48 protein-coding genes and 4 tRNA genes (2 of these 52 only partly in view) are annotated in these 57671 nt (G+C 58.4%); 39 read left to right on the top strand and 13 right to left on the bottom strand.

Annotation, left to right across the window (positions count from 1 at the left end):
- Together ilvA and CPA59_RS21355 are read left to right on the top strand one after the other, a co-directional pair.
- Nucleotides 1-650 carry the final stretch of a threonine ammonia-lyase, biosynthetic gene (ilvA, locus tag CPA59_RS21360; protein WP_100850287.1) on the top strand. Its footprint begins 895 nt before the window's first position, so the window shows 650 of its 1545 coding nt (coding positions 896-1545); its start codon lies beyond the left edge, outside the window; it ends in the stop codon at nt 648-650.
- Between the two features lie 113 nt (nt 651-763).
- Entirely contained in the window at nt 764-1504 is a 741-nt protein-coding gene (locus CPA59_RS21355) for a DUF2461 domain-containing protein (RefSeq protein WP_038920519.1), read from the top strand.
- 3 nt (nt 1505-1507) lie between these two features.
- On the opposite strand, the gene CPA59_RS21350 is transcribed toward CPA59_RS21355, so the two are convergent.
- The gene (locus CPA59_RS21350; RefSeq protein WP_100850286.1) at nt 1508-2272 is read right to left on the bottom strand and encodes a lysozyme inhibitor LprI family protein; all 765 of its coding nucleotides are present in this window, start codon (nt 2270-2272) and stop codon (nt 1508-1510) included.
- A complete protein-coding gene (gene ilvY / locus CPA59_RS21345) occupies nt 2272-3159 on the bottom strand; it encodes an HTH-type transcriptional activator IlvY (protein WP_038920518.1) in 888 nt (295 codons plus the stop codon). The genes CPA59_RS21350 and ilvY overlap by 1 nt, the downstream gene beginning before the upstream one ends.
- A gap of 169 nt (nt 3160-3328) precedes the next feature.
- On the opposite strand from ilvY, the gene ilvC reads away from it, so the two are divergent.
- Together ilvC and CPA59_RS21335 are read left to right on the top strand one after the other, a co-directional pair.
- Nucleotides 3329-4807 carry a ketol-acid reductoisomerase gene (ilvC, locus tag CPA59_RS21340; RefSeq protein ID WP_107760667.1) on the top strand — a complete coding sequence of 493 codons (1479 nt, stop codon included), beginning with the start codon at nt 3329-3331 and terminating at the stop codon, nt 4805-4807.
- A gap of 103 nt (nt 4808-4910) precedes the next feature.
- A complete protein-coding gene (locus tag CPA59_RS21335) occupies nt 4911-5312 on the top strand; it encodes a hypothetical protein (protein ID WP_255412252.1) in 402 nt (133 codons plus the stop codon).
- A 37-nt stretch (nt 5313-5349) separates the two neighbouring features.
- Here CPA59_RS21335 and putP read toward each other — a convergent pair whose 3' ends face one another.
- Nucleotides 5350-6849 carry a sodium/proline symporter PutP gene (gene putP, locus CPA59_RS21330; protein WP_038920517.1) on the bottom strand — a complete coding sequence of 500 codons (1500 nt, stop codon included), beginning with the start codon at nt 6847-6849 and terminating at the stop codon, nt 5350-5352.
- Between the two features lie 542 nt (nt 6850-7391).
- On the opposite strand from putP, the gene putA reads away from it, so the two are divergent.
- A complete protein-coding gene (gene putA / locus CPA59_RS21320) occupies nt 7392-11369 on the top strand; it encodes a trifunctional transcriptional regulator/proline dehydrogenase/L-glutamate gamma-semialdehyde dehydrogenase (RefSeq protein ID WP_107760666.1) in 3978 nt (1325 codons plus the stop codon).
- A 444-nt stretch (nt 11370-11813) separates the two neighbouring features.
- Here the strand turns inward: putA and ppiC are convergent, their stop codons facing one another.
- On the bottom strand, nt 11814-12113 hold the full coding sequence (gene ppiC / locus CPA59_RS21310) for a peptidylprolyl isomerase PpiC (RefSeq protein ID WP_071526225.1): 300 nt from the start codon (nt 12111-12113) through the stop codon (nt 11814-11816).
- Between the two features lie 166 nt (nt 12114-12279).
- Here ppiC and rep point away from each other — a divergent pair, with 166 nt between their 5' ends.
- The gene (gene rep, locus CPA59_RS21305) at nt 12280-14304 is read left to right on the top strand and encodes a DNA helicase Rep (RefSeq protein ID WP_038664632.1); all 2025 of its coding nucleotides are present in this window, start codon (nt 12280-12282) and stop codon (nt 14302-14304) included.
- 50 nt (nt 14305-14354) lie between these two features.
- On the opposite strand, the gene CPA59_RS21300 is transcribed toward rep, so the two are convergent.
- The 3 genes from CPA59_RS21300 to rhlB all read right to left on the bottom strand — a co-directional run bounded on the left by CPA59_RS21300 (nt 14355) and on the right by rhlB (nt 19134).
- On the bottom strand, nt 14355-16163 hold the full coding sequence (locus CPA59_RS21300; protein ID WP_107760665.1) for a glycosyl hydrolase family 28 protein: 1809 nt from the start codon (nt 16161-16163) through the stop codon (nt 14355-14357).
- Nucleotides 16164-16343: 180 nt separating this feature from the next.
- The gene (gene ppx / locus CPA59_RS21295) at nt 16344-17840 is read right to left on the bottom strand and encodes an exopolyphosphatase (protein WP_038921151.1); all 1497 of its coding nucleotides are present in this window, start codon (nt 17838-17840) and stop codon (nt 16344-16346) included.
- 7 nt (nt 17841-17847) lie between these two features.
- Nucleotides 17848-19134, bottom strand: a complete 1287-nt coding sequence (gene rhlB / locus CPA59_RS21290; protein WP_038664636.1) for an ATP-dependent RNA helicase RhlB — start codon at nt 19132-19134, stop codon at nt 17848-17850.
- A gap of 119 nt (nt 19135-19253) precedes the next feature.
- Between rhlB and trxA the strand changes: the two genes are divergently transcribed.
- From trxA to CPA59_RS21170, 24 genes are all read left to right on the top strand, one after another.
- Entirely contained in the window at nt 19254-19580 is a 327-nt protein-coding gene (gene trxA, locus CPA59_RS21285) for a thioredoxin TrxA (RefSeq protein ID WP_013319859.1), read from the top strand.
- Between the two features lie 420 nt (nt 19581-20000).
- Nucleotides 20001-21260 carry a transcription termination factor Rho gene (gene rho, locus CPA59_RS21280; RefSeq protein WP_012886501.1) on the top strand — a complete coding sequence of 420 codons (1260 nt, stop codon included), beginning with the start codon at nt 20001-20003 and terminating at the stop codon, nt 21258-21260.
- Between the two features lie 224 nt (nt 21261-21484).
- Nucleotides 21485-22558 carry a UDP-N-acetylglucosamine--undecaprenyl-phosphate N-acetylglucosaminephosphotransferase gene (gene wecA, locus CPA59_RS21275; RefSeq protein WP_174213781.1) on the top strand — a complete coding sequence of 358 codons (1074 nt, stop codon included), beginning with the start codon at nt 21485-21487 and terminating at the stop codon, nt 22556-22558.
- A gap of 66 nt (nt 22559-22624) precedes the next feature.
- Nucleotides 22625-23659: an ECA polysaccharide chain length modulation protein gene (wzzE, locus tag CPA59_RS21270; RefSeq protein WP_107760663.1), complete on the top strand. Its 1035-nt coding sequence runs from the start codon at nt 22625-22627 to the stop codon at nt 23657-23659.
- A 97-nt stretch (nt 23660-23756) separates the two neighbouring features.
- Nucleotides 23757-24887: a non-hydrolyzing UDP-N-acetylglucosamine 2-epimerase gene (gene wecB, locus CPA59_RS21265; RefSeq protein WP_100850280.1), complete on the top strand. Its 1131-nt coding sequence runs from the start codon at nt 23757-23759 to the stop codon at nt 24885-24887.
- Nucleotides 24884-26149, top strand: coding sequence for a UDP-N-acetyl-D-mannosamine dehydrogenase (gene wecC, locus CPA59_RS21260; RefSeq protein ID WP_107760662.1), 1266 nt, complete (start codon nt 24884-24886; stop codon nt 26147-26149). Before wecB ends, wecC begins: the two co-directional genes overlap by 4 nt.
- A 47-nt stretch (nt 26150-26196) precedes the next feature.
- Complete coding sequence (rffC, locus tag CPA59_RS21255; RefSeq protein WP_038664656.1) at nt 26197-26901, top strand: dTDP-4-amino-4,6-dideoxy-D-galactose acyltransferase; 705 nt, start codon at nt 26197-26199, stop codon at nt 26899-26901.
- A 49-nt stretch (nt 26902-26950) separates the two neighbouring features.
- Nucleotides 26951-28081, top strand: coding sequence for a dTDP-4-amino-4,6-dideoxygalactose transaminase (gene rffA, locus CPA59_RS21250; protein ID WP_107760661.1), 1131 nt, complete (start codon nt 26951-26953; stop codon nt 28079-28081).
- Nucleotides 28081-29331, top strand: coding sequence for a lipid III flippase WzxE (gene wzxE, locus CPA59_RS21245; RefSeq protein ID WP_107760660.1), 1251 nt, complete (start codon nt 28081-28083; stop codon nt 29329-29331). The genes rffA and wzxE overlap by 1 nt, the downstream gene beginning before the upstream one ends.
- Nucleotides 29328-30413 carry a TDP-N-acetylfucosamine:lipid II N-acetylfucosaminyltransferase gene (locus CPA59_RS21240; protein WP_107760659.1) on the top strand — a complete coding sequence of 362 codons (1086 nt, stop codon included), beginning with the start codon at nt 29328-29330 and terminating at the stop codon, nt 30411-30413. Before wzxE ends, CPA59_RS21240 begins: the two co-directional genes overlap by 4 nt.
- Nucleotides 30406-31746, top strand: a complete 1341-nt coding sequence (wzyE, locus tag CPA59_RS21235) for an ECA oligosaccharide polymerase (RefSeq protein WP_107760658.1) — start codon at nt 30406-30408, stop codon at nt 31744-31746. Before CPA59_RS21240 ends, wzyE begins: the two co-directional genes overlap by 8 nt.
- Nucleotides 31743-32495, top strand: a complete 753-nt coding sequence (gene wecG, locus CPA59_RS21230) for a lipopolysaccharide N-acetylmannosaminouronosyltransferase (protein WP_107760657.1) — start codon at nt 31743-31745, stop codon at nt 32493-32495. Before wzyE ends, wecG begins: the two co-directional genes overlap by 4 nt.
- 311 nt (nt 32496-32806) lie before the next feature.
- Nucleotides 32807-34201 (top strand): amino acid permease, encoded by a 1395-nt coding sequence (locus CPA59_RS21225; protein ID WP_038920503.1) that lies wholly within the window; start codon nt 32807-32809, stop codon nt 34199-34201.
- A 146-nt stretch (nt 34202-34347) separates the two neighbouring features.
- Nucleotides 34348-34424 (top strand) — tRNA-Arg (locus tag CPA59_RS21220).
- 82 nt (nt 34425-34506) lie between these two features.
- Nucleotides 34507-34582: transfer RNA gene (locus CPA59_RS21215), tRNA-His, on the top strand.
- A gap of 20 nt (nt 34583-34602) precedes the next feature.
- A tRNA-Leu gene (locus CPA59_RS21210) sits at nt 34603-34688 on the top strand.
- Between the two features lie 40 nt (nt 34689-34728).
- A tRNA-Pro gene (locus CPA59_RS21205) sits at nt 34729-34805 on the top strand.
- Nucleotides 34806-34948: 143 nt separating this feature from the next.
- Nucleotides 34949-35284, top strand: coding sequence for a nuclear transport factor 2 family protein (locus CPA59_RS21200; RefSeq protein WP_100850274.1), 336 nt, complete (start codon nt 34949-34951; stop codon nt 35282-35284).
- Nucleotides 35285-35641: 357 nt separating this feature from the next.
- Nucleotides 35642-37006: an adenylosuccinate lyase gene (gene purB, locus CPA59_RS21195; protein WP_107760656.1), complete on the top strand. Its 1365-nt coding sequence runs from the start codon at nt 35642-35644 to the stop codon at nt 37004-37006.
- Nucleotides 37007-37017: 11 nt separating this feature from the next.
- A complete protein-coding gene (locus CPA59_RS21190) occupies nt 37018-37542 on the top strand; it encodes a GNAT family N-acetyltransferase (protein WP_100850273.1) in 525 nt (174 codons plus the stop codon).
- Nucleotides 37543-37555: 13 nt separating this feature from the next.
- Entirely contained in the window at nt 37556-38335 is a 780-nt protein-coding gene (locus CPA59_RS21185; RefSeq protein ID WP_038920498.1) for an amino acid ABC transporter substrate-binding protein, read from the top strand.
- A gap of 72 nt (nt 38336-38407) precedes the next feature.
- On the top strand, nt 38408-39079 hold the full coding sequence (locus CPA59_RS21180; protein WP_038664688.1) for an amino acid ABC transporter permease: 672 nt from the start codon (nt 38408-38410) through the stop codon (nt 39077-39079).
- A gap of 9 nt (nt 39080-39088) precedes the next feature.
- Nucleotides 39089-39850, top strand: coding sequence for an amino acid ABC transporter ATP-binding protein (locus tag CPA59_RS21175; protein ID WP_038920497.1), 762 nt, complete (start codon nt 39089-39091; stop codon nt 39848-39850).
- Nucleotides 39851-39930: 80 nt separating this feature from the next.
- Nucleotides 39931-41091 carry a M20 peptidase aminoacylase family protein gene (locus tag CPA59_RS21170; RefSeq protein WP_038920496.1) on the top strand — a complete coding sequence of 387 codons (1161 nt, stop codon included), beginning with the start codon at nt 39931-39933 and terminating at the stop codon, nt 41089-41091.
- A gap of 632 nt (nt 41092-41723) precedes the next feature.
- Here the strand turns inward: CPA59_RS21170 and hemY are convergent.
- The 4 genes from hemY to hemC form a co-directional block, all read right to left on the bottom strand.
- Nucleotides 41724-42920, bottom strand: a complete 1197-nt coding sequence (gene hemY / locus CPA59_RS21165) for a protoheme IX biogenesis protein HemY (protein ID WP_107760655.1) — start codon at nt 42918-42920, stop codon at nt 41724-41726.
- Between the two features lie 2 nt (nt 42921-42922).
- On the bottom strand, nt 42923-44050 hold the full coding sequence (gene hemX / locus CPA59_RS21160) for a uroporphyrinogen-III C-methyltransferase (protein ID WP_107760654.1): 1128 nt from the start codon (nt 44048-44050) through the stop codon (nt 42923-42925).
- Between the two features lie 111 nt (nt 44051-44161).
- The gene (hemD, locus tag CPA59_RS21155; protein ID WP_049854261.1) at nt 44162-44902 is read right to left on the bottom strand and encodes a uroporphyrinogen-III synthase; all 741 of its coding nucleotides are present in this window, start codon (nt 44900-44902) and stop codon (nt 44162-44164) included.
- The gene (gene hemC / locus CPA59_RS21150) at nt 44899-45840 is read right to left on the bottom strand and encodes a hydroxymethylbilane synthase (RefSeq protein ID WP_049854260.1); all 942 of its coding nucleotides are present in this window, start codon (nt 45838-45840) and stop codon (nt 44899-44901) included. Before hemC ends, hemD begins: the two co-directional genes overlap by 4 nt.
- Nucleotides 45841-46166: 326 nt before the next feature.
- Between hemC and CPA59_RS21145 the strand changes: the two genes are divergently transcribed.
- Nucleotides 46167-48725 carry a class I adenylate cyclase gene (locus CPA59_RS21145; protein WP_038920490.1) on the top strand — a complete coding sequence of 853 codons (2559 nt, stop codon included), beginning with the start codon at nt 46167-46169 and terminating at the stop codon, nt 48723-48725.
- Between the two features lie 79 nt (nt 48726-48804).
- Here the strand turns inward: CPA59_RS21145 and cyaY are convergent, their stop codons facing one another.
- Nucleotides 48805-49125, bottom strand: a complete 321-nt coding sequence (cyaY, locus tag CPA59_RS21140) for an iron donor protein CyaY (protein ID WP_038664732.1) — start codon at nt 49123-49125, stop codon at nt 48805-48807.
- Between the two features lie 77 nt (nt 49126-49202).
- Here cyaY and CPA59_RS21135 point away from each other — a divergent pair, with 77 nt between their 5' ends.
- The 8 genes from CPA59_RS21135 to CPA59_RS21100 all read left to right on the top strand — a co-directional run bounded on the left by CPA59_RS21135 (nt 49203) and on the right by CPA59_RS21100 (nt 57403).
- Nucleotides 49203-49367 (top strand): lipoprotein, encoded by a 165-nt coding sequence (locus tag CPA59_RS21135; protein WP_303313299.1) that lies wholly within the window; start codon nt 49203-49205, stop codon nt 49365-49367.
- Between the two features lie 88 nt (nt 49368-49455).
- Nucleotides 49456-50280 carry a diaminopimelate epimerase gene (dapF, locus tag CPA59_RS21130; protein WP_107760653.1) on the top strand — a complete coding sequence of 275 codons (825 nt, stop codon included), beginning with the start codon at nt 49456-49458 and terminating at the stop codon, nt 50278-50280.
- Nucleotides 50277-50978 carry a DUF484 domain-containing protein gene (locus tag CPA59_RS21125; protein WP_038920488.1) on the top strand — a complete coding sequence of 234 codons (702 nt, stop codon included), beginning with the start codon at nt 50277-50279 and terminating at the stop codon, nt 50976-50978. The genes dapF and CPA59_RS21125 overlap by 4 nt, the downstream gene beginning before the upstream one ends.
- On the top strand, nt 50975-51883 hold the full coding sequence (gene xerC, locus CPA59_RS21120) for a tyrosine recombinase XerC (protein WP_107760651.1): 909 nt from the start codon (nt 50975-50977) through the stop codon (nt 51881-51883). Before CPA59_RS21125 ends, xerC begins: the two co-directional genes overlap by 4 nt.
- The gene (gene yigB, locus CPA59_RS21115) at nt 51883-52599 is read left to right on the top strand and encodes a 5-amino-6-(5-phospho-D-ribitylamino)uracil phosphatase YigB (RefSeq protein WP_107760650.1); all 717 of its coding nucleotides are present in this window, start codon (nt 51883-51885) and stop codon (nt 52597-52599) included. The genes xerC and yigB overlap by 1 nt, the downstream gene beginning before the upstream one ends.
- A gap of 86 nt (nt 52600-52685) precedes the next feature.
- Nucleotides 52686-54848 (top strand): DNA helicase II, encoded by a 2163-nt coding sequence (uvrD, locus tag CPA59_RS21110; protein WP_038664747.1) that lies wholly within the window; start codon nt 52686-52688, stop codon nt 54846-54848.
- 369 nt (nt 54849-55217) lie between these two features.
- Entirely contained in the window at nt 55218-56168 is a 951-nt protein-coding gene (gene corA, locus CPA59_RS21105) for a magnesium/cobalt transporter CorA (RefSeq protein ID WP_022635229.1), read from the top strand.
- 176 nt (nt 56169-56344) lie between these two features.
- A complete protein-coding gene (locus tag CPA59_RS21100) occupies nt 56345-57403 on the top strand; it encodes an AbrB family transcriptional regulator (protein WP_038920483.1) in 1059 nt (352 codons plus the stop codon).
- Here CPA59_RS21100 and rarD read toward each other — a convergent pair.
- Nucleotides 57362-57671 carry the final stretch of an EamA family transporter RarD gene (gene rarD / locus CPA59_RS21095; protein ID WP_038920482.1) on the bottom strand. It continues 611 nt past the right edge of the window, so 310 of the gene's 921 nt are visible here — the last part of the coding sequence; the start codon falls outside the window, past its right edge — the gene reads right to left on this strand; the stop codon is at nt 57362-57364. The two genes, CPA59_RS21100 and rarD, sit on opposite strands and share 42 nt — an antisense overlap.

Genomic DNA, 57671 nt, shown 5'->3' with positions numbered 1-57671 from the left:
ACATCCAGCAGCACAACATTCAGGGCGAACGGCTGGCGCATATTCTGTCCGGCGCCAACGTCAACTTCCACGGGCTGCGTTACGTGTCCGAGCGTTGCGAACTGGGCGAACAGCGCGAAGCGCTGATGGCGGTGACCATTCCCGAACAGAAGGGCAGTTTCCTCAAGTTCTGCCAACTGTTGGGCGGGCGCTCCGTCACCGAGTTCAACTACCGTTACGCCGATGCCGACAACGCCTGTATTTTTGTCGGCGTGCGACTGACGCGCGGCAACGCCGAGCGCCACGAGATTCTGGCGGAATTGCAGGCGGGCGGTTATCAGGTGGTGGACCTGTCCGACGACGAGATGGCGAAACTGCATGTGCGTTACATGGTCGGCGGGCGGCCGTCCAAGCCGCTGAAGGAACGGTTGTACAGCTTTGAATTCCCGGAATCGCCGGGCGCGTTGCTGAAGTTCCTCAATACGCTGGGAACGTACTGGAATATCTCGCTGTTCCATTACCGCAGCCACGGCACCGACTTTGGTCGTGTGCTGGCGGCCTTCGAGCGTACGGAACACGACCCGGCGTTCGAGCAGCATCTGCAGGCGCTGGGGTATGAGTGCCACGATGAGACGCAGAACCCCGCGTTCCGTTTCTTCCTGCAAGGTTAGGTCCGTTCGCTTCTCCGAATGCGCCCGACGGTTTTACGCCGCCGGGCGCATTTTATTTTATGGCGTGCTGCGGTAGGCTTGACGTCTCACCAGTCAGTCAGGGACACCACATCATGGCAACGGGATTCAACGGGTTTTCGCCGCAGACGCTGACCTTTTTGCAGCAGGTACGCCAGCAGGACAGCAAAGAATGGTTTGAAGAGCACCGGCAAGAGTATGACGACCGGCTGCTGACGCCTTTTCGGGCGCTGGTGGAGTCGCTGTCTATCGCCATGCTGCAGATTGACGACCATTTCGAAACCAAGCCGGCGGTGGGCAAAACGTTATCCCGCATTCACCGCGACACCCGCTTTTCTCATGACAAATCCCGCTATCGCGACAAAATGTGGTTCACCTTCAAGCGTACCCACAAGGACTGGACCGATGCGCCGGTCTACTTTTTCGAACTGACGCCGTATGACTGGAGCTACGGGTTGGGGTATTACAGCGCCAGCCGCACCACGATGGAGCTGTTCCGGCAGACGCTGCGCGACAATCCACAGGGTTTTCTGGACATCGCGTCTTGTCTGGGCCGTGAGTTTGCGCTGGTGGGCGATAGTTACAAACGGCCGCTGATTAAGGATCAGGAGGCAGAACTGGCGCACTGGTACAACCGTAAATCGTTTGCGGTCATGACCACCCGTCAGGATCAGGACCCGCTGTTTAGCGGTGAACTGGCATCGGTGTTGGCGAAAGGCTTTACCCGGCTGGAGCCGTTGTACCACTATCTGATGAAGATTGAAGCGATGAAGAAAGCGGCGGAACCGGAAAAAGTCAGCCCCGCCTTTCTGGATGAGAAATGGTTTAGCCGCTGAGGGTTATTTGCCCTTCACCATCAAATAATCAAACAGATAGCTTTCACCGGCGGCGTCAAACACCGTGATTTGTACCTGCCGGTTATCAACGCAGGTCAACAGCAGCTTTTTCTGCCCGCCGAAGCTGCTTTCCGTCTGGCCGATGGCCTGAGTGTCGGTCATCTGGCGGGCGCTGAGCGTGATGTCATCCAGCTTGTTGGCATAGCGAAACGCCACTGAACCGGTGCCGGTGATGTCGCCGTCTTCGGTATTCAGCGTCAGGTTGACCAGGTGGTACGGCGCTTTCTGGTCGTACATTTCCTTGAAGTAATCGCTCAGTTCGGCGTACTCCTGATCGGACAACTGCAGGTAATACTCGTAGCTGTAGTCGCCGTCAAAGCAACTGCTGCGGCGTGGCCGGGCGATCGGGTCCGGCATCGTGTGCTGGGTGACATCGTTCAGGTAGCGCAGGCGGTTAAGCTGTTGCTGGTAGCTCTGGCGCAGGCACTCTTCATCCCGGCAGGTATTGCGGCTGGACAGCCAGTTGCGCTGGAACTGGGTCAGATTTTTGTCCTGCGCAACGCGTTCGGGGTTGCCGGTGAGAAACGCCCGCGATTTCTGCCACTCTTTTGCCAGCTCGTCATCCAGTTGGCTGAGCGCCGGCGTCTGGCAAATCAGTTTCTCCTGCGCCGAGGCGGCCTGCTGGCAGGGAAAACTGGCGGCCAGCGCCGGGAGCGCACTGCAACCCACAGCCAGTGGCAGCAGTAACGTAGCAAGCGATCGTTTCATCATTTTTCCTGTAGGGTTTCCCAAAATGCTGCTATCAGCGGGTCGTTCAGGCGCTTTTTCTGCACGCAGACGCCCAATTCGAACGGTTCCATGGCTTGCGCTTCCAATATCGACACACGATTACGCACCGGTTCCGGACTGTTTTCAAGTACCACGTCAGGAATCAGGGCGATACCGCAGCCCAACGCCACCATCGAGACCATCGCTTCATGGCCGGACACCGTGGCATAGATGGGAGGATTGGTAATGTGCTGACGGCGGAACCAGACGTCAATTCTTTTCCGCACCGGCCCGTGTTCCGGCAGGATGAACGGAATCTGCGACCAGTCCGGATGCGGCAGCAATGCCTGTGCCTGCACCGGGCAGGGCAGCGCCGGAATGATCAGCACCAGCGGCACCTTGCCGATCGGCATAAAGTCCACGCTGGCCGGCAGCGTTTCCGGATGTCCGGCGATGCCGAGGTCGGCATCATTGGACTGCACCTTGTCCACCGCGTCAGCCGCGTCGCCGGTCGTGAGCTTGATTTCCACCAGCGGATACCGCGCACGGAAGCGATCCAGAATCGGCGGCAGGTGGCTGTAAGCGGCGGTCACCGAGCAGAACAGCCGCAGCTCGCCGCAGAGCGACTGGCCGCGTTGTTGCAGAATCAGGCGTAACTGCTGGTATTGCAGCAGGGTCTGCTGGGCGAAGGTTTTGAGGTGCTCGCCAGCATCGGTCAGGCGTACGGTGCGGTTGTCGCGCAAAAACAGCGCCTGTCCGATGTCCTCTTCCAGCCGTTGGATCTGGCGCGACAGCGTGGAGGGACTGATATGCATCGCCTTGGCGGTACGGCCGAAGTGGCGGCTCTCCACCAGATGCAAAAAAAGTTTCAGATCCCGTAAGTCCATGCGCGCCGTGTCTCGTTTTAATGTTGCAATTCTTGCAATATGACGTTGTTAATATATCAATTTAAGCAATGTATTTCCTGTCATATCATAATGACATTCTGATGGCGGTGGTTACCGCCGTCCCGAACATAAAGCAAACACAAACACAATATCAGATGGAGCACGCCTCATGGCCAATTACTTCAATACACTGAACCTGCGTCAACAGCTGGCGCAACTGGGCAAGTGCCGTTTCATGGGCCGCGATGAATTCGCCGATGAAGCCAGCTATCTGAAAGGCAAAAAAGTGGTCATCGTGGGGTGTGGCGCTCAGGGTCTGAACCAGGGTCTGAACATGCGCGATTCCGGTCTGGATATCGCTTACGCCCTGCGTACCGAAGCCATCGCCGAAAAACGCGCGTCATGGCGCAAGGCTACCGAAAACGGCTTTAAAGTCGGCACCTATGAAGAACTGATTCCGCAGGCGGACCTGGTGGTTAACCTGACTCCGGACAAACAGCACTCCGCCGTGGTACAGGCTGTGCAGCCGCTGATGAAACAGGGCGCGGCGCTGGGTTACTCCCACGGTTTCAACATCGTTGAAGTGGGCGAGCAGGTTCGTAAAGACATCACCGTAGTGATGGTGGCGCCGAAGTGCCCGGGCACCGAAGTACGTGAAGAATACAAACGTGGTTTCGGCGTGCCGACGCTTGTCGCCGTTCACCCGGAAAACGACCCGAAAGGCGAAGGCATGGCGATCGCCAAAGCCTGGGCTGCTGCGACCGGTGGTCACCGTGCGGGCGTGCTGGAGTCATCTTTCGTGGCGGAAGTGAAATCCGACCTGATGGGCGAGCAGACCATTCTGTGCGGCATGCTGCAGGCCGGTTCGCTGCTGAGCTTCGACAAGCTGGTTGCGGAAGGCGTTGACCCGGCTTACGCGGAAAAACTGATTCAGTTCGGCTGGGAAACCATCACCGAAGCGCTGAAGCAGGGCGGCATCACCCTGATGATGGACCGTCTGTCCAACCCGGCTAAACTGCGCGCTTTCGCCCTGTCTGAACAACTGAAAGGCATCATGGCGCCGCTGTTCCAGAAACACATGGACGACATCATCTCCGGCGCGTTCTCCAGCGGCATGATGGCCGACTGGGCCAACGACGACGTGAAACTGCTGACCTGGCGTGAAGAAACCGGCAAAACCGCGTTTGAAAACGCGCCGCAGTTTGACGGTAAAATCGGCGAGCAGGAATACTTCGACAACGGCGTGCTGATGATCGCGATGGTCAAAGCCGGCGTGGAACTGGCGTTCGAAACCATGGTCAGCTCCGGCATTATCGAAGAGTCGGCTTACTACGAGTCGCTGCACGAACTGCCGCTGATCGCCAACACCATCGCTCGTAAGCGTCTGTATGAAATGAACGTGGTGATCTCCGATACCGCTGAGTACGGTAACTACCTGTTCGCCAACGCTGCTGTTCCGTTGCTGAAAGGCGCGTTCATGGACAGCCTGCAGCCGGGCGACCTGGGCAAACCGGTAGCCGCGACCAGCGTGGATAACGCACAGCTGCGTGACGTGAACGACGCTATCCGTAACCACCCGATCGAAGTCATCGGCAAGAAACTGCGTGGCTACATGACCGACATGAAACGCATTGCGGTGGCTGGCTAAGGCCATTAGAACCTATCGCATAGCAGAACGGGGCGCAGATGGCGCCCCGTTTTTTTATGCATCCGAGCGTCGGTTTATCAGCCACATACGTCAAAGGCGAGTTATGCAAACCACAAAGGTGAGTAAGGCGTTTTCTTTCTCGTCGCCGCGGCTGACGGTCGCTGCCGCCGCTTTGATCGTGGTGTTTTTGGCTTTTCTCTATTGGTCGGACGATGATTACAATCTGGTACGAAAATATCAGCTTGAAGATAACGTCACGGTAAATATTCTCCAGCTCGATAGCGGCGGGGCGACCGTAGGGTTTATCTATCGGTATACCGTCAGCGTGAACGACGGGGAAGCGAGAGACGTGCTCAAGACTAACAGCCGCGACGCGGAGATTCGTATGCAGGATGGCGTGCTGGTGATTAACGTGACCGGCGATGTGTACCGGCTGGATAACCGTATTCGGCTTCACGGCGGTTACGAAACATTGAAAACCCGCATTACCGTGACTCACCCATAACACGGCCCGCTGATTCGGGCCGTATTGTTGTCTGGGGTCAGGCATCCGCCGGCGCAGATTTAAACTCCCGCTCGGCCTGATGGAAACGCTCGGTCACCGTGGCGGACGGCGCGCGGCCCAGCAGACTGACGACCACAATCGCGGCGCAGGACAGCAGGAAACCGGGGATGATTTCATACAGATTCAGCCAGCCGTACTGTTTCCAGATGATGACCGTGGCGGCGCCGACCAGCATACCGACCAGCGCGCCATTACGTGTCATACGCGGCCACAGCAGGGAAATCAGAATCACCGGACCGAACGCGGCGCCAAATCCTGCCCAGGCGTAGCTGACCAGCCCCAGTACCCGATTTTCTGGGTTCACCGCCAGCGCAATGGCGATCACCGACACCAGCAGCACCATCGCGCGGCCGACCCACACCAGCTCTTTCTGGCTGGCGTTTTTGCGCAGGAACGGTTTGTACAGATCTTCGGTGATGGCGCTGGAGCAGACCAGTAACTGGCAGCTCAGCGTGCTCATTACCGCCGCCAGAATGGCCGACAGCAGCACGCCGGCGATCCACGGGTTGAACAGCAGACGCGCCAGTTCGATGAACACCCGCTCGCCGTTCTGGGCGACGTTGCCCGCCTGATCGGGATTACCGGTGAAGTAGGCGATGCCGAAGAAACCGACGGTGACGGCGCCGGCCAGACAGAGCACCATCCAGATCATGCTGATACGACGGGCATTGCGGATAGTGTGGTGTGAGTCCGCCGCCATGAAACGCGCTAGAATATGCGGCTGCCCGAAGTAGCCCAGCCCCCAGCCCAGCAACGACAGAATAGCGACGGTGTCCAGCCCCTTGAACATATCCAGATTGGCCGGGCTTTTGCCTTCAATCACCGTCAGCGACGGCGTGATGCCGCCCACCGACAGAATAACGATTACCGGCGTCAGGATCAGCGCGAAAATCATCAGGCTGGCCTGTACGGTGTCGGTCCAACTGACCGCCAGATAGCCGCCGATAAAGGTGTAGGCGATGGTGGCCGCGGCGCCGGCCCACATTGCGGTGGTGTAATCCATATTGAAGGTGCTTTCGAACAAGCGGGCGCCCGCCACGATGCCGGAAGCGCAATAAATGGTGAAGAACACCAGAATCACCAGCGCCGAGATCACCCGCAGCAATTTGCTTTTATCTTCAAAACGATGGCTGAAATAGTCCGGCAGCGTCAGGGCGTTATGGTTCACTTCGGTGTGCACCCGCAGGCGCCCGGCCACCCAGGTCCAGTTCAGATAGGCGCCGATGGTCAGGCCGATAGCGATCCAGCTTTCGGAAATGCCGGACAGAAACACCGCGCCCGGCAGCCCCATCAGCAGCCAGCCGCTCATGTCGGACGCGCCGGCGGACAACGCGGTGACCACGCTCCCCATGCGGCGGCCACCCAGAATATAGTCGCCAAAGTTGTTGGTGGCGCGATAGGCCATCAGGCCGATCAACACCATCCCGAAGATGTACACCAGAAAGGTGACCAGCAAGGGTGTGCTCATCGTCGTCATTGTGTTCTCCATTGTGATGAGATCCGTCAGTCCTGCGCCCCGACAAATTCAGGGCGGTCGCGGATTCGATGTCGTTGCTACAGGTTGCACCTTTCATCTGACGGCCGGCAAGCGCAAAGGAAAACCTTGCGGACGTCGCCGGCCAACCGGCTATCCGATCAGAGAAACGGGCGGCAATATCGTGAAAAGCGTAATTTGTTAACAAGGTTGCACAAAGTTGCAACCTGCCTGATAGTGGTCCTGCTTTCCAACATAACTTTCTTATACCCGTCATACTTCAAGTTGCAGGTGCGTTGGCTTTCTTACTCGGCCCATAAATGGGCCTCGCCCTACGGGCCGCTGCAAGCAGCGTTCAAATCGGCGAGTGCCGATTTGTCGCTCACCCCAGTCACTTACTTGGGTAAGCTCCTGGGGATTCGCTGCGTCGCCGCGTTACAAGGCTCAATGAGCCTTGCCCTGAAGGGCCAACGTACTGCGTTGTTCAAAACGCGAGCGTTTTGTCCCGCAACTCGAATTATTTAGGGTACATAACAGGAGCGGATATGGGCACCACCACCATGGGCGTCAAGCTCGATGAGGCCACGCGCGAGCGTCTCAAAGCCGCGGCGCAGCGTATTGATCGCACGCCGCACTGGCTGATTAAACAGGCCATTTTCAGCTATCTTGAGCGCCTTGAAAGTGGTGCGGACACCCCTGAAATTCCTTCCCCGATCGGGCTGGACCCGGTTGAGGCGGCAGAGATTATGCCGCAATCGCCGCAAGAAGAAACCCATCAACCGTTTCTGGACTTCGCTGAGCAGGTGTTGCCGCAGTCGGTGCTGCGCTCCGCGATCACCGCCGCGTACCGACGACCGGAGACGGAAATGGTGTTGATGCTGCTGGAACAGGCGCGGATGCCGGAAGCCATGTCGCACGCCGCCAGCACGCTGGCGGCCGGGCTGGCGGAGAAACTGCGCGGACAGAAAAACAGCGGCGGGCGCGCCGGCATGGTACAAAGCCTGCTGCAGGAATTTTCTCTGTCGTCGCAGGAAGGGGTGGCGTTGATGTGTCTGGCGGAAGCGCTGCTGCGCATTCCGGACAAACCTACGCGCGATGCGTTGATCCGCGACAAAATCAGTAACGGCAACTGGCAGTCGCACGTCGGGCGTAGCGCCTCGTTGTTCGTCAACGCCGCCGCCTGGGGGTTGCTGGTCACCGGTAAGCTGGTTGCCACTCACAACGAATCCCATCTGTCCGGCGCGCTTAACCGTATCATCAGCAAAAGCGGCGAACCGCTGGTGCGCAAGGGCGTGGATATGGCGATGCGGCTGATGGGCGAGCAGTTCGTGACCGGGGAAACTATCGCCGAGGCGCTGGCGAATGCTCGCAAGCTGGAAGAGCGTGGTTTCCGTTATTCCTACGATATGCTGGGCGAGGCGGCGCTGACCGCCGATGACGCCGAGGCGTATTTAATGTCCTACCAGCAGGCGATTCACGCCATCGGCAAAGCCGCCAGCGGACGCGGGATTTATGAAGGGCCGGGTATCTCCATCAAACTGTCGGCGCTGCATCCACGTTACAGTCGGGCGCAGTACGAACGGGTGATGGACGAGCTTTATCCGCGCCTGCTGTCGCTGACGCTGCTGGCGCGGCAATACGATATCGGCATCAACATCGATGCCGAAGAGGCCGACCGGCTGGAACTGTCCCTCGATTTACTGGAGCGCCTGTGTTTCGAACCCCGGCTGGCGGGATGGAACGGCATCGGCTTTGTGATTCAGGCTTATCAGAAACGCTGCCCGTTCGTGATTGACGCGCTGATCGATCTGGCGCGCCGCAGCCAGCGCCGGTTGATGATTCGGCTGGTTAAAGGCGCTTACTGGGACAGCGAAATCAAGCGCGCGCAGATGGACGGGCTGGAAGGCTATCCGGTGTACACCCGCAAGCTGTACACCGATGTTTCCTATCTGGCCTGCGCTCGCCGCCTGCTGGCGGCGCCGAACCTGATCTACCCGCAGTTCGCCACCCACAACGCCCATACCCTCAGCGCTATCTACCATCTGGCGGGCAACAACTACTATCCGGGTCAGTATGAATTCCAGTGCCTGCACGGCATGGGCGAGCCCCTGTATGAGCAGGTGGTGGGTAAGGTGTCGGACGGCAAACTGAACCGCCCGTGCCGGATTTATGCGCCGGTCGGCACCCATGAAACGCTGCTGGCCTATCTGGTGCGCCGTTTGCTGGAAAACGGCGCCAACACCTCGTTTGTCAACCGGATTGCCGATCCGTCGGTGGCGCTGGAAACGCTGGTGGCCGACCCGGTAAGCGAAACGGAAGCGCTGGCGGCGCGTGAAGAGCGGGTCGGGCAGCCGCATCCGCGCATTCCGTTGCCGCGCGCGTTGTATGGCAGCGGGCGGCGTAATGCCAGCGGGCTGGATTTGTCCAGCGAACACCGGCTGGCGTCGCTGTCCAGCGCATTACTGACCAGCGCCGCCCGGTCGTGGCTGGCGCAACCGATGCTGGCCGTAGACGATGATGCCGGCGGCGATAGCAGACCGGTGGTCAATCCGGCTGAACCGCGCGACGTGGTGGGATATGTGCGCGAGGCGCAACCACAGGCGATTGCGCAGGCGTTAGCGCAGGCGGTCAGCGCCGGCGATATCTGGTTCGCCACGCCGGCTGCCGAGCGAGCGGCGATTTTGTCGCGCGCCGCCGATCTGCTGGAAAGCCAGCAACAGCACCTGCTGGGGTTGCTGGTGCGCGAGGCGGGCAAGACGCTGGCGAACGCGGTGGCGGAGGTGCGCGAAGCGGTGGATTTCCTGCGTTACTACGCGGCTCAGGTCAGCGAGACGTTCAACAATCATGATTATCGCCCGCTGGGTCCGGTGGTATGTATCAGCCCGTGGAACTTCCCTCTGGCGATTTTTACCGGGCAGATAGCGGCGGCGCTGGCGGCCGGCAACAGCGTGCTGGCCAAACCGGCGGAGCAAACCCCGTTGATTGCCGCGCAGGCGGTGCAGATTCTGCACGATGCGGGGGTGCCGGTCGGCGCGCTGCAATTACTGCCGGGTACCGGCGAAACCGTGGGCGCGGCGCTGGTCGGCGACGAACGGGTGCGGGGCGTGATGTTTACCGGGTCTACCGCCGTTGCCGCGCAGTTGCAGCGTACGCTGGCCGGTCGGCTCGACCCACAGGGGCGCACCACGCCGCTTATCGCCGAAACCGGCGGCATGAACGCGATGATTGTCGATTCTTCAGCGCTCACCGAGCAGGTGGTGACGGATGTGGTGACCTCGGCGTTCGACAGCGCCGGTCAGCGCTGCTCCGCCCTGCGGCTGCTGTGCGTGCAGGAAGAAGTGGCGGAGAAAACGCTGGCGATGTTGCGCGGTGCGATGGCGGAGTGCCGCATGGGTAACCCGGAGCGGCTTGCCACCGACATCGGGCCGCTGATTGACGCCGAGGCGAAACAGCGGATTGAGCGCCACATTCGGACTCTGCGCGCGAAGGGGCGGCCGGTGTTTCAGGCGGCGTGGCCGAACAGCCAGGATGAGCAGGAGTGGACGCGCGGGCACTTCATCCCGCCGACATTGATAGAGCTGGAGAGCGTGGAAGAGCTGCGGCAGGAAGTGTTCGGCCCGGTGCTACACGTGGTGCGTTACTCCCGTAATCAGCTGGATGCGCTTATCGGGCAAATCAACGCCGCCGGTTATGGGCTCACGCTCGGCCTGCATACCCGTATTGACGAGACGATTAACCGGGTAACCGGCCAGGCGAAGGTCGGCAATCTGTACGTGAACCGTAACATGGTCGGGGCGGTGGTCGGCGTGCAGCCGTTCGGCGGCGAAGGGCTGTCCGGCACCGGGCCGAAAGCGGGCGGGCCGCTCTATCTCTGCCGGCTGCTGTCGTACCGTCCGGATGACGTGGTGATACGGGCGCTGGCCCGTCAGGACAGCGAGCGCCCGGCTGATGTCGCCGCGCGCCAGCCGCTGCTGAAGGGATTGCAGGCGCTGGAAGCCTGGGCGCGGCAAGCTCGGCGTGACGGGCTGGTTTCATGCTGCCGGCGTTATGCCGAGCTGACGCAGAGCGGTACCGTTCGGGTGTTGCCCGGCCCTACCGGCGAACGTGATACCTATACGCTGCTGCCGCGCGAGCAGGTGCTGTGCGTGGCGGATAACGACGATGACGCGCTGGTGCAACTGGCGGCGGTGCTGGCGGCTGGCAGCCGGGCGCTGTGGATCGATACGCCCGAACGGCGGTCGCTGCATCGTCAATTGCCTGACGAGGTTCAGGCGCGAGTGGTGTTCTGTCGTGATGGGGTGACGGACGACAGCCGGTTTGACGCCGCGATTTTCCACGGCGACGCCGATCAGTTGCGTCATCTGAGCGAACAACTGGCGCAGCGCGATGGTGCGATTGTCGGTATTCAGGGACTGGCGCGAGGGGAAACCGGTATTACGCTGGAACGGCTGCTGATCGAGCGATCGCTGAGCATCAACACCGCAGCGGCCGGCGGCAACGCCAGCCTGATGACTATTGGATAATGCTTTAGGCTGGAAACAGCCTCATCGTTTTGTTAGCGGCAAATTTATGTCAGAACAGTGAAACATTTCGTGCGTAATAACGTTAGGTATTCCTTGCAACTTCATCGCACGCACGACAATGAGAGGCTCAGACGCCGCCTCTCCTTGACCACTGGCTAGTGGCTAAACTGTGCCGCTACGCGATTCCTTCGGCATTCGCCTTCGCTGTTCGGGCCACCCGTGACGCGTTTACTCGCCACATACTGTGGCTCGCCCTGCGGGCCAGCGTAAACGCTGTTCAAAAACGCTTCCGGCGTTTTTGTCAGACGCGGCACGGGCTTTCGCGGCATCCATGCCGCTCACCCGGCGAAGTCGCTTGCCTCAGCACAGTTTTGACGCCGGAAAAGCATTCACCTGTAATTAAGGAGTTGTTAACAGTTTGAGGCGGCATTTGCCGCCTTTTCCTCAATTACGGTACAGCACCTTGATAATGTGGTAGCCGAACTGGGTTTTGACCGGGCCGAAGGGTTTGAGCAGTTCGCAGGAAAACACCGCTTTATCAAAATCCGGCACCATATCGCCTTTGCGGAATTCTCCCAAATCGCCGCCGTTACGTTTTGACGGGCAGGTTGAATGTTTTTTTGCCAACTGCTGAAAATCCGCTCCCTTTTCCAGTTGAGCCAGAATATCGGTGGCCTGTTGTTCAGTATCCACCAGAATGTGCAATGCTGCCGCGGTATTTGCCATAGTACGCTCCTTGAGCAAAGGGAAAGCTGATGTTGCAAAGCACAGCCTAGCACCCCCTCATCAGGAAAGGAAATGCGGGGCGCGTTCAGAAGCGGGCTAACGGATCTCGCCCCGGCCCTGACTTTTGCTACAATCCTCTTCTGTTATCATCCCCTTTCCGTTTGAACGTCGAGCACCAAACACCATGCGCATGAATCCCAGCCAACAACACGCCGTTGAATTTGTGACCGGTCCCTGTCTGGTACTGGCCGGGGCGGGATCCGGCAAGACCCGGGTGATTACCCAGAAAATCGCGCACCTGATCCGCGGCTGCGGTTATCAGGCGCGCCATATCGCCGCGGTGACCTTTACCAACAAGGCCGCGCGGGAGATGAAGGAGCGTGTGGCGCAGACGTTGGGGCGTCAGGAAACCCGTGGTCTGCTGATCGCCACCTTTCATACGCTGGGGTTGGAGATCATCAAGCGCGAATACGCTGCGCTGGGCATGAAGTCCAACTTTTCGCTGTTTGACGATCAGGATCAGATGGCGCTGCTGAAAGAACTGACCGAGCTATGGTTGCAGAATGACAAAGATTTGCTGCAACAGCTGGTGTCCGCCCTGTCCAACTGGAAAAACGACCTGATTGACCCGGCACAGGCGGCGGCACTGGCGCGCTCGGAACGGGACCGGTTGTTCGCGCATTGCTACCGCCTGTATGACGAGCATCTGCGCGCCTGTAACGTGCTGGACTTTGATGACCTGATCCTGTTGCCGACGTTGCTGCTCAAACGTAATGAAGAGGTGCGTGAACGCTGGCAGAACCGCCTGCGCTATCTGCTGGTGGACGAATATCAGGACACCAACACCAGTCAGTACGAACTGGTGAAGCTGCTGGTGGGCAGTCGGGCGCGTTTTACCGTGGTGGGCGATGACGATCAGTCTATTTACTCCTGGCGCGGCGCCCGCCCGCAGAACCTGTCGCTGTTGCAGCAGGATTTCCCGCAGTTGCAGGTCATCAAGCTGGAGCAGAATTACCGTTCGTCCGGCCGTATTCTCAAGGCCGCCAACATCCTCATCGCCAACAACCCGCACGTGTTCGAAAAGCGGCTTTACTCCGAACTGGGCTATGGCGAAGAGCTGAAAATCATCACCGCCAATAACGAAGACCATGAAGCCGAGCGGGTGGTGGGGGAACTGATTGCCCATCACTTCATCCGGAAAACCCAGTACGGCGACTACGCTATTCTCTATCGCGGCAACCATCAGTCACGATTGTTCGAAAAAGTGCTGATGCAAAACCGCATTCCTTATCGCATTTCCGGCGGTACGTCGTTTTTCTCCCGGCCGGAAATCAAGGATTTGCTGGCTTATTTACGCGTGCTGACCAACCCGGAAGACGACAGCGCGTTTCTGCGCATCGTGAATACGCCGAAGCGCGAAATCGGCCCGGCGACGCTACAGAAGTTGGGCGAATGGGCCAATCAGCGTAATCGCAGCCTGTTTAACGCCAGCTTCGACATGGGGTTGAGCCAGACCCTGAGCGGGCGCGGGCTGGAGTCATTGCAGCGTTTCACTCAGTGGATAGGCGAGATAGCCCGGCTGGCGGAACAGGAGCCGGTGAAGGCGGTGCGCGATCTGATCCACGGTCTGGATTACGAAAGCTGGTTATACGAAACCTCGCCAAGCCCGAAAGCGGCGGAAATGCGCATGAAAAACGTCAATACGCTGTTTACCTGGATGACGGAAATGCTGGAAGGCAGCGACCTTGACGAACCGATGACGCTGACTCAGGTGGTGACCCGGTTTACCCTGCGCGACATGATGGAACGCAACGAAGCCGAGGAAGAGCTGGATCAGGTGCAATTGATGACGCTGCACGCCTCCAAGGGGCTGGAGTTTCCGTATGTGTATCTGGTGGGGATGGAAGAAGGGCTGCTGCCGCATCAGACCAGCATCGACGAGGACAATGTCGACGAGGAACGGCGTCTGGCTTACGTGGGCATTACCCGCGCGCAGAAAGAACTGACTTTCACCCTGTGCCGCGAGCGGCGGCAGTACGGTGAGTTGATTCGCCCGGAGCCGAGCCGTTTTCTGCTGGAGTTGCCGCAGGACGATGTGATGTGGGAAACCGAACGTAAGGTCGCCAGCCCGCAGGAGCGGATGCAGAAAGGGCAGAACCATCTGGCTAACCTACGCGCCCAGTTGGCGAAAGCCAGAGACAAAGAGTGAAGAAGGAAAATACGCCGGGCCTGGCGGCCCGGCGTAAGGATCGCTACCGGTTAGGGCGTAACGATTTTGCCATCCACGGTGACATTCTTCACCGTGCCGAATTTCCACGGTGAAGAGCCGCTGCGCAGATTACTGAATGTCAGGTTGTTGAACTGGCTGTCGCTCAGATCGCTTATCGCGGTGGGCATCACGCCGCTGAGTTTTATATTGCTGAACGCAAACTGGCTGTGCCAGATGCCTTTGCTGCTGTCACCGGTGATTTCGATAGCCGGGCTCTTGCCGGTGCTGTCCTGCACGGTGACGTTTTTGACGGTAAAGTCATAGAAACGGGCAGGCACTTTGGCTGGTGTATAGTCGATGGTGCCGTTGCTGTCCGTGTAGCTTAAGGTCACGATCACTGCCTGTTTAGCCAGATTTTTTATCGCGCTGTTGCGGAATACGATGCCATGCGCGCCGCCGCCGATGGCAGGGGCGCTTTTGGCGCGCAGGCCGACCTCGTTCTGGCTTATCACGTTGTTTTCCGCCAGCACGTCGACGATACCCGCGCCGGTATGGCTGCCTAATACCACCGCGCCGTGACCGTGGCGGAAGTAGTTATTGAACAGCCAGGCATTCTGGACCGGTTCCTGATTCTGGGCCGATTGCCCCATGCCGGCGGCAAAATTGATGCTGTCGTCCCCGGTATCGAACACGCTGTTGAACACCATGATGTTCTGGCTGTTGCCGAATTCGACGCCGTCGCCGTTGTTGGCGTCAAAGGTTTGATGAATCACGCCGTTTTCAACCACATTCTGGTTTTCCAGGAACATGATGCCGTGGTTGGCCGGATTGCGGATGGTAACGTCGGCGACATAGACATTCTGCACGCCGCGCAGGGTGATTAGGCTGGAGCGGCGCTGGCTGTAGGCGGTTTTGGTGTCCATGCCGTTGGCGACGGCGGCCGCCACCTGGTTTTTCGCCAGAATGCCGTCTTTGCTGACTTTGCTATTATCGCTCTTCACGTACTGCGGCAGGCTGTTGCCCAGTTCATCTTTGGCGTCAGCGCTACGTTTCCAGCCGTTACCGTCGATGATGCCTTTGCCGACGATACGGATGTTCTTAAACGTCCCGATGGCGGAGCTGGTTTTATCAATGGCGTTGATCAACGAGGCCGGGCGCATCTGAGACGAATAGCTGTAAATCTTGTAGGCGTCAGGGTAATCCGCCGCATTGTCGGAGCCGAGCAATGTCGCACCCTGTAACAGATTCAGCGTCATGTCGCTTTTCAGCCACAGTGCGCCAGTCTTGAATACCCCCGCCGGGACGTCAATGCGGCAGCCGACCTGGCAGGCGTCAATGGCTTTCTGGATGGCGTTGGTATTGAGCGTGGAGCCGTCGCCTTTGGCGCCATACTGGGTGATGTTGATCACCTGCGGTGCAGCCGTCGTGGTGACGGTAACAGCGTTGCTGTCGGCTGACGTCGTGCCATCGGCATAGACCGCCCGAACAGTAAACTGGTAGTCGGTCTTGGCTTTCAGACCGTCGATTTTGGCGTTTTGCACGACAATTCGGTGGTGAAAATTGCTGGTGTCATTTTTGTAAAACGCGCTGATGTATGGTTTGGCCGGTGAGTTCTTGTCATTATTCTGGCTGGCGAGCCCGACAAGTTGACCGTTCTGATAAATCTGGTAATCGGTGATGGCGGACGTGTCTTCCGGCGCGTCCCAGACCAGCGCTACGCTATGGTCGTCATAAGACAGCGTGGGGATCTGGAGTTTTTGCGGCGCCTGCGCCGTTGCCGCCAGCGCAGATGTACTCATTAGACATGCCGCTACCACTGATGCCAGAACAGAGCGACGTGAAAATGTGATGGCTTCCATCCTTGTTCCTTAGTTCTCTTTTAAATTGATTAATGTGTTTTATCCGGACGAGATACGGTTTCTTTTCGAAACGGCGTTTTATAAAAATACATGTCGTATTTCTTTTTTCCCCGGAAGCGATCACAGATTAATCAGGAGACAAGAAGGAAAGGGGTAACCAATTGTTACCCCTTTTTGCCGTCAGATGGCGTGTTCTTCGATGATGAGCGGCCAGTGAACATAGCTCTGCCACAGGCTTTCCTGCGACAGGGTTTCGGTTCTCAGAGGATGTTGGTCGAGCCAGCCGGCGGGCAGAATGACGCGCAGGCTTTCCCCTTCCACCCGTAGTCTGACTGCCGGCAGCGTGTCGTCGCGGCGGCGGCTGGCAAAGATAATCGCCAGACGCAGCAGGCGGCAAAGCCGTTGCGCCAGATTGACCGGCAGGGCGTTTTGTTGGGTCAGCGGGATGGGGTCGATAGTGTTGCTCTGGTTTTGCAGGAGTGTCGCCAGTAACTTTTTCTGGGCGGGCGTGAAGCCGGGAAGATCGCTGTTGCGGACCAGATAGGCCGCATGCAACGGCGCCTGACGAAAATCGACGCTCAGGCCGATTTCATGGATCAGACAGGCGCTGCCCAGTAACTCCCGACATCGGCCATCCAACTGCCAGTCGCGCGCCACCTGTTGCAGAAAGTTGTCCGCCAGCAGCCTGACCCGCTGGGCCTGCTCGCTATCCAGCAGATAGCGGCGTTGCAGGTTGTGCAGCGTGCGGTGACGAATGTCCTGCTCAATCGGCAGATGTAGCATGCCGTAGACCAGCCCTTCCCGCAGCGCGCCGCCCGCCAGCGTCATGGAGTCGATCTCCAGTTCCTGAAAGACAGCCAGCAGAATCGACAGGCCGCTGGGAAACACCAGCGCCCGCTCCAGCGTCAGCCCTTCGATTTCCAGCTCTTCCAGCTTGCTGCACTGAATCGCGCGTTGTTGCAGTTGGCGCAGTTTACCGAGAGTGATGTATTCATCCATCCCCTGCGCTACCATGATTTCCTGCAGCGCCTGCACCGTGCCGGATGCGCCGACGCAAATCTGCCAGCCTTGCTGGCGCAAGATATCCTTCACCGGGCGCAGCATTTCGCGGGCGGCCTGTTCGGCCCGATCAAAATGCGCCTGAGTCAGATCGCGGTCGGTAAAATAGCGTTCCAGCCAGGTGACGCAACCCATCGGCAGGCTGAACAATTGGGTATGGTGGGCGCCGGTGCCGGTCGCCAGCTCGGTGCTGCCGCCGCCGATATCCACCACCAGCCGTTGCTCCGGCCCGCCGGTGGTATGGGCGACGCCCTGATAGATGAGCCGTGCTTCTTCTTCGCCGCTGATGACCTGGATCGGCAGGCCCAGAATGTGCCGGGCCCGTTCAAGGAATTCGTCAGCGTTGGTCGCCAGCCTTAGCGTGGCCGTTGCGACGACGCGTACCTGCTGCGGCGGAATGTCCTGCAATCGTTCGGAGAACAGCGCCAGACATTGCCAGCCGCGCTGCATCGCTTCCGGCGAAAGGCGGTTGCTGGCATCCAGCCCAGCCGCCAGCCGGACTTTGCGCTTGATGCGCGCCAGCGTCTGTACGCTGCCGGCTACTTCACGCACGACCAGCATGTGAAAGCTGTTAGACCCTAAATCGATCGCGGCATAAAGAGAAGAAGAGCTCGGCATCAGCAACTTAACCCGGTCGTTTACGGTTGTTACGGGGCGCGCCGCTACGGCGAGGCGCGCCAGGGCGACGCGGGCCGCCGGCGGAACGCGGGCGACTCAGTCGCTTCGGCTCCGGCAGTTCGGTCAACAGGGCCTCACTGCGGTATTTGCTCACCGGGATACGGTGACCGATATAGTCTTCAATGGCCGGCAAATTCAGCGCGTACTCTTCACAAGCCAGACTGATGGAGCAACCGCTGGCGCCGGCGCGACCGGTACGGCCGATACGGTGTACGTAATCTTCGCAATCGTCGGGCAGGTCGTAGTTGAATACGTGGGTTACGGACGGAATATGCAGACCCCGCGCCGCCACATCGGTCGCCACCAGAATGTCCAGGGTGCCCTGGGTGAAATCTTCCAGAATGCGCAGCCGTTTTTTCTGCGCCACGTCGCCGGTCAGCAGGCCGACGCGATGACCGTCTGCGGCCAGATGGCCCCAGATATCTTCACAGCGGTGCTTGGTGTTGGCGAAGATGATGCAGCGATCCGGCCACTCTTCCTCGATAAGCGTTTGCAGCAGACGCATCTTCTCTTCATTGGAAGGGTAGAACAGTTCTTCCTTGATGCGATGACCGGTTTTCTGCTCCGGCTCCACTTCGACGTATTCGGCGTTGTTCATCTGTTCGAACGCCAGTTCACGCACGCGGTAAGATAAGGTGGCGGAGAACAGCATGTTCAGGCGCTGATTGGCCGGCGGCATACGACGGAACAGCCAGCGGATGTCTTTGATAAAGCCGAGATCGTACATGCGATCGGCTTCGTCCAGCACCACCACCTGAATGGCGCCCATATTAACGTGGTTCTGCTTGGTGTAATCGATTAAACGACCGGTGGTGCCGATCAGAATATCGACGCCGTCTTCCAGCACTTTCAGCTGTTTATCGTAGCCGTCGCCACCGTACGCCAGCCCCAGCCGCAGACCGGTCGCCTTCGCCAGCGCTTCGGCATCGGTATGGATCTGCACCGCCAGCTCACGGGTCGGCGCCATGATCAGGGCGCGAGGTTGATTGGTCTGACGTTCGGCAGGAGCGGGGTGGGTCAGCAAATAATGAAATGTAGACGCCAGAAACGCCAGCGTCTTGCCTGTTCCTGTTTGCGCCTGGCCCGCCACGTCACGCCCTGACAGCGTCAGCGGCAACGCCAGCGCCTGAATGGGCGTACAGTTATGAAAGCCTTTATTTTCAAGAGCTTCAATAACCTGCGGATGCAGTGCGAAGTCGGAAAACTTCTGTTCGGTTAAGTGTGTTTTGCTCATAGCGTGGTAGAATATCAGTTAACTATTGCTTTACGAAAGCGTATCCAGTGAAATAAAGTCAACCTAATAGTTGGTTAATGCTACACCAACTGGGTAGAGATAATCCTGCGGAGTAAAACATGAGCGATAAAATTATTCATCTGACAGACGACAGTTTCGAGACGGACGTATTGCAGTCTGAACATGTGACACTGGTTGATTTTTGGGCTGACTGGTGTGGTCCCTGTAAAATGATTGCTCCGATTCTGGATGAGATCGCCGATGAGTTCGACGGTAAGCTGACGGTCGCCAAGCTCAACATTGATGAAAACCCGGCGACTGCGCCGAAATACGGCATCCGCGGTATCCCGACTCTGCTGCTGTTCAAGAATGGCGAAGTCGCCGCCACCAAAGTGGGCGCGCTGTCAAAAGGCCAGTTGAAAGAGTTCCTGAACGCCAATCTGTAATCTGTCACACACTCTAGTTCCCGGGCGACGGCGGGTGATGAGATTTTCTCATTCTGACCGCTGGACGCCCACCGGGAAGCGTGCTAGATTCGTCAATACTGCATATCGTACTTACCTTATAGTTTGAGCCCTTAGGCTTGAGCCTGAAGTTAGAATCTAAAGCTTTATCCCGTGTCAGGGTCGGAAATCATTACGTTACAGCGCGTTAGTATGTCTCCGGGCCGGCAATCTGATAGTTTTACATTAATTAGTTTTAAGGTGTCTTCGATCTCTTGCCGTGTGTATGCGTAGAGTCAGCGCGATTCAGCCTGAGCAACACGGATGTCTGGTGATTGAAGGCTGTTAAGCGGCATGGATGTTCCTGCCATACCATTCACGTTAATAGTTCGAGATTTACCCCGAGTTTAAGAACCCACCATTATGAATCTTACCGAATTAAAAAATACGCCAGTGTCTGAGTTAATTACTCTTGGCGAAAATATGGGGCTAGAGAATCTGGCTCGCATGCGTAAACAGGATATTATTTTCGCTATCCTCAAGCAGCACGCGAAAAGTGGTGAAGACATCTTTGGCGATGGCGTGCTGGAAATATTGCAGGATGGTTTTGGTTTCCTCCGCTCCGCAGACAGCTCCTACCTTGCCGGCCCTGATGACATCTACGTTTCTCCCAGCCAAATCCGACGCTTCAACCTCCGCACTGGCGACACCATTTCCGGTAAGATTCGTCCTCCGAAAGAAGGTGAACGCTATTTCGCGCTGCTGAAGGTCAACGAAGTCAACTACGACAAGCCGGAAAACGCCCGCAGCAAAATCCTGTTTGAAAACCTGACGCCGCTGCACGCTAATTCGCGTCTGCGTATGGAACGCGGCAACGGTTCCACCGAAGACCTGACGGCTCGCGTACTGGATCTGGCCTCGCCGATCGGTCGTGGTCAGCGTGGTTTGATCGTGGCGCCGCCGAAAGCCGGTAAGACCATGCTGCTGCAGAACATCGCCCAGAGCATCGCTTACAACCACCCTGACTGCGTGCTGATGGTGCTGCTGATTGACGAACGTCCGGAAGAAGTGACGGAAATGCAGCGTCTGGTGAAAGGGGAAGTGGTGGCGTCGACCTTCGACGAACCGGCCTCCCGTCACGTTCAGGTCGCCGAAATGGTGATCGAGAAAGCCAAGCGCCTGGTCGAGCACAAGAAAGACGTGATTATCCTGCTGGACTCCATCACCCGTCTGGCGCGTGCTTACAACACCGTGGTGCCGGCTTCCGGCAAGGTGCTGACCGGTGGTGTCGACGCCAACGCCCTGCACCGTCCGAAACGCTTCTTCGGCGCGGCCCGTAACGTTGAGGAAGGCGGTAGCCTGACGATCATCGCCACGGCCTTGATCGATACCGGTTCGAAGATGGACGAAGTGATTTACGAAGAGTTCAAGGGCACCGGCAACATGGAACTGCACCTGTCTCGTAAGATTGCCGAGAAGCGCGTGTTCCCGGCCATCGACTACAACCGCTCCGGTACCCGTAAGGAAGAGCTGTTGACCACCTCCGAGGAACTGCAGAAAATGTGGATCCTGCGTAAGATCATCCACCCGATGGGCGAGATCGATGCGATGGAGTTCCTGATCAACAAGCTGGCGATGACCAAAACCAACGACGAATTCTTCGATATGATGAAACGGTCGTAACCGGTTGAGTCTCTAAAGAAAACGCCACGACATCGTGGCGTTTTTTGTTTCTGTTTGGTGCGTTGTACCCTGCGCTTTTGACCTTCGGCGGCGCCGGGAGCCGGACAACATCATGTTTTGTTACCCGAACGCGCAGGAACTTTCTGAAAAATTTGGTAAATTAACACCGGCTGGTGTGATTCCCGGTAGTATTCTCAGGCACTGTTAAGCGTGAATAAATCATGATGAGTGCTCAATTAGTCGCCGTATTTTTGTGCTCGTTCTTCTCTCTGTTGCTGGCGCGCAACGTGGCGAGAAAAACCGGTCTGGTTGACCGGCCAAACTATCGCAAACATCATCATGGCGCGGTGCCGCTGGTTGGCGGTATTTCTGTTTACATTGGCATCTGCCTGTTGCCTGTTCTCATTTCCGAATCGATTCCCCATTTCCCGATCTACCTGATGTGTTCGGGTATGCTGGTGCTGATTGGCGCGCTGGATGATCGCTTTGATATCAGCATTGGCGTGCGGGCGTCGGTACAGGCGGTCGTGGCTATCCTGATGATGGCGCTGGCCGGCCTCATGCTACAGCGTCTGGGGTTTATCTTCGGGCCGCTCTGGGATATCGGGCTGGGACCGGTGCGTTATCTCATGACGCTGTTTGTGGTGTGGACGGCCATCAATGCTTTTAACATGGTGGACGGCATTGATGGTTTGCTGGGCGGGCTGTCCTGCGTGCTGTTCGCCGGATTAGGCATCCTGCTGTATCACCACGGTAGTCTGGCGCTGGCAGTGTGGAGTTTCGCCATGATCGCCGCCGTCTTGCCGTACATCCTGTTGAATCTTGAGCTTATGGGGCGGCGTTATAAAGTCTTCATGGGGGATGCGGGCAGCACTATGATCGGCTTTACGGCGATTTGGTTACTGTTGCAAAGCTCCCAGGGCATGGATAGCGCCATCAGGCCGGTGGCGGCGCTGTGGGTTATCGCTATTCCGCTGATGGATATGGTGGCGATCGTCTATCGTCGGCTGCATAAAGGCACTGGCCTGTTCTCGCCGGATCGCCAGCATATCCATCATCTGCTCATGCGGGCAGGGTTGACTTCCCGCCAGGCTTGTCTGCTGATTACACTGGTCGCCGCGCTGCTGGCGGCGATAGGGATAGCCGGCGAATTTCTGGCGGTGCCCGAGTACGTAATGCTGGCGCTGTTCTTGCTGGTGTTCAGCGGTTACGGCTATTGCATCAAACGAGCGTGGCGGGTGGCGCGTGTTGTCCGGCGCATTTGGCGTTATTGGCGCAGCCATCGTTATTGTGGGTAAGCCGGGTTGTGGGTAAACCAAGTTGTGGGTAAATCGAATTGTGAATAAACCGAATCAGGGAGCGCAATGAAACGGGAAACCTCCCCTCAGTCGTCGTCGCCGGATAATGAACTGGATATTCGCCAGCTCTGCCTGGCGCTGTGGCAAGGCAAGATCTGGATTGTCGGTTCGGCGGCGCTGTTTGCTCTGCTGGCGCTGATTTATTCCTGGCTGGCGCAGCCGGTATGGCGCACCACCGCGGTGACCGATAAACCAACGGCCGCCATGCTGTCGACGTTCTTCGACCAGCAACAGTGGTTGCGCTCGCTGGATGCGCCGACGACGACGGTACCGGACGGCAACGCCATCATGGCGGACGCCTATGGCGAATTCACGATGCAGGCCGCCGCCTACGATACCCGGCGTGAATTCTGGTTGCAGTCTCCTTATTACCGCGAGCGTCAGAAAGGCGATGAAAAGGCGGACGCCGTGCTGCTGGACGCGTTGATCAACGATATTCAGTTTATGCCGCGCGATGACGCCAAAAAAACCAACGATACCCTCAAGTTGGGCGCGGATAATGCGCGAGACGCCAGCAATCTGCTGCGGCAATACGTGCAGTTCGCCAACCAGCGGGCCGTTAATCATCTGAATCAGAGTCTGGCCGGAAGCTGGGCGGCGCGCATCCGGTTTGAACGGGCCTGGCTGCAACGCGAGGATACGGTGGCGCGAGCCGCCTATGACCGGACAGTACAGCGTTTGACGCAGGCGCTCGTTATTGCGCGCCAGCAAGGGATCGTACAGCCGAAAAGCGAGGCGTCGCTGTCGCTGCCCGATTCGGAATGGTTTTTACAGGGCAGCGCGCAGTTGCAGGCGCGTCTGGACATGCTGAAGGCCAGCGGGCCGACGTTCGACGCCGATTATGAGCCGCGGCGCGCGGCGCTGGCGATGCTTGAGAACGGGCCTGCGCTGGCGGACCGGTTTCAGACTTACCGCTATTTGCATACGCCGGAAGAGCCGGTTCAGCGCGACAGCCCGCGCCGCGGTTTTCTGCTGCTGATGTGGGGCAGCATCGGTCTGTTGGCCGGCGCCGGGGCGGCGCTGGCGCGGCGTTCCCGCTAAGTGGTCGATGACGGTGAATATTGTATTGATATGAATAAGTTTTTTACCGTGGCGGTAAACCGGAATAAAGAGAGTCATCAGTGAAAGAGAGTCATTAGTGAAAGTCTTGACGGTTTTTGGCACTCGCCCTGAAGCGATAAAAATGGCGCCGGTGATACGGGCGATGGCTCAGGATGCTTTCTTTGAATCCAAAGTCTGTGTGACGGCGCAGCACCGTGACATGCTTGATCAGGTGCTGCGTCTGTTTGAGATTGTGCCGGACTACGATCTCAATGTTATGCAGCCGGATCAGGGGCTGGTGGAGATTTCCGCCCGTATCCTCTCTGGATTGGGGCCGGTGCTGACCCAGTTTCGGCCGGACCTGATGCTGGTGCACGGCGATACCACCACGACCCTGATGACCAGTCTGGCGGCGTTCTATCATCGTATTCCGGTAGCGCATGTCGAAGCCGGTCTGCGTACCGGTAATCTGACGGCGCCCTGGCCGGAGGAAGCGAATCGCCTGCTGACCGGCCGTCTGGCGACCTACCATTTTGCGCCGACGATCAATGCGCGGCAGAATCTGCGGCGGGAGCAGGTCCCGCCGTCCCGTATCTGGGTGACGGGCAATTCGGTGATTGACGCATTATTCTGGGTTCGTGATCTGATCGCCCGCGATGCGGTATTGCATGGCCAGTTGCAGGAAAAATACGCCTTTCTGGATCAGGAGCGAAAAATGATTCTGGTCACCAGTCATCGGCGGGAAAGCTTTGGCGACGGGATGGAGCGAATTTGTAACGCGTTGGCGGCGCTTGCCCGCCATCATCCGGATATTCAGATTGTTTATCCGGTACACCGCAATCCCAACGTACTGGAGCCGGTTCAGCGTATTCTCAGCGGCATTGATAACGTGTTTCTGATAACGCCGCAGGACTATCTGCCCTTCGTCTATCTGATGAACCGCGCCTGGCTGATCCTGACGGACTCGGGGGGGATTCAGGAAGAAGCGCCTTCGCTTGGAAAACCGGTGCTGGTGATGCGGGAGACGACCGAAAGGCCGGAAGCGCTGGCCGCCGGTACCGTGCGGCTGGTGGGAACCGATACCGCAACGATTATCCGCGAAGTCTCCCAACTGCTGGCGGATGCTTCCGTTTATCAGGCCATGAGCTATGCGCATAACCCTTATGGCGATGGGTTAGCCAGCCAGCGAATTCTCTCCGTTTTGAAACAACACCGGGTGACCGCATGAGTTTTAATCGCATCTGTGTGCTGGGCCTGGGGTATATCGGCCTGCCGACCGCTACGCTTTTGGCCTCGCGGCAACAGTCTGTTTTTGGTGTGGATGTGAACCCGCACGTGGTGGAGAGCATCAACCGGGGCCATACTCATATTGCGGAGCCGGGATTGGCGCAGGCGGTGCAGGCGGCGGTGGCGCAAGGGTATTTGCAGGCCGGTAGCCATCCGGTGTCGGCGGAGGCCTTCCTTATCGCGGTGCCGACCCCGTTAAAGGCGGACCATCAGCCTGACGTCTCGTTGGTGGAAGCCGCCGCCCTGTCGCTGGCGCCGGTGCTGAAACCGGGGGATCTGGTCATTCTGGAGTCGACGTCGCCGGTCGGCGCCACGGAGCAGATGGCGGACTGGCTGGCGCAGGCACGGCCGGATCTGAGCTTCCCCCAGCAGGTCGGCGAGGCGTCGGATATCCGCATTGCCTATTGTCCGGAGCGGGTATTGCCCGGCCGCATCATGGAAGAACTGCTCAGCCAGGATCGGGTGATCGGCGGGATGACGCCGCGTTGTGCGGCGCGGGCAAGCGAGCTGTATCGCCTCTTTCTGCTGGACGGCGAGTGTGCGATGACGGACTCGCGAACCGCTGAAATGTGCAAATTGACGGAAAACAGCTTTAGGGACGTGAATATCGCGTTCGCCAATGAGTTGTCGCTGGTTTGCGCCGAACAGCAAATCGATGTGTGGGCGCTGATTCGTCTGGCTAATCGCCATCCACGCGTCAATATTTTGCAACCGGGGCCGGGCGTGGGCGGTCACTGCATCGCGGTCGACCCTTGGTTTATCGTATCGCAGCACCCGCAGCTGGCGCGTCTGATTCGCACCGCCCGCGAGGTGAATGACGCCAAGCCTCGCTGGGTGGTGGAGCAGGTGAAAATTATGGTGGCGGATGCGCTGGCGCAGGGCAATAAACGGGCCTGCGATTTGCGCATCGCCTGTCTGGGGCTGGCGTTCAAGCCCGATGTGGAAGACCTTCGCGAGAGTCCGGCGCTGGCGATCGCCGGGCAGGTAGCCGAATGGCATGCCGGGACGACCTGGGTGGTCGAGCCTCATATTCGTCAGTTACCGCCCGGTTTGCAGGGAAAGGCCGAGCAGGTGGAGATTACGCGGGCGTTGAGCGACGCGGATGTCCTGGTGTTGCTGGTAGACCACCAGCAGTTCAGGGCGATTGCCCCTGAACAGGTGACGCAACGCTGGGTGGTGGACACCAAAGGCGTCTGGCGGTGAAGGCGGCGTGGCGACGGCTGTGGATTCTGCGTTAACCGGAGTGACCTATGCCTGTTTGTGCTGAGATTGAACCTCTGGTCTGGGAAAGCGATTTTTTTCAGCGTATTAGCGGACGGTTGAGTTTCCAGGATACCGCACCGCCGTTAACCATTGCCGATCTGGATCGCTATGAGTTATGCCAGGCCAAGCTGGCGGCCAGCGATCTGGCGACGGCGGATGCGTTGTCGGCGCTGGGGTTTCGGCTGGCGGAAGGCGAGGTGGATTTCAGTATGCCGGTCGTACCTGCCGCCCGGGCCATGTTCGCCGTTGGCGTGCGCGAGGCGGAGACGGGGGATATTGCGGCGCTGCGCGCGGCGGCGACAAAAAGTTTTGTACTGAGCCGGTTTCGGGCGCCGTGGTATGGTCCGGACGATTGCGGCCGTTTCTATGCGCGGTGGGTGGAAAAAGCGGTATATGGTACCTTTGACGACGCCTGTCTGGTGATGGGCGGTCAGGGCGCGCCGTTGCAGGGGTTCGTGACGTTACGCCAGACTTCGCCCAGCACCGCGCGTATCGGCGTGTTGTCCGCCTGGCCGGGCATGACCGGGCAAGGGATTGGTCAGCGGCTGATGCAGGTGGCGCGGGTCTGGTGTCAGCAGCGCGGCATTCGCCGGCTGACGGTGGCGACCCAGACCAGCAATCTGGCGGCATTACGGCTCTACCTGCGCAGCGGCGCACGGGTGGAGAGCACCGCCTACTGGTTTTATCGATAATGGTTCTATCGATGATGGTTCTACCGATAATGTTTCTGCAGGTGACGACATGATTCCTTTTAACTCGCCGCCGGTGGTGGGATCAGAACTGGAGTATATGCAGGCCGCGATGCGCAGCGGCAAGCTCAGCGGCGATGGCGCGTTTACCCGCCGCTGTCAGCAGTGGCTGGAACATTATTCGGGTAGTTGCAAGGTATTGCTGACGCCTTCCTGCACCGCGTCGCTGGAAATGGCGGCGCTGTTGCTGAACATCCAGCCCGGCGACGAAGTCATCATGCCGAGTTACACCTTTGTCTCTACCGCCAACGCCTTCGTACTGCGCGGCGCCACCATCGTGTTTGTCGACATCCGACCGGATACCCTCAATCTTGACGAAAACCTTATCGAAGCCGCGATTACCAAGAAGACCCGCGCCATTGTGGTGGTGCATTACGCCGGGGTGGGCTGCGAGATGAACGCCGTCATGGCGCTGGCGCAGCAATACGGGCTGTTTGTGGTGGAAGATGCGGCGCAGGGGATGATGTCGCGCTATCAGGACCGGCCGCTGGGCGCAATCGGCCATATCGGTTGTTTCAGTTTCCACGAAACCAAGAATTACACCGCGGGCGGCGAAGGCGGCGCTACGCTGATCAACGATCCTGAACTGGCGGAGAGGGCCGAGATTATCCGCGAGAAAGGCACCAACCGCAGCCAGTTCTTTCGCGGTCAGGCGGATAAGTACACCTGGCGCGACATCGGCTCCAGTTATCTGATGGCGGATATTCAGGCGGCTTACCTGTGGGGACAACTGGAAGCGGCGCAGCGCATTCATGAGCGGCGCCTGAAATTATGGCAACACTATGCGCGCGCGTTCGCGCCGCTGGCGGCGGCAGGCCGGGCGACATTGCCGGTGATTCCGGCGGACTGCCGTCACAATGGTCACCTGTTTTTCCTGCGCCTGCGGGATGAGGTGGAGCGTTCAGCGTTTATCAGCCATATGAAAGAAGCGGAGATCCTGACGGTGTTCCACTATATTCCTTTGCATTCCAGCCCGGCCGGCCGGCAATTTGGCCGTTTTGTCGGCGAAGATCGTCACACCACGCGGGAAAGCGAGCGGTTGGTACGCCTGCCGCTGTTCTACAACCTGTCTGACCTTAACCAGCGTACTGTAATCAATTCGGCGCTGAGTTTCTTTTCCTGATGTCGCTGGCGCGTGCATCGTTATGGACGGCTGCGTCCACGCTGGTCAAAATCGGCGCGGGGCTGGCGGTCATCAAACTGCTGGCGGTGACGTTCGGCCCGGAAGGCGTCGGGCTGGCCGGTAACTACCGCCAGTTGATCACCGTGCTGGGCGTGATGGCCGGCGCGGGCATCGCCAACGGCGTTACCTGGGCGGTAGCCGCCGCGCCGCCGGATGCCGACCGTCCCAGTCCGTTGCTGGGGACGGCGGTATCGCTGTCGATGGGTTGCTCGCTGTTGCTGACGCTGGCGTTGTGGCTGCTGGCTGCGCCGCTGTCGCGCCTGCTGTTTGGCGATGACGCCTACCAGCCTGCAATTCGTGCGCTGGCCTGGCTGCAACTGGGCATCGCGGGCGCCAGCCTGCTGCTGGCGGTCCTGAAAGGTTATCAGGATGCGCGGGGCAACGCGCTGGCCGTCATGGCAGGCAGTCTGCTGGGGGCCGTGGCGTATGGCGTCAGCGTTTGGTTTGGGGCGTATACCGGCGCGCTGGTGGGATTGGCGCTGATGCCGGCGCTGGCGTGCGTGCCCGCGCTGGTGCTGTTGTTCCGGCGAACGCCATTAGGTTTGCGAGCGCTCACACCTGACTGGTCATGGCCGCTGGCCGGTCAGTTAACCCGCTTCAGTCTGATGACGTTGATCACCGTCGTAACGCTGCCGGTTGGCTACGTGATGATGCGAAACCAACTGGCGACCCATTACACCTGGCAGGAGGTGGGCGTGTGGCAGGGGGTTACCACCATTTCCGATGCCTGGCTGCAGTTCATTACCGCGTCATTCACGGTTTATTTACTGCCTGCGCTGGCGCGTTTGCAGGATAAACGTGCGGTCCGGCATGAGATTCTCAGCGCGTTGCGGTTTGTGTTGCCGGTGGCTGCCGCGGCGGGCGTGGCTATCTGGCTGTTGCGCGATGTGGCGATTCACTTACTGTTTTCCAGCGCGTTTTCGGCCATGCGTGACCTGTTTGCATGGCAGCTGGCAGGTGATGTATTGAAAGTGGGCGCTTACGTTTTTGGTTATCTGGTAGTCGCCAGAGCCTCGCTGCGGTTCTATCTGCTAGCTGAACTCGGCCAGTTCCTGCTGCTTACCGGATTTGCCCGCTGGTTGATTCCATTGCATGGCGCGCTGGGCGCGTCGCAGGCGTATCTGGCAACCTATGCGGTCTATTTTCTGTTGTGTTGCGGCGTTTTCATTCTGTACTGCAGGCGAGCATGACCACACTGATTCATGTCCTGGGGGCGGATATTCCCCACCATAACCAGACGGTGCTGCGTTTCTTTAACGATACGCTGGCGCCGGCGCTGCCGCCGCATCAGGTACGGCGGTTCATGGTTGTTGCGGCGGCCGATCTCTTTGAGCAAACCTATCCGGCGTTGCAGATAGCGCGTTTTGCTGACCAGAAAGCGCTGGCGCGCGCCGTGGTGGCGCTGGCGTGTGAGGATCGGTCGGCTCGTTTCTTTTTTCACGGCCAGTTTAACCCCTGGCTGTGGCTGGCGTTGCTGTGCGGCGGTATCCGCACGACTCAGGCTTACTGGCACATCTGGGGGGCCGATTTGTATGAAGAAGCCCGCGGCTGGCGCTACCGCTGGTTTTACCGGCTGCGGCGACTGGCGCAGCGGCGGGTTGCCCAGGTGTTCGCCACCCGCGGCGATATCGACTATTTCCGGCGGCGTTATCCGGCCGCGGCGACGTCGCTGCTTTATTTCCCCACCCGTATGAGCCCGTACGCGGCGAGCCCGCATGAAAAAGCGCCGGACGCGCCGCTGACCATTCTGGTCGGCAACTCCGGCGATCGCAGCAACCGCCATCTGGCGGCGCTTGACGCCATTCATCGTCAGTTTGGCGCGCAGGTGCGGGTGATCGTGCCGATGGGCTATCCGGCTGGCAACCATGATTACATTGAGCAGGTGGCGCGGCACGGGCTGGCGTTGTTCGGCGCTGAGCGCTGCCGGGTCTTGCGCGAGTCACTGGCGTTCGACGATTATCTGGCGTTGTTGCGCACCTGCGATCTCGGTTACTTCCTGTTTCACCGCCAGCAGGGGATTGGCACGCTGTGTTTGTTGATTCAACTGGGCGTGCCGTTCGTTATCAGTCGCCATAACCCGTTCCGACAGGATTTGGCGGAACAGCGCCTGCCGGTGTTGCTTGGCGAGGAGGCGCTGAACGAGGCGATGGTGCGCGACGCACGCGAGCAACTGGCACGAATAGATACCCGGCAGGTAGCGTTCTTCAGCCCCGGTTATGAGCAAGGGTGGCGGCAGGCGTTGTCACTGGCGGCGGGAGACGGCGATGACTGAGTGGGCGTTTTTCGGTTTGTGGCTGGTCTGGCTGGGCGGCGGCGGCGTGGTGTTGTGGCTGAGCGGGCGTGAGTTCCGTCGGTGGCGTTTCAACTTCAACGTGCTGTTTTCATTGCTGTATCTGCTGACGTTCTATTTCGGCTTTCCGTTGACCGCCTTACTGACATTTCGCTTCGGGGTGGAGACGGCCTCGCCGCTGAACCTGCTGCTGGCGCTGCTGTCCGCCACGGCGTTTTACGTCATTTATTATGTCAGCTATAAAACCCGGCTGCGGTCTGCTCCGGCTGCACCTCGCTCGTTGCCGTTGACCATGACGCGGCTGGAAGCGCTTCTCACCTGTGGGTTGCTGGCGCTGGTGGCGCTGGTGACCGCAGCGGTATTCTTCGCCAACAACGGCCTGCTGCTGTTCAAACTCAGTTCCTATAGCCAGATTTTCTCTCGCGACGTCGCCGGCGTCGCCCTGAAGCGCTTCTTCTATTTCTTTATTCCCGCCATGCTGATGTGGTATTTCCTGCACCAGACCCGGCGCGCCTGGCTGATTTTCTTGCTGACGACCGTCGCGTTTGGCGGGCTGACCTACCTGCTGGTGGGCGGCACCCGCGCCAATATCATCATCGCTTTCGCTCTGTTTCTGTTTATTGGTCTGCAACGCGGTTGGATCGCCTGGTGGATGCTGGCGGCAGCAGGCGGTGGCGGTATCGTGGCGATGTTCTGGCTGGCGCTCAAGCGCTACGGTCTGGACGTCAAGGGCGAAGAGGCGTTCTACACCTTTTTGTACCTGACGCGGGATACCTTTTCGCCGTGGGAAAATCTGGCCATGCTATGGCAACATCTCGACCAGATCACGCTACAGGGACTGGCGCCCATCGTGCGGGATTTTTATGTCTTTATTCCCGCCTGGCTGTGGCCGGCGCGACCAGCGCTGGTACTGAACAGCGCCAACTATTTCACCTGGGAAGTGCTGAATTATCATGCCGGGCTGGCGATATCGCCGACCTTGCTCGGTTCGCTATTGATTATGGGCGGGCCGCTGTTGATTCCGGCTGGCGCGATTGCGGTCGGGTTGCTCATCAAGGGGTTTGACGGCCTTTACCGCTACGGGCGGCAGGCGGAAAACCGCTATCTGTCCGCCGTGTTGCAGGCGTTCTGCTTTGGCACGGTTTTTAACCTGATCGTGCTGGTGCGTGAAGGGCTGGATGCGTTTGTCTCGCGGGTGGTGTTTTTCTGTCTGGTTTTCGCTGCCTGCCTGTTGGCGGCCAAATTGTTGTACTGGCTGCTGTTGCGCGCCGGCGCGGTTGCCGTTCGCGCGCCATCACAAGGAGAAACGGAATGAATGATGCACGGCCGCAGTACCCTATTCCGCAGTACCGTATTCGCGACATCCCGGTGCAGGGTTTTCGGGATATGGAGCAGTGTGTGTCGGCGCTGTTTGCAGGCGGCTCGCCGCATCCGGGAACGTTGATTGCCATCAATGCCGAAAAGGTGATGGCCGCCGATCGCGATGCAACGCTGCGTGAACTGATGTTGCAGGAGGGTAACTGCAACTATGCCGATGGCATCAGCGTGGTGTGTTCCATTCGCCGCAAATATCCGGGCGCCCAGGTGGAGCGTATCGCCGGCGCCGATCTGTGGGAGGCGCTGATGCAGCGCGCCGGGCAGTTGGGAACGCCGGTGTTTCTGCTTGGCGGCAAGCCGTCGGTGCTGGCGGAGACCGAACGCAAGCTGCGTGAACAGTGGCAGGTCAATATTGTGGGCACGCAGGACGGTTACTTTACGCCGGAACAGCGTCAGGCGGTATTAGAGCGCGTGCGCGACAGCGGCGCGCAACTGGTGACGGCGGCGCTGGGGTCGCCGCGGCAGGAATTATTGATGCGCGATTGCCGCCGGCTGTATCCCGCCGCGCTCTACATGGGCGTGGGCGGCACGTACGATGTGTTTACCGGACAGGTCAAACGCGCTCCGCCGGCGTGGCGGCGCTACGGGGTGGAGTGGTTGTACCGCTTGCTGACGCAGCCCAGCCGTTTTCGCCGCCAGTTCAAACTGTTGCGCTATCTGGCCTGGCATTTCGGCGGCAGACTCTAGGCGCGTTTCAATGCGGCATCACTCCGCATGACGGCGGCGGCCCGGCCCGCGCTTGCTGCTCGTCAGACCACTTTTTTTACGGCTTTATCGTTGTGATCAAGGTCTGTCTGCGCTGTTTATTTCATCATGTCCGGGTACAGGAAGGGTAGGAATCCGGTTTGCATTGCGGTATCTTCTCGGCCGTTTTTCCGGTCGGGGAGCGGTAATGCTTTGCCGGGAGAGAGCCGGTATACCTATGTGAAGCATGGCGGGTATAAAACAATAACGCTTTGATACCGGCGTAAAAAGGATCTATTGAAGACAGAGGTTATATGGCAAATACAGAAAAACAGGACAAGCTCCACCGTGGGCTGGAAGCGCGACATATCGAGCTTATCGCGCTGGGCGGCACCATCGGCGTGGGCTTGTTCATGGGGGCGGCCAGCGCCCTGAAATGGGCCGGGCCGTCCGTGCTGCTGGCTTATATCGTGGCTGGCATTTTTGTGTTCTTCATCATGCGGTCGATGGGGGAAATGCTGTTTTTGGAGCCGGTGACCGGTTCGTTCGCGGTTTACGCCCACAATTACCTGAGTCCGTTCTTCGGCTATCTCACGGCGTGGGGTTACTGGTTCATGTGGATGGCGGTCGGCATTTCGGAAATTACCGCCATCGGCGTGTATGTGCAGTACTGGTTCCCGACCTTGCCGCAGTGGATTCCGGCGATCGGCGCGGTTGCGCTGGTGGCGGCGGCCAATCTGGCGGCGGTACGGCTGTATGGTGAAATCGAGTTCTGGTTCTCGATGATCAAGATCACCACCATTGTGGTGATGATTGTGGTGGGCGTCGGCATCATTTTCTTCGGCATCGGCAACCACGGTCAGTCCACCGGTTTTGTTAACCTGACCGAACACGGCGGTTTCCTGGCCGGCGGCTGGAAAGGACTGCTGTTTGCGCTCTGTCTGGTCGTGGCCTCCTATCAGGGGGTGGAGCTGGTCGGCATTACCGCCGGTGAAGCCCGTAATCCGCAGGTGACGCTGAAACGGGCAATCAACAATATTCTGTGGCGTATCCTGATTTTCTATGTCGGCGCCATTTTCGTGATTGTGACCATTTTCCCGTGGAATGAGATCGGTACGTCCGGTAGCCCGTTCGTGCTGACTTTCGCCAAAATCGGCATTACCGCCGCGGCGGGCATCATCAACTTCGTGGTGCTGACGGCGGCGCTGTCGGGTTGCAACAGCGGCATGTACAGCTGCGGGCGTATGCTCTATTCGCTGGCCAACAACCGCCAGTTGCCAGCGGCGCTGGGACGGGTGACGGCGGGCGGCGTGCCGGCTGTTGGGGTGACGGTGTCCATCCTGTGTCTGGTGGCCGGCTCGGCGCTGAATTACATTATCCCCAATCCGGAGAAAGTGTTCGTGTACGTGTACAGCGCCAGCGTGCTGCCGGGTATGATTCCCTGGTTTGTGGTGCTGATAAGCCAGCTGCGTTTCCGTCAGCAGCATCAGGCGGCGCTCGCCAGCCATCCGTTTAAGTCGATCCTGTTCCCGTGGGTGAACTACCTGACGATGGCGTTTCTGGTCTGCGTGCTGGTCGGGATGTACATCAACGAAGACACGCGCATGTCGCTGGTGGTCGGCGGTATTTTCCTGGCTGCGGTCAGCCTGTTTTACGTTGCGCTGGGGCTAGGTAAAAAACAGCCGGAAATGCAAACGGAAACCGAGTAATCGCGGCTAACTGCGGGTGGTGACGGCGGATTGAACCGGGTTTTGACCGCAAATGAGCAAAGCATAAGCAAACGCATCATTTCTGTGAAAAAGCACTGGACAGGCCTATATTAAATCCGTACTATCCCCACCCGCAACGGCGCTACGCGCCCGTAGCTCAGCTGGATAGAGCGCTGCCCTCCGGAGGCAGAGGTCTCAGGTTCGAATCCTGTCGGGCGCGCCATTAAATTGGGCGCGGGAGCTGCGGAGGTACTTATTACCCCGTAAATTGAGTACCGGAATACGTAGTAAAGCAGTGGTATATGGTGGCTATAGCTCAGTTGGTAGAGCCCTGGATTGTGATTCCAGTTGTCGTGGGTTCGAGTCCCATTAGCCACCCCAAATTTTAAAGTTTGTGATATGCGAAGGTGGCGGAATTGGTAGACGCGCTAGCTTCAGGTGTTAGTGTCCTTCGGACGTGAGGGTTCAAGTCCCTCTCTTCGCACCACACAAACAATGATAGTTGTGTACGTGTTCTAAATCGGGATCGGCGAGTAGCGCAGCTTGGTAGCGCAACTGGTTTGGGACCAGTGGGTCGGAGGTTCGAATCCTCTCTCGCCGACCATCCTATTCTTAAGAAGCGGCAGTCCATTTGGACTGCCGTTTTTTTTATGGCTTTTCCCGCCTGATTTGCTTTCTACACCCGACTGGTGTATCTCCTTAATTGAATTTTTATTCGTTTTATTTGCATTTAAATGGAGATTTAATATGTCGGTCATCGATCCGGTTGAAAAACAGTTTGCCGCCTACAACGCCCACGATCTGGACGCCTTTGCCGCCTGTTTCCATGAGGATTTCCGGGCTTACCGCATGCCATCCGAAACACCGTCCATGCTGGGCAAAGCCGCGCTGGAAACCTTCTATCGCGACCATCGGTTCAATAACCCGGCGTTGCGTGCCGAACTGCTATCCCGCACGGTGTTGGGCAACCATGTTTTTGATCATGAAAAGATTTACGGCATTGAACCCGAACCGATCGAAAGTATTGCGGTGTTTGAAGTCAAAGACGGATTGATTACGACGGCATGGTTCTATTTTGCGTAATTATGCGAATACGGCGATGGTTGCCGCGTATAAACAAAGAACAGACCGCTGAGGCGGTCTTTTTTACCGTAGCCATCCGCCGGAACCACGGCCCTATACCGTGCCGTATGCGAGTGACGCAGTTTGTACATCTGCATTGGGTACAAGACAGCCTAAATAGTAACCCGACAGAAATTAGACGGATTGCATCGTTTCGGATGAAGTAATTGTGAGCGAAATCATAAAACAATAAAGAATATCTTAGATCGATCGGGTATATAGGCGGGAATATCGCCAGTGATATAGTCGCCAACAAACAACAGCGTCGTCTTGACCCGCCTCTCTTTCCCCCATTATTACAATGTAAACGAGTGAGTTATGGCATCACATCTGATTGATTTTCTTCTTATTGGAAATAACTTTGGCACACCAGAAATGCGCGCCGTATGGTCAGAGCAGAATCGCCTGACCCGCCAGGTTGACGTGGAAATCGCGTTGGCGCTGGCAGAAGGCGATCTGGGTGTCATCCCGCAGGACGCGGCCAGCACCATTGCTTCCCACGCCAACGCCAGCGCACTGAATATTGAAGAGATCGCCCAGGATGCGGTGCGCATGAAGCATTCCCTGATGCCGACCATCGCCGCCATCCAGAAACAGTGCGGCGAAGCCGGCGAATACATCCATTACGGCGTGACCACGCAGGATGTGGTGGATACCGCCACGGTATTGCAGCTGCGTCAGGCATTCGACATTGTGGTGCGCGACACCCGTCTGGTGGCTATCGAACTGAAACGACTGGCGAAGAAACACCAGCATACGCTGATGACCGGTCGTACCCACGGCATGCAGGCGTTGCCGACCACCTTTGGTTTCAAGCTGGCGGTATGGCTGGACGAGTTTGTGCGCCACCTGCAACGCCTGAATGAAATCCGCGATCGGGTGTTGGTAGGCAACATCAACGGCGCCATCGGTACCTACGCCTCTTTTGGCGAGCTGGGGCCGGAAATCGAACGCCACACCCTGACCCGTCTGGGTCTGAATACCCCGAATATCGGCTGGCAGTCCGCCCGTGACCGTTTCTCGGAATACGCGTCGGTGGCGGTGCTGATCAGCGGTACGCTCGGTAAGATCGGCAACGAGCTGTACAACCTGATGCGTACCGAAATCAACGAAATCGAAGAACCGTTCTCCGAAGGGAAGATCGGTTCCACCACCATGCCGCACAAGCGCAATCCGGCCGCGCTGGAAGGGCTGGCCAGCCTGACGGCGCCGCTGTTCAAGAGCGCCGCTCTGATCCATGAATCGATGAAAGTCGAACACGAGCGTGACGCCATGAGCTGGCGTGCGGAGTGGATCGCGTTGCCGGAAATCAACATCTATCTGTCGGCGCAGTTGCAGAACGCGCTTGGCATCCTGCGCGGTATGTCGGTGAACGAAAAGCAGATGCGCGCCAATCTTGATTTGCAAAACGGCCTGTTGCTGTCGGAAAAGGTGATGTTTGAAATCGGCAAGCTGCTCGGCAAGCAGACGGCCCATCACCTGGTGTACGAGTGCTCAATGGCGGCATTTGAGCAGAACCGCGAGTTCAAAGCGCTGCTGCTGGAGCATCCGGTTCTGTCGCAGCACCTGACGGCGAATGCGCTGGATGCCTGGCTGGATCCGGCGAACTATGTCGGCAGCGCGCCGCAGAAAGTCGATGAGGTTATCCGGTACGCGGATGGCACCGGCCTGCTGGCCGAGTGACGGGAGACGCCATGAGTACCGTATTTCGTCAGGCTACGTCTGCGGACGATGAAGCGTTTCTGGCGCTGGCGCTGGCCGCTTATGCGCCGGTGCGCGAGCTGGGCATCAAGTTTGACGCCGCCTACGCCGACATCGACATGGTGCGCCGTCATCTGCGCAGCAACGGCGTGTATGTGATGGAGAAAGACGGGCGTCTGGCCGCGTCGGTCACTATTCGTTATCCGTGGGGGCCGAATCCCGGTCCGTACGGGTTGCCGCACATCGGTTGGTTCGCCACTCATCCGGACTTCAAACAACAGGGACTGGGCAAACAGATGCTGGACTGGCTGGAGCAGGCGGTGCTGCAAGAGCAGTTAAAAGCGCCCGCCGTGACGCTGGGCACCGCCAAACAGCATCCCTGGTTGCTGGATATGTACCGAAAATATGGCTTTCAGGAAGTCGGCCAGGCGGATTTAGGGAAAGGACACCTCACGATTTACATGCGAAAAGTCCTGGATCAGGACCTTTATCATCACTGGGAAAAGAAACACCCCTAAGAGGCGTTATTCGATGACTATGAAAAAAATTATCCTCCCTGTATTAGCTTTGTCTGCGGTCATTCTGGCGGCAGGTTGCGATTCTCAGAACAGCGGTGAGAAGGTGCTGCGCATCGGCGCCACCGGGCAGAGCTACCCGAGTTCGTTCAAACAGGACAACAAGCTGGTCGGGTTTGATGTGGAAGTAGCGGAAACCATCGCCAAGGATCTGAATTATAAGGTTGAATGGGTGACGGCGGATTTCAGCGGCCTGATGGGGCAACTGGAAGCCAGCAAGCTGGACACCATCGCCAACGTGGTGGCGATTACCCCGGCGCGCCAGGAGAAATACAGCTTCTCCCAGCCATACAGCTACTACGGCAGCCAGATCGTCACGCATAAAGACAACGCCAACATCAATACGCTGGATGACCTGAAAGGCAAAACCGTGGCGGGCGTGTTGGGTTCCAACCACGTCAACAACCTGAAAAAAGCCTTTGCCGACGGCAGCGTCAACATTCGTACCTATGAAACCCGCGATGGCGCCATGAGCGATGCGCTGGCCAAACGCGTTGAAGGTTACATCAACTCCCGCCCGATCCTGCTGGCGGAAATCAACAAGCGCAACCTGCCGTTCAAGCTGGTGGGTGAGCCGCTGGTGGTGGAGCAGGTTGGGTTCCCGTTCCATAAAGATCAGAAAGGCGACGAACTGCGTAAGAAGTTTGATGACGAACTGAACAAAATGCGCAGTGATGGCCGACTGAAAGCCCTGTCCGTCAAATATTTCGGCGAGGACATTACGGCGGGTAAATAACCCTGCCTGCTCGCTCAACTCCTGTGACGCCAGCCTGATTTGCGGCTGGCGTCAGTGTTAATGGTATGGCCCATGAATATCGATCTTTCCTACCTGCTGAAAGTTTTTCCCCAGGTGTTGATGTACTTGCCCACCACGCTGTTGCTGGCGGTGGTGTCGATGCTGTTTGCCATCGTGCTGGGACTGGTGCTGGCGCTGGTTCGCGAGAGCCGGTTCGTTGTGGTGACGAAACTGGTGGAACTGTATATCTCGCTGTTTCGCGGTATTCCATCGCTGGTTCAGTTGTTCATCATCTATTTCGGGTTGCCGCAGCTGTTTCCATCGCTTAACGGCCTGTCCGCCATGACGGCGGCGATTATCGGCTTTAGCCTGAAAAACTCGGCTTATATGGCGGAGATCTTCCGGGCGGCGCTGGCGTCGGTGGATTTCGGGCAAACGGAAGCCGGCCTGTCGGTAGGGATGAACAAGGCACAGATTTACCGCCGCATCGTGTTGCCGCAGGCGATGCTCAATGCGCTGCCTGCTACCGGCAACACCTTTATTTCGCTGATCAAAGACACCTCGGTGGCCTTTGCGCTCGGTGTCTCGGAACTGTTTGCCGAAGGCAAGATGATCGCCGCCGAATCGCTGCGCTTCTTCGAAACCTTCCTGGTGGTGGGGCTGATTTACTGGCTGCTCATCATGGTTTACTCCTGGTTGCAGTCGCAACTGGAGAAGAAACTGAGCCATTCACGGCAGCGTTAAGGAGCCGACATGATTAGCGTAAAAAATCTGACTAAACGTTTTGGCGACCAGGTGGTGCTGAACAACATCAGTCTGGATATCGCCCAGGGCGAGGTGGTGGCAATCATCGGGCCGTCCGGCTCAGGCAAGTCCACCCTGCTGCGTTGCCTGAATCTGCTGGAAAAGCCAGAGTCCGGCACCATTACCATCGGCGATCAGTCGCTGGATACCAGCCGTTATACCGGCAAGGAAGAGTATGCGCTTAGACGTCAGACGGCGATGGTGTTCCAGAATTACAACCTGTTCAAGAACAAGACCGCGCTGGAAAACATCACCGAAGCCCTGATTGTGGTGAAGAAGATGCCGAAAAAGCAGGCGGACGAGATTGGGCTGTCGCTGCTGGAGCTGGTGGGGCTGCTGCCGCAGGCGCATCAGTACCCGGTGACGCTGTCCGGCGGCCAACAGCAGCGCGTTAGCATTGCCCGTGCGCTGGCGGTGGATCCGAAGGCGATTCTGTTTGATGAGCCGACCTCGGCGCTTGATCCGGAACGCGTGCATGAAGTGCTGCAGGTTATCCAGAAACTGGCGGGGCAGAACACCACCATGGTGATCGTGACCCATGAGATGCAGTTCGCCAAAGAGGTGGCGGACCGGGTGATCTTCATGGCCGACGGGCACATCGTGGAACAAGGGCCGGCGGAGAAAGTGATCAGTTTCTCCGACAACCCGCAGACCCGCCGCTTCCTGCGACAGCTGACTAACATTCAGGAACCATCAGAGTTCGATATCTGATCGATAACGTATTCACCTGCAGGCTCGACTCGTCGGGCCGCCCTGTCAGACAGGGCTGAAAAAAAGAGGAGTGACCTTACATGAAAGTGCATGCCCAGCATGAGCCGTTGGCACAGTTTATTCAGGCGTTCCGGCACGATCTGCATCAGCATCCGGAGCTGTCTAATCAGGAGTTTGAAACCACGCGGAAAATTCGCGCCGTGCTGGAAAAAGAGGGGATTCGCATCCTTGACCTGCCGTTGAAAACCGGTCTGGTGGCGGAAGTAGGCGGTCTACAGGACGGCCCGCTGGTGGTGGTGCGATCCGACATCGACGCCCTGCCGATTGAAGAAGAGTCCGGCGTCGAATTCAGTTCGAAAAATACCGGTGTGATGCACGCCTGCGGGCATGATTTCCATTCTTCGGCGGCGCTGGGTGCGGCGATTCTGCTCAAACGTATCGAGCCGGAGCTGAAAGGTACCGTGCGTATTCTGTTTCAGGCGGCCGAAGAAACCGGGCTGGGTGCGCCGGAAGTGATCGCAGTCGGCGCGCTGGACGGCGCGACCGCTATTTTTGGCATTCATAACGACCCAACGCTGCCGGTCGGCGTAATTGGCGGTAAAGACGGCGCGCTGACCGCCGGGGTGGACCGTTTTGAAATCAAGATTGCCGCTAAAGGCTGTCACGCCGCCAAACCGCACGAAGGTAATGATCCGATCATTATTCTGGGGCAGCTGATTTCCGCGGTGCAGACCATTATTAGCCGCACCGTGCCGTCCGATAATAATGCGGTGGTGTCGATCACTCAGGTACATAGCGGCAGCACCTGGAACGTCATTCCGGATACCGCCTACGTAGAAGGAACGGTGCGTACCTTCAGTCAGGCGGTACGCGACCTGATTGAACAGCGTTTCCGCCAGATTGTGGCCGGTATCGCCAGCACCTTTGGCGCGGAAATCGAGTTTATCTGGCACGCCGGGCCGCCATCGGTGGTGAACACGCCGCGCTGGGTGGATTTTGCGCTGCAGGTCGCTGATGACGAAGGGTTTGAGGCGCGTCGCGTCGAAGCCAGCCCCATCGGCGAAGATTTTGCGTTCTACCAGCAGAAGCTGCCGGGCACCTTTATGATGGTAGGCTCCGGCGGCCCTTACGCGCTGCATCACCCCAAATTCCGGGTGGATGATAGTGCGCTGTTCCCCACCGCGCACTATCTGTATCAGCTGGCGAAGCAGAGCCTGGAACAGCTGTCGCAGACCGCCTGATTACCCGTCAGCATCCTATCCATGACAACGGCCACGGTTATCCGTGGCCGTTTGGTTTGAGTCGTCAGCGAAAGGCGACTTGTGGCTTTTCGGCGACAGTTCGGGTGTATTCGTGTCGTCAAAGAGAGACATATAACTGGTTGAATTTTAAAGAATATAAACGGCGGTGTTGGTAGCGTCTCTGATTAGCGACAGTATTGGTGAGGAATGCCTGATTTTTCAGCAGGTTAGTTATGCGGGAATTAAGCAGTGATTTGTATTTAATTACTTATTTATCAATGAGTAGCATTTTTTATTCTGGTTTTCTGTGAAGTTGGCATCATTCATGCTTTATTAGAGGTGTAGATGCTCATTCCACCTTCTATGCTTGCTTCGGCTTCATAAACCTGGGAATGACGCAGAGCCATTTACGGTGCCTAACGTCCGATTATTGATGAAGTGCTGCTTCATCGCTGTTGGACGTAACGTTGAGTGGGGCACCTTAAAGTTGTCTTTCAGACCTGATTTTTATTGCACGCTTGTCGCTGGTCGGCAAGCGTTTTTTTTCGCCATTATTCTGCTAAATCATAGCGTTATCAGATCGTGTTATCAGGGAGAGAAGACCGGCGCTGGAGCGCGCCGGTTCGGGCCGGTCAGGCGTCGTGGGGCGATTGTAGCGTCAATAACAAACCGTCACGCCGCATGCGGGCCGCGTCTTCAGGGCGCTTCAGGCGATCAAACGCGTCGGCGCACCAGGCGTAGTCATAGGCGTCCGGTCGCAGCGCCAGTGCGGCGGAGAAGGCATCGCTGGCCTGTTGCCATTCACCATGCTTCGCCAGTAACTGCCCCAGCGTACTGTGCAACAGCGCATCATCGCTGTGCTGTTTCAGACGCTGACGCAACAGTTTTTCCAGCGGTTCCGGCTGGCCGGCATTGAGCCGGGGGATCAGCTGCACCAGCCGGTAGTCAAACTGCTGCTTCAGCCCGTCGACAATGATGTCCTGTGCGGTGACGTGGTCGTCACACACAATCAGCCGTTCGGCCATTGCCACCTGCATTGGCAGCGCCTGACGCACTTTACGCGGCTGATTTTTCCACCATTGTTTCAACCCTTCGCTGCCGCCTTCCGCCATGGCCTGATCCATCAGGCCGATGGTGGCGCGCTGTTGCAATTCATCCAGATGGGATTCGTCATGCAGGCGGGTTTTACGCATGGCGGGCAGGATATCCAGCAACGCATTGTAGGCGTGGGTACGCAGGAATGCCTGTTCCGCCAGGCGCAGGACTTCCGGGTGGCGCGGCGCCACTTCCAGCAAACGGTCTACGCCGTGGCGGGCGGCGTGGTCTTCGTTACGGGCCAGTTGAATGCGCACGCGGGTGATATCCACCGGCAACTGATGAGTGTCGGCGATTTCCGCCGCCCGCTCCAGATATTGCCGGGTACGGAACTCGTCGCCGCGCTGCTGGGCTGCTTCCGCCGCCAGCAGGTAGTTCACCATCGGCTGCTCCGCGTGGTCGGCATTGCGGGTCAGCAGTTTTTCCACCTGCAGATAGTCGCCTTCGGTCAGTTTCAACAGCGCGGCTTTGGTCTGCTGACGCGCCCGGGTGCGTTTACGGCCGATGAACCAGCCGCGGGTACGGGCGCCGGTGCGGAACACTCGCCGCAGCAGCCATTCCACCGCCAGAAACGCCAGCAGAAACAACACCAGCATGATCACCAGCCCGGTGACGCTGGTTTCAATGTTGTAATTGTCGGTCTGAATCAGCACGTAACCCTGATGGCCGGCCAGCATCGGCCCCACCACAATGCCGGCGATCAGCACCACAAACAGCAGAAATACCTTCAGCATGTTCAGCCCTCCTGTGGTTTGGCGGATGGCTGCGCCAGCAGGTTACGGACTCGGGTTTGCATCAGTTTGTCCAGCAGCGGCTGGCTTTGCAGTTCATTCGGTACATCCATTGCTACCGACTGCTGACTCAGTGCGTCCAACTGGTCCAGAAACGCTTTGGTGGTCGGATCGCTTTCGTCAAAGTAGGCGCGTATCCAGGTCGCCGCCGTTTCCAGCGACTGCCGGTAGGTTTCGTTCTGGTGGCGCGGTACCGCCTGTGCGGCGACCAGCAGGCGCGAGCGGATGTTTTCGCGCAGATACACATCCTGATTCGGCGCCAACAGCGGCTCGGCGCTGTCGTCGCGGCGACGAATGGTGATGAAGTCCGACAGGAAGTTGTGCCAGCTCTTGCTCAGGTTCTGCCGCCATTCGCTCAGTGAGGCCGACAACGTCGAGTCGCTTTCTTCCATCGGCGCTTCGTCGGTGTCGGTATCGGCCAGCCGCAGGTTGTCCACCTGATCCGCCAACTGGTTCACTTTAAGGATGATGCCGTCGAAATCGATCTGACTGACGCCGGCCAGCATGCCGATATCGTGAGTGATGGCCCGGCGCACGTCGATCAGGCTGGGGTCGTTCATGTCCGCCAGACTGGCGTCGGCGCTTTTGAGCAAGGCGCCGGCGGCGGTGACGTCTTTATCGCTCCACAGCTTGCGCCCGGCCTGTTTTACCAGAAAATCAGCCTGCGCCAGCAGCCAGGTTTTGGAGTCGCTGTTGGCGAGCGTAGCCAGTTTTTCCTGCATTTCGCCAGCCTGCCGGGTCAGGGTCGCCAGCCGTTGCTCATCGGCGCTCAGGGCTTTGGCCTGCTGGTCCAGCGTCTGTTGCCACTGCTGCTGCGCCTGTGATTGCTGTTTTTGCAGCGCAGCGAGTTGCTCCTGCAATTGGGTCAGGGCGGTACTCTGACGCGTCATCTGCTGGTGGGCGTAATAATAGACGCCGCCGCTCAGCGCCAGCGAAACCACGATGGCGATGGCGCCCAGCACAAGACCGTGGCGCGACGCACCGGAGGAGGGCGGCGATTTTTGCGGAGATGTGGGTTCAGCCCGTTCGACCACCTCTTCGGAGGGCGTTGAGGAGGTAATGTGTTCCGTCATATGAGTACATCCTATGATCAGGGTAATGGTAATTGTCCGGGTTACTATCTGGTTAGTTTACTATCTGGTTAGTTGTGTAACGGTATCAGTTGCATAACGACATCCGCTGCGTTATTGCAGCGCCCGCATCAGCGCATCGTTATCCGCGTTATCGGCGATCCGAATGTCACGCCAGCCCAGTTCGCGGGCCATTTCGGCCAGACGCTCGCTGACGACGACGACCCGGCAACCCGGTAGCCAGGTAGTTCGATAATAATCAGGCACTAAAGTATAGAACTGTTGCAGCATTTCTCCGCTGGTGATCACCAGCGTATCGATACCGAGATGTTGCCAGCGCTGGCATTGTTCCGCGCCGTCGTAAACCACCGGATTGCGTTGATAGCACTCGCAGTAACGCACCTGCGCGCCGCGCTGCTGCAAGGTATCGCCCAGCAGTTCCCGGCCGCCGTTGCCGCGCAGCAGCAACGCCTGTTTGCCCGCTACCTGCTGTAGCGCCGGCGACTGCAATAATGTTTCGCTGGTCGCGCGCTCCGGCGGGTAGAGCACTGGCAAACCGCTGACGGTATGCAGCGCCAGCCCGGTGGAGCGCCCCACCGCAAAATAGGTGAGCGTTTTGGGCCAGCCGGTTCCGGCGCGTGATAGCGCCGGGTCAGCGTATTCCACAACCTGCTGCGACAGGGCGAAGATCAGATCGCCGGGGCGTAGCGCTTGCAGCATGGTGGGCAGTTGCGGCAATTCGCTGCCCGGAGAAAATTCGATTAATGGACTGTGGTAGGCCTGCAGGCCTGCCATTCTGAGACGGGCTACCAACTGCTCACCCGCAGGAGAGGGACGGGTAACCAGAATCGTCATGACGAGGCTGCTCCATAAACGGATTGCAGGATGTCGCGTGCGCCGCGTTCAAGCAGTTCGTCCGCCAGGGCGATGCCAAGCTGTTCGGCATCCTGACGCAGCCCACGACGTTCCGCGTAAATAATGCGACTGCCGTCCGGCGCGCCCACCAGCGCACGCAGCCACAGCGTGTCGCCGTCCTGCAGTTCGGCGTAGCTGCCGATCGGAACCTGACAACCGCCTTCCAGCCGGGTATTCATGGCGCGCTCGGCCAGTACGCGCGTTGCGGTATCGTCGTGGTTCAGCGGCGCCAGCAGCGCGCGGGTTCGGGCATCGTCCAGCCGGCACTCCACGCCGACCGCGCCCTGACCGACCGCCGGCAGCGATTGCTCCGGACTAAGCGCGGTACGGATACGATCTTCCAGACCAAGGCGTTTTAGCCCCGCGACCGCCAGAATGATGGCGTCGTAGTCGCCGTTATCCAGTTTGGACAGGCGGGTGCCGACGTTGCCGCGCAGATCGCGGACCACCAGATCCGGGCGATGGGCGCGCAATTGGCACTGGCGGCGCAGGCTGGAGGTGCCGACGCAGGCGCCGACAGGCAGATCATCCAGCGTGGCGTAATGGTTGGAGACAAAGGCATCACGCGGGTCGTCGCGCTCGCAGATGGTGACCAGCCCCAGACCTTCGGGGAATTCGACCGGCACATCCTTCATTGAGTGCACCGCGATATCGGCACGGTTTTCCAGCAGCGCCAGTTCCAGTTCTTTGACAAACAATCCCTTGCCGCCCACTTTGGCCAGCGGCGTATCCAGCAGCACATCGCCGCGGGTGACCATCGGTACCAGTTCTACCCGCAAGCCGGGGTGGCAGGCTTCGAGTCGTTGCTGAACAAAATGGGCCTGCCACAGCGCCAGCGGGCTCTGTCGGGTGGCGATTCTTAGAATAGTGTCTACCATGCTTGATACCGTTCTGATCCTTTCTTTCCATCGTACCATTGAAGGCGAGCCGGTGTCAGTTGCCCGGCCGTCGTGATGAGGGAAGGGAACGACAAAACCCCGTCGGGGGATAGCCGGGCGCGGCAAAAACGGCGATAATATGTTCAACGCTGAAGCATCAATAAACAAATCTGACTTTCTTTAGTTTCTTTACGCCCTTTCAGCAAGGTGTTAAATTGATCACGTTTCCAGCAATAATCTGCCCGCCATTCTTCTAATATCTATTCTGGACAGGTTGGGGAAACAACGGCTTCTTTATAGGCACTGGGATAAGCAGGCGAAACGTCTTGTACTTCTACATCGAGACACTGAAGCAAAGACTGGATGCGATCAACCAACTGCGTGTGGATCGTGCTCTGGAAGCAATGAAACCCGCTTTTCAGCAGGTTTACAGTCTTTTGCCAGTTTTATTACATCATCATCACCCGTTGATGCCTGGCTATCTGGAAGGCAAGGTTCCGCACGGCATTTGTCTTTTCTCCCCCGATGAAAAACAGCAGCACTACCTCGACGGCGTGGAATTGCGCTGGGGCGAGCTGTCTGTGCCGGATCGCAAGGGCGAACTGCCGATCACCGGCGTCTACTCCATGGGCAGCACCTCGTCCATCGGGCAGAGCTGTACTTCTGATCTCGATATCTGGGTCTGCCATCAATCCTGGCTGGACAGCGAAGAGCGCCAGCGGCTGCAGCAGAAATGTTCGCTGTTGGAAAAATGGGCGGCCGGGCAAGGTGTCGACGTCAGTTTCTTCCTGATGGATGAAAACCGCTTCCGCCATAACGAGAGCGGCAGCCTCGGCGGCGAGGATTGCGGCTCCACTCAGCATATCCTGCTGCTGGACGAATTTTACCGCACCGCGGTGCGCATGGCGGGCAAGCGCATTCTGTGGAACATGGTGCCGGTGGAAGAGGAAGCCAATTATGATGAATTCGTGCTTTCCCTGTATGCCCGCGGCGCGCTGGCGCCGAACGAATGGCTGGATTTGGGCGGGCTGAGCGCGCTGTCGGCGGAAGAGTACTTTGGCGCCAGCCTGTGGCAGCTGTATAAAAGCATCGACTCGCCCTACAAGGCGGTGCTGAAAACCCTGTTGCTGGAAGCCTACTCCTGGGAATATCCCAATACCCGTCTGCTGTCGAGCGAGATCAAAGCGCGTCTGCATAAAGGCGAGATCGTGTCTTTCGGGTTGGACCCTTATTGCATGATGCTGGAGCGCGTCACCCAGTATTTGAACGCAATCAATGACCAGACCCGGCTGGATCTGGTGCGTCGCTGCTTCTACCTCAAAGTGTGTGAAAAGCTCTCCCGCGAGCGCGCCTGTACCGCCTGGCGCCGCCAAATCCTGACGCAACTGGTGCAGGCATGGGGATGGAGCGACGAACGGCTGGTGATGCTGGACAATCGCGCCAACTGGAAAATTGGGCAGGTGCGCGAAGCGCATAACGAGCTGCTGGATGCGATGATGCAGAGCTATCGCAACCTGATCCGTTTCGCCCGCCGCAATAATCTGAGCGTCAGCGCCAGCCCGCAGGATATCGGGGTGCTGACCCGCAAACTGTATGCCGCTTTCGAGGCGTTGCCGGGCAAGGTTACGTTGGTTAACCCGCAGATTTCGCCCGACCTGTCGGAAACGAATCTGACCTTTATTTATGTTCCGGCGGGACGCGCTAATCGATCCGGCTGGTATCTGTACAATCAGGCGCCGTCGATGGACGCCATCATCAGCCATCAGCCGCTGGAATATAACCGCTATCTCAACAAGCTGGTGGCCTGGGCCTATTTCAACGGCCTGCTGACATCGTCCACCCGCCTGCACATCAAAGGGCATGAGTTGTGCGATATCGCCCGGCTGCAGGAACTGGTGTCGGATGTGTCCAGCCACTTCCCGCTGCGGGTGGCGGCTCCCACGCCGAAAGCGCTGTATAGCCCGTGCGAGATTCGTCATCTGGCGATTATCGTCAATCTGGAGCATGACCCGACGGCGACGTTCCGCAATCAGGTGGTGCACTTCGATTTCCGTCAGTTGGACGTCTTTAGCTTCGGCCAGCAGCAGCAGTGTCTGGTCGGCAGTATCGATTTGCTGTACCGCAATTCCTGGAATGAAGTGCGTACTCTGCATTTCAGCGGCGAACAGGCGATGCTGGAAGCGCTGAAAACCATTCTTGGCAAAATGCATCAGGACGCGGCGCTGCCGGAGTCGCTGGAAGTGTTCTGCTACAGCCAGCATCTGCGCGGGTTGATCCGGACCCGGGTGCAGCAACTGGTGTCCGAATGTATTGAACTGCGTCTGTCCAGCACCCGTCAGGAGCCAGGCCGTTTCAAAGCGGTGAAAGTCGCGGGCGAGACCTGGGGATTATTCTTCGAACGCCTGAGCGTATCGGCCCAGAAACTGGAAAACGCGGTGGAGTTCTACGGCGCGATTTCCAACAACAAGCTGCAGGGGCTGCCGGTTCAGGTGGAAACCAACCATATCCATCTGCCTCCGGTGGTGGACGGCGTCGCCAGCGAGGGAATTATCCAGTTCTTCTTTGAGGATCAACAGGATAATCAGGGATTCAATATCTATATTCTGGACGAGTCGAACCGGGTGGAAGTCTATCACCATTGCGAAGGCAGCAAGGAAGAACTGGTGCGCGACGTCAGCCGTTTCTATTCCTCGTCGCACGACCGCTTTACCTACGGCTCCAGCTTCATCAATTTCAATCTGCCGCAGTTCTATCAGATTGTTCAGTTGGACGGCCGCACGCAGGTAATCCCGTTCCGCAGCAGCGCGCTGTCTCATCTGTGCGTCACGCCATCGTCTGAAGACAAGAAGAATCTGGTGCTGAGCCAGCGCTTGCAGATGCTCTGATTCCAGAGCGGGAAATCCAGGATGAATGACAGTTGGGGCTAACCGCCCCAATCTGCTTTAGCCGAAATGGCAGTCTTTTTTAATCGAAATAAACGTCTTCGCCGCTCTGTTCCGAGCAGGCCTGCGCCAGCAGCGCCATGAAATCGCTGCCGCTGCGGTCGCAAATCCAACGGCCATTCTGATAGTCGAAGTGATAGCCGCCGCCTTTGGTCGCCAGCCACACCTGATGCATCGGCTCCTGCCGGTTAATCACGATCTTGCTGCCGTTCTCAAAACTCAGCGTCATCACGCCGCCATTAGTTTCGTAATCGATATCCGCATCGCCATCAAATCGATCCAGCGTTTCTTCCACCTTCAGCATCAGCGCGTCGGCCAATTGATGAAACTCGCTATCGTTCATATTCGATTCCTATTGATTTTCATGATCCACCTGCGATTATAGAGAGCATAGGTATCTGAATGACAGGTTTTAACGAAATGAAAACACTTTTTCGTCAGGGCGCGCTGGCATTGCTGGTGATGTCACTGGCTGGTTGTGGTTTGAAAGGCCCGCTTTATTTTCCGCCAGAGCAACCGGCTCCGGTTAAAAAAACGCAGCAGCAAAACACCCAGGCTCCGCAAGCATCGTCCGCCCGGCAGTAGCCGTCGCGGTACGCAGGGTGATTGAGGGTAATCTCGCGGGTCGCGACAGGGTCTCTGCCGCACCCGTTTAACGCAGCGGGGTCAGGAAATGCAGTTCTCCAAAATGCACGGTCTGGGCAATGATTTCATGGTTGTCGATGCCGTGACGCAAAATGTCTACTTTTCACCGGAGCTGATCCGTCGACTGTCGGACCGGCATTGCGGGGTGGGATTCGATCAGTTATTGATCGTTGAACCGCCCTACGATCCCGAACTGGATTTTCATTACCGAATTTTCAATGCGGACGGCAGCGAAGTGGCGCAGTGTGGTAATGGCGCTCGCTGCTTTGCCCGTTTCGTACGCCTGAAAGGGTTGACCAACAAGCGTGAGATCAACGTCAGCACCCATAACGGTCGTATGGTGTTGTCGGTGACGGAAGACGAGCTGGTGCAGGTGAATATGGGTGAACCCAACTTCGAACCGCAGCAGGTGCCGTTCCGCGCCGCTAAGCCGGAAAAAACCTATATTTTTCGTGCCGACGAGCACACGGTGCTGTGCGGCGTGGTGTCGATGGGCAACCCGCATTGCGTGATTCAGGTGGACAATGTGGATACTGCGCCGGTAGAGACGCTCGGGCCGCTGCTGGAAAGCCACGAACGTTTTCCGGAACGCGCCAACGTCGGTTTTATGCAGGTGGTTAACTCCGGCCTGATCCGGTTGCGGGTGTTCGAGCGCGGCGCGGGTGAAACCCAGGCCTGCGGTAGCGGCGCCTGCGGCGCGGTGGCGGTGGGGATTCAGCAGGGGCTGCTGGCGGCGGATGTCAAAGTGCAACTGCCGGGCGGCGAACTTGAGATTCACTGGGACGGTCCCGGCCACCCGCTGTTTATGACCGGCCCGGCTACGCATGTTTATGATGGGTTTATGCATCTATGAAGAACGTGGAAGAGCAGGCTGAACGTCAGGCGCTGACTGACGATCTGGTGTTGCAGTACCTGCGCCAGCACCCTGACTTTTTCATTCGCCATTCTCACCAGACTGAAACCATGCGCATTCCGCATCCGGTGCGTGGCAGCGTGTCGCTGGTGGAGTGGCAACTCGCCCGCCAGCGCCAGCGCATTCAGTATCTGGAAGAAGAGATCGCCTTGCTGACGGAACAGGCTACCCGCAACGAGGAACTGTTCAGCCAGCTATTGCAATTGCAGATGGCGCTCTCTACCGCCGCGTCGTTGCAGGAATTGCTCGACAGGCTGCACCGCTGGGCGCGCAAACTGGGGCTGTCGGGTGCGGCTATCCGTTTGTTTACCGATCGCTGGCGTATCGGCGCGCCTTCCGATTTTACCCATCTGGCGCTTAACCGTACGGTGTTTGAGCCGCTGCGTATCCAGCGGCTGGGCGAACGGCATCATTATCTTGGGACGCTGAACGGCCCCGAACTGCTGCTGTTGTTGCCGCAGGCGCGCCATGTCGGCTCGGTGGCGCTGTCGCTGATGGGAAAAAACGGCGATCTGGGATTGCTGATTTTCAGCAGCCGCGACAGCCACCACTATCAGGACGGCATGGGCACCGATCTGTTGCAACATCTGGCGACGATTATCCCGGTATTGCTGGAGCGATGGATTGAACGCCTATGAACCCCGATTCCCCCCTGTCGGCGCCGGCCGAAGCCTTTCTGCGTTACCTGCGGGTTGAGCGGCAACTGAGTCCGCTGACGCAAAGCAGCTATGCCCATCAGTTACAGGTGATTATCGACATGTTGTCGGCGTCCGGCGTTGCCGACTGGCAGGCGCTGGATGCTGCCGGCGTGCGAGCGGTGGTGGCGCGCAGCAAGCGCGACGGGCTGAACGCCGCCAGTCTGGCGCAGCGTCTGTCGGCGTTACGCAGCTTTCTTGACTGGCTGGTTGGCCGCGGCGAACTCAAGGCCAACCCTGCCCGCGGCGTGCCGGCGCCGAAAGCGGGTCGGCATCTGCCCAAAAACATGGATGTGGATGAAATGAGCCGCCTGCTGGATATCGACCTCAGCGATCCGCTGGCGGTGCGCGATCGCGCCATGCTGGAAGTGATGTACGGCGCCGGGCTGCGTCTGGCGGAACTGGTCGGGCTGGACTGCGGTCACGTCGATCTGGACAGCGGCGAAGTATGGGTGATGGGGAAAGGCAGTAAAGAACGCAAGCTGCCGATCGGTGCGACCGCCGTTACCTGGCTACGGAATTGGCTGTCGGTGCGGGATATTTACGCGCCGGAAGACGACGCGATATTCATCTCCAGCCTCGGTAAGCGCATTTCAATGCGCAACGTACAGAAGCGCTTTGCCGAATGGGGCGTCAAACAGGGCGTGAACAGCCATGTTCATCCGCACAAGTTGCGGCATTCGTTTGCCACCCACATGCTGGAATCCAGCGGCGACCTGCGCGCGGTGCAGGAACTGCTGGGCCATGCTAACCTCTCCACCACCCAGATCTATACCCACCTGGACTTTCAACATCTGGCATCGGTGTACGATGCCGCGCACCCACGCGCCAGACGAGGTAAATCCTGATGTATTTTTATCGCCCGCTTGGTCGGATTGAGGCCATCACGTTCGATTTGGACGATACCCTGTACGACAACTATGAGGTTATCCGGCGAACGGAGCTGGAGTCGTTGCGGTTTTTGCAGAACTATCACCTTGGGTTGCGGGCGTTTACCAGCGAAGGATTGCGTCAGCTACGGCAGGAACTGCTGGCGCAGGAGCCGGAGGTTTATCACGACGTCACGCACTGGCGTTGGCGTTCCGTACATCTGGCGATGACCCGGGTGGGGATGTCGCCGGACGAGGCGGCCGCCGGTGCGGACGCAGTGATGGCGGAATTCGCCCGCTGGCGCAGCCGTATCGCCGTGCCGCAGGAAACCCACGATACATTACGCGCGCTGGGGCAACGCTGGCCGCTGGTGGCGATCACCAACGGCAATGCCGATCCGCACGCCTGCGGTCTTGGCGATTATTTCCGGTTTATTTTGCGCGCCGGTCCGGATGGCCGCTCAAAGCCCTGGCATGATATGTATCAACTGGCCGCCGAACGGCTGAATTTACCGTTGCATAACCTGCTGCATGTGGGGGATGATCTGACCACCGACGTGGCCGGCGCCATTCGCAGCGGCGTACAATCCTGCTGGATTAATCTGCGTGACGGCAACCTGATGCAGATTCACGATTCCCGGCTGCTGCCGCATGTGGAAATTTTCAGCTTGGCATCGCTCACCACGTTGCTATAATTCTGCTATTTTTACTGTATAGATAACCAGTGGAATTTGTCTCCGATCCGGAGGCCGGGTTCCTCTTTGACGGATAACCGACGCCTATGGACGTATCTGACCTGCTCGACAGTCTGAATGATAAACAGCGTGACGCCGTGGCGGCGGCGCGCAGCAACATGCTGGTACTGGCTGGCGCAGGCAGTGGCAAAACCCGCGTGCTGGTTCATCGCATCGCCTGGTTGCTGACGGTGGAAAACTGTTCGCCTTATTCGATCATGGCGGTGACCTTCACCAACAAGGCGGCGGCGGAAATGCGCCACCGTATCGATCAACTGCTCGGCACCAGTCAGGGCGGGATGTGGATCGGCACGTTCCACGGACTGGCGCATCGTCTGCTGCGCGCGCACCATCTGGATGCCGGCTTGCCGCAGGATTTCCAGATTCTGGACAGCGAAGATCAACTGCGGCTGCTCAAACGTCTGATCAAGGCGCTGAATCTGGATGAGAAGCAGTGGCCGCCCCGTCAGGCGATGTGGTACATCAACGGCAAGAAAGACGAAGGGCTGCGGCCGCAGCACATCGACAGCTACGGCAACCCGGTGGAGCAGACCTGGCTGCGCATCTATCAGGCTTATCAGGAAGCGTGCGATCGCGCCGGGCTGGTGGATTTCGCCGAATTGCTGCTGCGCGCCCACGAATTGTGGCTCAACAAACCGCATATCCTGCAGCATTACCGCGACCGTTTTAACAACATTCTGGTGGACGAGTTTCAGGATACCAACCGTATCCAGTACGCCTGGATTCGCCTGCTGGCCGGCGACAGCGCCAAAGTGATGATCGTCGGCGACGATGACCAGTCGATCTACGGCTGGCGCGGAGCGCAGGTGGAGAACATCCAGCACTTCCTGCGCGATTTCAGCGACGTAGCCACCATCCGTCTGGAGCAGAATTACCGTTCCACCGCCAACATCCTCAATGCCGCCAACGCGCTGATTGCCCACAACGGCGACCGGCTGGGCAAGAACCTGTGGACCGATGGCATCGAGGGCGAACCGATTTCGCTGTATTGCGCCTTTAACGAACTGGACGAAGCGCGGTTTGTGGTCAGCCGCATCAAGGTGTGGCAGGAAGCGGGCGGCGCGCTCAGCGAATGCGCCATTCTTTATCGCAGCAACGCCCAGTCGCGTGTACTGGAAGAAGCGTTGTTGCAGCAAAGCCTGCCGTACCGGATTTATGGCGGCATGCGCTTCTTCGAACGACAGGAAATCAAGGATGCGCTGTCTTATCTGCGGTTGATGACCAACCGCAACGATGACGCCGCCTTTGAGCGTGTGGTCAATACGCCGACGCGCGGCATCGGCGATCGCACGCTGGACGTGGTGCGCCAGACGGCGCGCGACCGCCAGTTGACGTTGTGGCAGGCCACGCGCGCGTTATTGCAGGAAAAAGTACTGGCCGGGCGCGCCGCCGCCGCGCTGCAACGTTTTCTGGAGCTGGTGGATGCGCTCGCCAGCGATACCGCCGATTTACCGCTGCATGTGCAGACCGACCGGGTGATCCGCGATTCCGGATTGTGGAGCATGTACGAGCAGGAAAAAGGCGAGAAGGGTCAGGCGCGGGTGGAAAACCTGGAAGAACTGGTGACGGCGACCCGCCAGTTCAGCTATCAGGACGAAGATCAGGACTTGCTGCCGCTGCAGGCGTTTTTGTCTCATGCCGCGCTGGAAGCCGGCGAAGGGCAGGCGGACGCCTATCAGGACGCGGTGCAATTGATGACGCTGCACTCCGCCAAAGGGCTGGAGTTCCCGCAGGTATTCGTCGTCGGCATGGAAGAGGGGATGTTCCCCAGCCAGATGTCGCTGGATGAAGGCGGCCGTCTGGAAGAAGAACGCCGGCTGGCCTACGTTGGCGTGACGCGCGCCATGCAGAAACTGACGCTGACCTACGCCGAAAGCCGCCGTCTGTACGGCAAGGAAACCTATCACCGTCCGTCGCGTTTTATCGGCGAACTGCCGCCGGAGTGCGTGGAAGAGGTACGGCTGCGCGCCAGCGTCTCGCGCCCGGTCAATCATCAGCGGCTGGGGACGCCAATAAGCCAGAGCGATAGCGGTTATAAGCTGGGGCAACGGGTGCGCCATGCCAAATTCGGCGAAGGCACCATTGTTAATGTGGAAGGCAGCGGCGATCACTGCCGGATCCAGGTGGCGTTTGCCGGTCAGGGCATCAAATGGCTGGTGGCCGCGTATGCCCGTTTGGATACGGTATAACGCGTTCATGCCGTGATGGGAGCGGTGTTCAGTCTGAGTTCACTGGATGTTACGGTTGGACACAGACTAATCATCTGTTTGTATGTTGACAGCCTTTTTCATCTCGGCGTAACATGCGCCCATCATTATTCCCGGAGGACCCACGCCTTGGACACACCCAGTCGATACTGGCTCAATAACCTACTGATTAGGTACCACTTCTAAGGCTATCTTCCCCGAGCTGATAGCCTTAGCGGTTGTCAGCGATATTGTTTGTCGCATCGAGTCAGCACCGTCTCACGGCCTGAAACCTGATGGTGACTTTTCCACCCTGTTTCTGTGTTTCAATCGCGTTTTGTCCCTCTTTGTTACATTTTGGGAGCATGGCTTATGCTGAGCGCATTCAAACTCGATAACTGCCGTTTAACTCGCCTGGAACTGGATGAAAGCAACGACCTGACCACCTCGCTATGGGTGGATTTGGTCGAGCCGGACGTCGAAGAGCGAGATTTGGTGCAGAATCAGCTGGGGCAAAGCCTGGCGACCCGACCGGAACTGGAAGACATTGAGGCATCGGCCCGTTTTTTCGAAGATGAAGACGGCCTGCACATTCACTCCTTTTTCTTTTATGAAGACGCGGACGACCACGCCGGCAACTCCACGGTGGCGTTCACCATTCGCGATGGCCGTTTGTATACGCTGCGCGAGCGCGAACTGCCGGCTTTCCGTCTTTACCGCATGCGCGCCCGCGCTCAGACGCTGGTCGACGGCAACGCCTACGAACTGCTGCTCGATCTGTTTGAAACCAAAATCGAGCAGCTGGCGGACGAAATCGAAAACATCTACAGCGATTTGGAATCCTTAAGCCGGGTGATCATGGACGGCCGTCAGGGCGACGAATATGACGACGCGCTATCGACGCTGGCGGAGCAGGAAGATATCGGCTGGAAAGTACGGCTGTGTCTGATGGATACCCAGCGCGCGCTCAACTTCCTGGTGCGCCGCGCCCGGTTGCCGAGCAGTCAGTTGGAACAGGCGCGCGAGATCCTGCGCGACATCGAATCCCTGTTGCCGCACAATGAATCGCTGTTCCAGAAGGTCAACTTCCTGATGCAGGCGGCGATGGGTTTCATCAACATCGAGCAGAACCGCATTATCAAAATCTTCTCGGTGGTATCAGTGGTATTCCTGCCGCCGACGCTGGTGGCGTCCAGCTATGGCATGAACTTCGAATTCATGCCGGAACTGAAATGGGCCTATGGCTATCCGGGCGCGATGCTGTTGATGCTGCTGGCCGGTCTGGCCCCGTACCTGTATTTCAAACGCCGCAACTGGCTGTAACGCCAACGCCCTTTTCTCCGACAGGCGACTCGTTGCCCGCAAGGCCGACGAGTCCCTGGCCCGATTTCCTCCGACAATTGTTGATAACGGACAGATTTCGCACGGATAGATGCCCGTCTGACGGGCTTCCGGGGTAGAATCGCCTCTCTGCTTTGATGTTGTAACAGGTGCTGTGCATGGAGAGGTTTCCCGCGTCGACACAATGGTTCATGCTGCTGGCGGTTTCGTTGGTGTTGGGTTTTGGTCTGCAGATTTACCATGTTCCGGCGGCGCTGCTGCTGGGGCCGATGTTGGTAGGGGTGGTGATGGGTCTGAACGGCGCCACTATCCGTATTCCCCGTCCGCTGTTTTTCGCCAGTAATGCCGTGCTGGGCTGTCTGGTGGCGCAAAGTCTCTCCCTGTCCATTCTGACGCCGCTGGTAAAAGAGTGGCCGCTGGTACTGTTTATCCTGTTGTCGACGCTGGTTGCCAGCGGGCTGTCGGGCTGGTTGCTGATGCGCTACAGCGAGCTGCCGGGCACGACCGGCACCTGGGGCGCGTCTCCGGGCGGCGCGTCGGCGATGGTGGCGATGGCGGGGGATTTCGGCGCCGATGTGCGGCTGGTGGCGTTCATGCAGTACCTGCGGGTGCTGATGGTGACCGCGGCGGCGGCGTTTGTGGCGCGCGCCAGTCTTGGACAAGGCGCACAAGCCAATAGCGCGCTGCTGGTCTGGTTCCCCTCGCTGGACTGGCGTTTCCCGGCCACGCTGGCGGTGGCGTTTAGCGGCGCCTGGATTGGGCGGCGGCTGCGCATTCCTTCCGGCCAATTGCTGGGGCCGATGATCATCGGTTCCATGCTGCATTCCACCGGTACGCTGGCGTTACAGACGCCGGAATGGCTGCTGGCGCTAGCCTATGCCCTGATTGGCTGGAGCGTCGGCCTGTCGTTTACCCGCCCCGTTTTTCTGCTGGCGCTGCGCACCCTGCCGAAAATGATGATGTCGATTGTCACGCTGATGCTGCTGTGCGGCGGGATGGCGCTGATGATAACGCATTTGTTGTCGGTGGATATCCTGACCGCCTATCTGGCGACTAGCCCCGGCGGGCTGGACTCCATTGCCATTATCGCCGCTGGTAGTCGGGTGGATATCGCGTTCGTTATCGCCATGCAGACGCTACGCCTGTTCTCCACCCTGATTTTCAGCCCGATTTTGTCACGTTACATCTCGCGCCACGCTGTGGCTGGCGCGGCGTAACCGTCGCTGGGTATAGAGCGCGTCGAGCGTGAACACCGCCAGCGCCAGCCAGATGAAGGCGAAGGTGACTAATCGGTCCGACGTGATGGTTTCGCCGTACACCAGCACCGCCAGCAGGAAGGTCAGCGTCGGCGCCAGATACTGAAAAAAGCCCAGCGTAGACAACCGCAGCCGCATGGCGGCCGAGGTAAACAACAGCAGCGGCACCGTGGTGACGATGCCTGCCGCCATCAGCAGCACATTCAGCGACATCGCGTTTTGGCTGAGG

It is taken from the genome of Dickeya sp. Secpp 1600 (assembly GCF_003049805.1).
GTDB classification, from domain to species: domain Bacteria; phylum Pseudomonadota; class Gammaproteobacteria; order Enterobacterales; family Enterobacteriaceae; genus Dickeya; species Dickeya fangzhongdai.
The sequence above is the reverse complement of the archived record's forward strand: the minus strand, read 5'-3'. Positions and strand labels throughout refer to the sequence as shown.

Bases quoted from the DNA above. Each gene is read 5' to 3' on its own strand.
- CPA59_RS21355 (WP_038920519.1), top strand. From the start codon at position 764: ATGGCAACGGGATTCAACGGGTTTTCGCCGCAGACGCTGACCTTTTTG.
- CPA59_RS21350 (WP_100850286.1), bottom strand. From the start codon at position 2,272: ATGAAACGATCGCTTGCTACGTTACTGCTGCCACTGGCTGTGGGTTGC.
- ilvY (WP_038920518.1), bottom strand. From the start codon at position 3,159: ATGGACTTACGGGATCTGAAACTTTTTTTGCATCTGGTGGAGAGCCGC.
- ilvC (WP_107760667.1), top strand. From the start codon at position 3,329: ATGGCCAATTACTTCAATACACTGAACCTGCGTCAACAGCTGGCGCAA.
- CPA59_RS21335 (WP_255412252.1), top strand. From the start codon at position 4,911: ATGCAAACCACAAAGGTGAGTAAGGCGTTTTCTTTCTCGTCGCCGCGG.
- putP (WP_038920517.1), bottom strand. From the start codon at position 6,849: ATGACGACGATGAGCACACCCTTGCTGGTCACCTTTCTGGTGTACATC.
- putA (WP_107760666.1), top strand. From the start codon at position 7,392: ATGGGCACCACCACCATGGGCGTCAAGCTCGATGAGGCCACGCGCGAG.
- rep (WP_038664632.1), top strand. From the start codon at position 12,280: ATGCGCATGAATCCCAGCCAACAACACGCCGTTGAATTTGTGACCGGT.
- CPA59_RS21300 (WP_107760665.1), bottom strand. From the start codon at position 16,163: ATGGAAGCCATCACATTTTCACGTCGCTCTGTTCTGGCATCAGTGGTA.
- ppx (WP_038921151.1), bottom strand. From the start codon at position 17,840: ATGCCGAGCTCTTCTTCTCTTTATGCCGCGATCGATTTAGGGTCTAAC.
- rhlB (WP_038664636.1), bottom strand. From the start codon at position 19,134: ATGAGCAAAACACACTTAACCGAACAGAAGTTTTCCGACTTCGCACTG.
- trxA (WP_013319859.1), top strand. From the start codon at position 19,254: ATGAGCGATAAAATTATTCATCTGACAGACGACAGTTTCGAGACGGAC.
- rho (WP_012886501.1), top strand. From the start codon at position 20,001: ATGAATCTTACCGAATTAAAAAATACGCCAGTGTCTGAGTTAATTACT.
- wecA (WP_174213781.1), top strand. From the start codon at position 21,485: ATGAGTGCTCAATTAGTCGCCGTATTTTTGTGCTCGTTCTTCTCTCTG.
- wzzE (WP_107760663.1), top strand. From the start codon at position 22,625: ATGAAACGGGAAACCTCCCCTCAGTCGTCGTCGCCGGATAATGAACTG.
- wecC (WP_107760662.1), top strand. From the start codon at position 24,884: ATGAGTTTTAATCGCATCTGTGTGCTGGGCCTGGGGTATATCGGCCTG.
- rffC (WP_038664656.1), top strand. From the start codon at position 26,197: ATGCCTGTTTGTGCTGAGATTGAACCTCTGGTCTGGGAAAGCGATTTT.
- rffA (WP_107760661.1), top strand. From the start codon at position 26,951: ATGATTCCTTTTAACTCGCCGCCGGTGGTGGGATCAGAACTGGAGTAT.
- wzxE (WP_107760660.1), top strand. From the start codon at position 28,081: ATGTCGCTGGCGCGTGCATCGTTATGGACGGCTGCGTCCACGCTGGTC.
- CPA59_RS21240 (WP_107760659.1), top strand. From the start codon at position 29,328: ATGACCACACTGATTCATGTCCTGGGGGCGGATATTCCCCACCATAAC.
- wzyE (WP_107760658.1), top strand. From the start codon at position 30,406: ATGACTGAGTGGGCGTTTTTCGGTTTGTGGCTGGTCTGGCTGGGCGGC.
- wecG (WP_107760657.1), top strand. From the start codon at position 31,743: ATGAATGATGCACGGCCGCAGTACCCTATTCCGCAGTACCGTATTCGC.
- CPA59_RS21225 (WP_038920503.1), top strand. From the start codon at position 32,807: ATGGCAAATACAGAAAAACAGGACAAGCTCCACCGTGGGCTGGAAGCG.
- CPA59_RS21200 (WP_100850274.1), top strand. From the start codon at position 34,949: ATGTCGGTCATCGATCCGGTTGAAAAACAGTTTGCCGCCTACAACGCC.
- purB (WP_107760656.1), top strand. From the start codon at position 35,642: ATGGCATCACATCTGATTGATTTTCTTCTTATTGGAAATAACTTTGGC.
- CPA59_RS21190 (WP_100850273.1), top strand. From the start codon at position 37,018: ATGAGTACCGTATTTCGTCAGGCTACGTCTGCGGACGATGAAGCGTTT.
- CPA59_RS21185 (WP_038920498.1), top strand. From the start codon at position 37,556: ATGACTATGAAAAAAATTATCCTCCCTGTATTAGCTTTGTCTGCGGTC.
- CPA59_RS21180 (WP_038664688.1), top strand. From the start codon at position 38,408: ATGAATATCGATCTTTCCTACCTGCTGAAAGTTTTTCCCCAGGTGTTG.
- CPA59_RS21175 (WP_038920497.1), top strand. From the start codon at position 39,089: ATGATTAGCGTAAAAAATCTGACTAAACGTTTTGGCGACCAGGTGGTG.
- CPA59_RS21170 (WP_038920496.1), top strand. From the start codon at position 39,931: ATGAAAGTGCATGCCCAGCATGAGCCGTTGGCACAGTTTATTCAGGCG.
- hemY (WP_107760655.1), bottom strand. From the start codon at position 42,920: ATGCTGAAGGTATTTCTGCTGTTTGTGGTGCTGATCGCCGGCATTGTG.
- hemX (WP_107760654.1), bottom strand. From the start codon at position 44,050: ATGACGGAACACATTACCTCCTCAACGCCCTCCGAAGAGGTGGTCGAA.
- hemD (WP_049854261.1), bottom strand. From the start codon at position 44,902: ATGACGATTCTGGTTACCCGTCCCTCTCCTGCGGGTGAGCAGTTGGTA.
- hemC (WP_049854260.1), bottom strand. From the start codon at position 45,840: ATGGTAGACACTATTCTAAGAATCGCCACCCGACAGAGCCCGCTGGCG.
- cyaY (WP_038664732.1), bottom strand. From the start codon at position 49,125: ATGAACGATAGCGAGTTTCATCAATTGGCCGACGCGCTGATGCTGAAG.
- CPA59_RS21135 (WP_303313299.1), top strand. From the start codon at position 49,203: ATGAAAACACTTTTTCGTCAGGGCGCGCTGGCATTGCTGGTGATGTCA.
- dapF (WP_107760653.1), top strand. From the start codon at position 49,456: ATGCAGTTCTCCAAAATGCACGGTCTGGGCAATGATTTCATGGTTGTC.
- CPA59_RS21125 (WP_038920488.1), top strand. From the start codon at position 50,277: ATGAAGAACGTGGAAGAGCAGGCTGAACGTCAGGCGCTGACTGACGAT.
- xerC (WP_107760651.1), top strand. From the start codon at position 50,975: ATGAACCCCGATTCCCCCCTGTCGGCGCCGGCCGAAGCCTTTCTGCGT.
- yigB (WP_107760650.1), top strand. From the start codon at position 51,883: ATGTATTTTTATCGCCCGCTTGGTCGGATTGAGGCCATCACGTTCGAT.
- uvrD (WP_038664747.1), top strand. From the start codon at position 52,686: ATGGACGTATCTGACCTGCTCGACAGTCTGAATGATAAACAGCGTGAC.
- corA (WP_022635229.1), top strand. From the start codon at position 55,218: ATGCTGAGCGCATTCAAACTCGATAACTGCCGTTTAACTCGCCTGGAA.
- CPA59_RS21100 (WP_038920483.1), top strand. From the start codon at position 56,345: ATGGAGAGGTTTCCCGCGTCGACACAATGGTTCATGCTGCTGGCGGTT.